We start from the raw sequence: 56068 nt of genomic DNA, 5'->3' as shown, positions 1-56068 counted from the left end.
CGGGGCGCTGCCGAACAGCGCCGCCACCAGCGGGTCGCGCATCACCGGACCGCGGTTGACGCGGATGGCGTAATGGGTGTCGTCGGCCAGAATGTGGAAGTGGCGGCCGCTGCCTGCCATCGCTTGCTCGCGCAGGCCTGGGCGCTCTTTGCGTACCGGTACGCCTTCGCGTTTTGGCTGGGCAATCGCGGCCAGGAAGGCGGCGATACGCTCTGGATCAGGGGTCAGCTGGTAGACAGCCTTGCCCAGATAGGTGGCGGTGCCTTCAACATAGCGCGCCAGCTCGATCACGCCGGCTTCGCGCAGGTCGCGGATGTATTTGCGGGCGCCGGACGGCGAGAATTTCAGGAACCAGGCGATTTCGTCCGCCAGCATCTCGTGCATCGACAGTTCGCCTATCAGTTTTTGCATGTTTTCAATGCGGCGCAAGGTGGCCGAGGTCGATCGCACACGCTCGATCGACGCCATCGACAGCGCTGGCTTGCGGTCCAGCGGCGCCGGGGTCGAGCGGTCCATCAACGCCAGCCGTGCCGTGGTGGATTGCATCTCCGGCGAGGCTTTCATCTCGTTTTGGACCATGGATTGTTGTTTGCTGACTGCGTGCATGGGGATCACTCCTTTAATTTATGCCTGAATTGCCTGAATTGGTGCGGCTTTGACTAAGAATGCCCGCTTGCGCCCCTACAGTCTGTGCGTCAACGAACATTAGCGAAGCATCTATAGCTTTATGTTCGGACAGAGGGGTTTCAGATAAGTTTCGGGAAATGTGACGAATTTGATACAGCACAAAGTTTGGTGCGGTATCGAACGGAAGAACTGCGGTCCGTCACCTAATCTTCGGTTCCAACAGCGATGCAACAACATTGCTGGCAGCAAAACTTTTTAAACAATCGGGAGCAACCCTGTGAATAAATCCAAAAAAATCGCCCTCGCCGTCGCAGCACTGTGCGCGTCGTTTTCCGCCATGGCGCAGCAAGATCCGGTCATCAACCCATCGTGGTACATCCAGCCTAGCGTCAACGGCGTCAAGCCTGACAGCGACTTCCAGGCGGTCGACAAGCGTGGCCCAGGCGCCGGCTTGAAATTCGGCAAAGCCGTTAGCGAAAACTGGGACATCCAGACCGGCTACACCTATGCCCGCTCCCGTGAAAACGGCCAGCGCTATCAGCAAGAGACGCTGGGCGTCGACGGTCTGTACCTGTTCTCGCGCAAATCCTTCCGTCCATTCATCCTGGTGGGTGTGGGCGCAGAGCGCGACAAGGCCAACCTGTTCGGCAACATCGAACGCAAGCGCACCTCGCCTTTCGTCAGCGCCGGTCTGGGCTTCCAGGCTGACCTGAACGAACGCGTCGCGCTGCAAGCCGATATCCGTAACGTGCACGGTTTCATCCGTGGCGAAGACTTCCCTAACAGCAAGAGCAATAACTACTATGCAACCGTTGGCCTGAATATCGCCTTCAACGCGCCACCGCGTCCAGCGCCAGCCGCTCCGCCACCAGCGCCGCCAGTGGCAGAACCGCCACCACCGCCACCAGCACCGCCAGCACCACCGCCTCCGCCACCAGCGCGTTTCGAGAAGGTGACCATGTCGGCAACCGAGCTGTTCTCGTTCGACAGCGCCAAGCTGAACTCCAACCAGCCTAAGCTGGACGAGATCGCCAACCTGCTGAACGCCAACAGCAGCATCAACGACGTCACCATTTCCGGTTACGCCGACCGCCTGGGCAGCGACAAGTACAACCAGAAACTGTCCGAGCGCCGCGCCAATTCGGTCAAGGAATACCTGGTCGGCAAAGGCGTTGCAGCCAACCGTCTGACCGCCGTGGGTAAAGGCGAATCGAATCCTGTCGTTGAGTGCAGCGACAAGAAACGCGCCGACCTGATCAAGTGCCTGGAGCCTAACCGCCGCGTTGAAGTGGAACAAATCACCATCGAACGCCGCGTCCAGTAAAACCCCGTAACAACAGCCCCGCAACTCCGGTTGCGGGGCTTTTTTTATTATGCAAAAGAAAACGATATTCTCGGTGCTGAAATGCACCGTGCTTGAATGGTTCGAACACCGCGGCAGCAGCATGGGCGCGGCGCTGGCGTTTTACACGCTGTTCTCGCTGGCGCCTATCATCGTGCTGGTGCTGGCGATTGCCGGCTGGTTCTACGGACCGCAGGCAGCGCAAGGCGAGCTGTTCGCGCAGCTGCGCGGGCTGGTCGGCGCGCAAGGCGCGGAAGCCATTCAGGCAGTGCTGGCTGGCGCGCAAAGCAAGGAGGAAGGACGGCTGGCCACGCTGGCCGCCGGCGCCCTGCTGCTGTTTGGCGCCACCACCGTATTTGCCGAGCTCAAGGCCAGCCTGGACGCCATCTGGCAAGTGCCGCCGCTGAATTCGGGGACGCTATGGGACACCATCCGCACCCGCCTGCTATCCTTCGGCATGGTGCTGGTGCTGGCGTTCCTGCTGATGGTGTCGCTAGTGGTCAGCGCGGCGCTGACCTTGCTGGAGAAATTCTGGGGCAGTTTGTGGGGCGACGCCGGCATCGTGCTGACCGCGCTCAATATAGGCATCAGCTTTTTGGTGATCGCCGCCCTGTTCGGCGTGATCTTCAAGATGCTGCCCAGGGTAAAGCTGTCGTGGCACGACGTGACCATCGGCGCCATCGGCACCGCCGCCCTGTTCACGCTGGGGAAATATGCGATCGGCGCGTATATCGGCAATAGCGGCGTGGCCAGCAGCTATGGCGCCGCCGGCTCGCTGATTGCGGTGCTGATGTGGGTGTATTACTCGGCGCAGATTTTTTTCCTCGGCGCCGAATTTGCCAGACAATATGCTTTGCAGCTGGGCAGTTTGCGCGGGACTTCACTCGCCGAGTAGCTCGGCCACCACTTCCATCCCCTCCACCCGCTCGGCGACCACCTTGACGATGACGATCACAGGGACGCCGAGCAGCAAGCCCCACACGCCCCACAGCCAGCCCCAGAACAGCAGGCTGACAAACACCGCCGCCGCGTTCATGCGAGCAAAGCGGCCGGTCATCCAGGTAGTCACCACGGTGCCGATCAGCGTGGCGACGGCCAGCGAGACACCCATTACCAGCAAACTCATTTGCAGCGACTCAAACTGCAGGAAGGCGACCACACCGGTGGCCAGCATGATCAGCAAAGGACCGAAGTAAGGCATCAGGTGCAGCAGGCCGGCCACGATGGCCCAGGCGCCGGCGTTTTCCAGGCCGATCCAGCGCAGCGCCACCCACATCAGCAGCGCCAGTGCGGCATTGGTCACCAGCAGCATCAGCATGTATTTCTGGATCGAGATATTGATGTCATCCAGGATGTGCACAGTGATTTTCTTCTTGCTCAGCGACGGCCCGGTCAGCTTGACCAGCTTGCGCTTGAAGATATCCCCTGACAGCAGCAGGAAAAACACCAGGAAGATCACCATCGTCGCCTGGCTGAGGAAGCCCATGACACCCATCGAGCCGGCCCAGATCCAGTCCATCACCGGGAACTGCGACGGTGCGGCATTGGCGGCAGCGCGGCGCGCGGCGCGGCGCTCCTGCGCACTGGCGGTGGTGGCTTGCTGTAACTCGGTGGCGACATCCTGAATACGCTGCAAGGCGCTCGGTCCACCGCTATGCAAATGCTCGGACAGCAGCCGTGACAGCTTGTGTCCGGCGTTGGGCAATTCTTCAACAATCGATTGGAACTGGCCCTGCACCTTGTCGATCACCAGCACCGAACCGCCGAGAATGGCGACGGTCACCAGCGTCACACCGATCACGCGCGGCACACGCCAGCGCTCAAGCCAGCACACCAGCGGACTGAGCGTATAGGTAATCAGTATGCCCAGCAACAGCGGCACCAGGAAATCGCGCGACCATTGCAGCGCCCAGATAAAGGCGACGGTGGCGATCACGCCCAGCGCCAGGCCGCGCGCGTTGACATGCAGGGGAATGCGGGAAGGAAGAGGAAGCGGATGCTCAGCATCAGCGCTGACCGCCTGTGCTTGAGTCCGTGGAAGATCGACAGGCTGGTTCATGATAGCTCAAAGGCTCACATAAGAGCGCTGGCGCGCAGCATGCTGCGCGCCAGCCAGAGGGGGATTACTTGACGTGCAGGTCGTTTTTCACTGCGGTCACGCCTTTAACGCCACGGGCCACCTGGCCAGCTTTGGCGATATCTTCAGGCTGGGCGACGAAGCCGCTCAGCTGCACGGTGCCTTTGAAGGTTTCGACGTTGATTTCGGTGGTTTTCAGGGTAGGCTCATTGAAGATGCTGGCCTTGACTTTGGTGGTGATGACGGAATCATCGACATACTCGCCGGTGCCTTCTTTGGTCGAGGTCGAAGCGCAGCCGGTCATGGCGCCCAGCAGCGATACGGTGAACAGGGCAGTAGCGATTTTATGTGCGATTTTCATGGCGATTCTCCTTGGAGTAATTAGAAACAATGAGTTTGTCAGCCAGCGGGACGTTTGCTTTGGTATGCCGTCTCTGCTACCGATGTCGCCATTAAACGCGTTTTCACACCACACCTCTGTACGCTAGCGTACAAAAATCATCACGGCGAAACATCGTGCGTAAGCGCACAGACCCGGCTTTGGCGGCTGTCTATGCTGGACACACACTTTTCCAAGGAGAACAATATGAAACGCTCAACGACATTTGCCGCCGCCATCCTGGCCGGCGCTGCCGTACTGAGCGGCTGCGCCAGCAACCAGCAGCCGCAACAGATCGGCTACATCAGCAATGACTCCTCGACGTACGGCACCATCGATTCGATCCAGATCATGCAGGCGCGTAACAGCTCCGGCGTGGGCGCCGTCACGGGCGGCCTGATCGGTGGTCTGCTGGGTAATCAGGTAGGCTCGGGCAGCGGCCGCGCTGCCGCCACGGTAGCGGGCGCAGTGGGTGGTGCGGTGGTCGGCAACAACGTCGAGAGCAACCGCAACGCCGGCAAAGAGGAATACCAGATCAGCGTGCGCATGGATAACGGCGACACCCGCATCATCCAGCAAGACAGCGTCTACGATCTGCGCGTTGGCAACCGCGTACGCCTGATCGACGGCCGCCTGTACCGCTACTAATTTCGCAGTCTTACAACAAGGAGAATTTCATGGGCACTATCATTCTGATTATTCTGGTCCTGGCGCTGGTCGGCGCATTGCCGACCTGGCCGCACAGCCGCAACTGGGGCTACGCGCCCAGCGGCATCACTGGCTTGATCGTGGTCATACTGTTGATTATGCTGCTCACTGGCAGACTATAAACTCAGGAGAACATCATGAATCATCGCATCCTCCCCGGCGTGATGATGGCGTGCGCGGTAGCTGCCGCGCACGCGCAGCAAGATACCACGCCGCCACAGAACGTCCAGCTGCAACAGCAGGAAATCGCCAAGGGCGAGCCAGCCCGCTGGTCGCAACCGGACCGCACCAGCGCCGAACAGGCGCGCACGCTGCGCAAGGAAATCGGCGCCGCGCTGGCCGAAGCCAGGCAAGCATGCAAACAGCTGCCCGCCGCAGAACGCAGCGGCTGCCTGCAGGAAGCGCAAGCCACCTACCAGGCCGACATGGCCAAAGTGCCGCAGCTGGTCGCCGGCAAATAAAAAAGGGGCCTCGGCCCCTTTTCATTTACTCCGCTGTGCGCTTATGCCTTAACAGCCAGCCGACACCCGCTCCCGCCACCGCCACCACAATCAGCACCGGCTTGATCAAGCGCTTGCGCGCAATGAAGGAGCCGACTGTCAGCGCGTACGGCATCAGCGACCTGACCGACTTGAAATTCAAGCCGCCCAGACCAGCACTCAGGCCGCCCGGTTGCAGCAGGCCGCCCAAACGCGCTTGCGCCAAGCCGACCGCATGATCGATGGCGCCATGCATCAGCGCGTCCGGATGCAGCGCCTGGCCCAGCAGCGCCTTCGAATGCACTACCTTGATGCGCAGCAGTTCGCCTTCGCGTATCAGCCGCAGTTTTTCGGCCGCCAGCGCGGCCTCTTCTTCGTGCTTGCTCATGGCATCTCCTTAGACCAGCATGTCGCGGTCAGACTTGAGTTCGGCCATGGTGGCCGGCAGCGACAGTTTGCCACTCCGCAGCAGCGAGCGCGCATACAGGATCAGGCCGATCGCCACTGCCAGGAACACCACCGTGATAATCGGCAGAATCACCCAGCCGATCACTGCCCACGCAAGGTAGACAATGGTGATCGACGCATAGATCAGCGCGAAGCCGCCCAGCAGCACCGCCAACGCAAATACCACCACCAGTTGCAGCACATGGTTGCGTACCTGCGCCAGCTCCAGCGCGGCCAGTTCCAGCCGGTTGAGCAGCAGGCCGATCGCGTTGCGGGCCACCAGGCCCAGCGAGGCGATCAGTCCTGGGGGACGCGTTCCGTCGTCCTGTGCCATTACTTACGGCCGATAATGACACCGATCAGCAGGCCGATACCCGCAGCCGCCGCGATCGAACGCCATGGATTTTCCTTGACGTATTCGTCGGCGTGCTGGGCCGCGACCTTGCTGGCAGCCACAGCGCTGACCTGGGCTTCGTGGGCCTTGGCCAGCGCGGTGTCCAGCGCGCGCATGCCGCGGCCGCGCAGCTCTTCAGCCTTTTCGCCGGTCAGCGCGGTCGCGGCGGTGAACAATGCCTGGGCATCTTTAACCAGAGTTTTCACGTCGTTATTCACGGTACTGATGTTTTGTTCCAGCATGATAAAGCTCCTGTTTTGGTTGTTGATGTGAAAACTGTACAGCAAATTGCGAGCGGCCGATATCAACCGTGTTCGGTCAACATATCCCGCATATCGTCCGCGTGCTCCTCTTCGACCGCCATGATTTTAGTCAAAAGATGGCGAGTCGTCGGGTCGGTATCGCCAATTTGCAGAATCATTTGACGATAAGCCTCGATGGCCACGCGCTCCGCGATCAGGTTGGCGCGCACCATCGATTGTACGTCCTCTGACGCATCATACTCGGCATGGCTACGCTCAAGCAACGTCGCCGGATTGAAATCCGGGTCGCCGTTCAGCTGGACGATGCGCTCGGCCAGCCAGTCGGCATGCTCCTGTTCCTCGTTGGCGTGCTCCAGGAACTCCGCCTTGATGGCAGCGTTCTCGCGCCCGCTGACCGTGTAGTAATGCCGCTTGTAGCGATTGATGCAGACCAGCTCGGTAGCCAGCGCATCGTTGAGCATCTTGATCACGGCCTCGCGGTTTCCCTGATAGCCCGCAGTCACCGGACCGTCTTCCAGGTTGCGCGCAGCAGCGCGGATGGCTTCGGTATCGATACCTGCCGGATGGGTGGGGTTGGATTCAGCCATGGGTCTTTCCTTCCAAAGTAAGAGTCAAATTAACGTCGGTTGGCGATCGGCGCGCCGTTTTGCGACAGCACGATCTCCACGCGGCGGTTCAGCTGGCGGCTGCCGGCGTCGGTATTGCTGGCCACTGGATAAGCCTCGCCGTAGCCACGGGTGCCGATCTTGGCGCTCGGAACACCCAGGCCGATCAGTGCATTACGCACCGATTCAGCGCGGCGTTGCGACAGCTCCAGATTGTGCGACGAGGTGCCGGTACTGTCGGTAAAGCCTTCGACCTGCACAATGCTTTGCGGTTCCTGCGCCAGCACGTCAGCGACTTTCTGCGCGGTGCGCATGCCTTCGGCGCTCAGCTCGGCGCGGTCAACCTGGAACAGCACATCGCTCAGCGTGATGATGATGCCGCGCTCGGTCTGTTTGGCTTGCAGGTCGGCCAGCTGCTGTTGCAGGGCGGCGTTCTTGGCGGCTTCATCACGGGCAGAACCGGCAGCGGCGTCGGCCTGGGCGCGGGCGGCGTCAGCATCAGCCTTGGCTTGCTCTGCCTGGGTGCGGGCGCGGTCGGCAGCAGCCTTGGCGTTATTGGCTTCGGCGGTACGCGCCTCCAGGCGGATCTCGTCGCGCTGGCGGGCCGCGTTGGCGACATCCGCCTCAGCCTGTTTGGCCTTGGCCGCTTCCTGCGCGGTAGCGATCTTCTGCTTGGCGATGTAGGCCAGCTTGTCGATTTCGTCCAGGCTCTCTTTCTTCGCGGCGGCGGTATTGGCGCGGTCCAGCGCGTCCGAAGCGGCCTTGAATTCCAGCGGCGCGTTGGCGGCCACCGACGGATTGCTTTGCGCCGCGATGAAATCGCCGCGTGCCTGATCCAGCTGGCTGGTGGTGGTTGGGGTGGTGCTGCAAGCAGCAAACATCACCGACATGGCGAAAGCGGTTGGCAGCAGAACGAGTTTTTTCATGATGGTTACTCCTTTATTGTTTATTGTTGGCTGGTCGCGTTGGCGCGCTGGACTTCTTCGCGCAGCAGGCGGATATTGTTTTGCAGCTCGTCGGCGGCGGTGGTGGCCTTGGCCGAATTGGCTTTGCTCTGCGCCAGTTGCGCATCAGCCGAGGCTTGCGTCGCCAGGTCTTGCGCGGTTTTATAATCCTTGGCGGCCAGCGCCTGATTGGCGCGCATCAGTTTTTCACGGGCGGCCTGCATTTCGACTGGTGCCAGGTCGGCCGCGCCGGCGCTGGTGGCAGCCGCCACTTGAGCGCGCGACACCGCGACGTCGGCAGTTGCAGGAGTCTTATCGCTGGCGCAAGCAGTCAGGCCCATCAATACGGCCATGCCGCACAACACTCGCCATTGGCTGTTCATCATCATCATTATTTTTCTCCTCAAAAATTGGATGGTACGGTTGATGTTATAGGCTGATGTCGCGATAGCATCAGTACGGTGACGCACAAAAAGCTGGAGTGTGTAAAATGATGCAACTATAAAAACCCAGGTCCACAATGCCCCTTCCCCGCCGTACCCGTATTGCGATTGCCGTCAGCGCCGTTGTGCTGGCCGTGCCGCTTGTCGCCGCCGTCGCGCTCAGCAGCGTCGACTGGAACCGCGCGCGCCCCTGGCTGAACGACAAGATCAGCGACGCTATCCAGCGCCCGTTTGAGATACGCGGCGGCGTGGCGCTGGCCTGGCGCCAGCAAGGCAGCTGGCTGCCGATGCCGCACCTGGTGGCGCGCGACGTCCACATCGGCAATCCGCGCGGCATGCGGGCGCCTACCGAGATGGCCAGCGTGGGACAGTTCGCGTTTGCCATCGAACCGCTGCCGCTGCTGCGCCAGCGCATCGAGATTCCGCAGCTGCGCTTCGACCAGCCGCAGCTGCTGCTGCAGCGCGACGCCGACGGCCGCAACAACTGGACCTTCCACAGCGACGACCATCCATCGGCCTGGAAGCTCAATGTGCACAGCGTGATTTTCACCAAGGGCACAGTGCGCTATATCGACGCAATGACGCATGTCGACGCCCGCGCCGACATTGATACCATCGACGATCAGCGCTACGGCGTCAGCTGGCAGCTGCGCGGCAAGTGGAACGAGCAGGATGTCAGCGGCAGCGGCAAGGCTGGCGCGGTGCTGGCCTTGCAGCAGGTCTCGCCCTACCCGCTGGCGGCCAGCCTCAACGTCGGCGGCACCAGCATCAGCTTCGAGGGCACGCTGACCAAGCCGGCCTCGCTGGCGGCGATCGACATGCAGCTCAAGCTGTCCGGCCCCAGCATGGCGCGGCTGTACGGCCTGACCGGCGTGCTGCTGCCGGAAACGCCGCCCTTCGCCACCGCCGGCCATCTGACCGGCAACCTGGGCGCCAACGCCAGCCGCTGGGTCTATGATCGGTTCACCGGCAAGGTCGGCCAGAGCGATATCGCCGGCAAGCTGGAATTCAAGACCGGCCAGCCGCGCCCACTGCTGAGCGGCACCGTGCAATCGAATCTGCTGCAAGTGTCCGACCTCGGCCCGCTGATCGGCGCCGACTCCAACGCCAGCAAGGAGGCGCGCGGCGCCGAGCAGCGCCAGCCGGGCAACAAGGTACTGCCGGTAGAAAAATTCCGCACCGAGCGCTGGACCGCCATCGACGCCGATGTCAATTTCAAGGCGGCGCGCATTACCCGCAATCAGGACTTGCCGATTCAGAATCTGGAAACGCAAATCCATATGAAGGACGGAGTGCTGGCGCTGACGCCGCTGAACTTCGACATCGCCGGCGGCCGCTTCACCTCGCAGGTGATGCTGGACGGCAGCGGCAAGATCAACCCGGACGCGATCCGCGCCGAACTCAAGGCCGACGCCAAGCACCTGCAACTGAAACAGCTATTCCCGTCGATTGAAGGCATGCAGGCCACCGTGGGCGAGGTGAACGCCGACGTCGCGCTATCCGCCACCGGCAATTCGGTGGCCGGTCTGCTGGGTTCGTCGAATGGTGAATTCAAAGGCGTGATCAACCAGGGCAGCGTCAGCAAGCTGATGCTGGAAACCATGGGGCTGAATATCGGCAGCGTGGTGTTGACTCGCCTGGTGGGCGACCAGCAGGTCAAGCTGAACTGCATGGTGACCGACTTCGCCGTCAGCAATGGGGTGATGAAGTCGCGGCTGTTTGCGGTGGATACCTCGGAAGCCCGCATCGACATCAACGGCACCGTCAATCTGGGCAACGAAAAACTCGACCTGACACTGAAGCCGGACGCCAAATCGGTACGCGTGATTTCCTTGCGCGCGCCGATCTATGTGCGCGGCACCTTCAAGCAGCCGGATGTCAGCGTTGACAAGGGCACGCTGGCCTTGCGCGCCGGCGGCGCATTGGCGCTGGCGGTGGTGGCGCCGGTGGTGGCCATCGTGCCGCTGGTCAGCACCGGCCCCGGCGAAACGCCAGGCTGCCAGACGCTGATGGCAAAAGTTGGCGGAAAAACAGTAGCACCGCCGCCCGGCAAGACTGGCCGTTGATTTTTCTTCTATGTGGTGTGGCGAACGGAAGCGGCGCGACAGTTTGCCTAATCTTTAGCCATCGGAGCAGGCGCAATACCGCGTCTACCCTGCCAGAGGAGAAAATCATGAACAACATCAAGCGTATCGCAGCAAGCGCCGCCGTACTGGCGGCCACCCTGGGTCTGAGCGCCTGTGCCAATATGTCGGGCCAGGATAAAAACACCGCCATCGGCGCCGGCGTTGGTGCGGTAGCCGGTTCGGTCCTGACCGGCGGCAGCGCAGTCGGCACCGTCGGCGGCGCGGCAGTTGGCGGCGTGATCGGCAATCAGGTGCAAAAGCCACCGCGTTAATCAGCGCTTAAACAGAACATCATTCCCGCGCAAGCGGGAATCCATAGGCCGCTTGCTTGCAGGCACCGCATGGATTCCCGCTTGCGCGGGAATGACGTTTGCATGTCCTCGTCCTGCCTTATTTGTCCTTGAACATTTCGTAGCAGTGGCAGGAGGCGGATTCCAGGCCGGCGGAATCGAGGATCTCGATATTGCCGCGGCTATAGCTGATCAGCTTTTGCTGTTGCAGCGCGCTGGCTGCCTTGGTCACGCCGACGCGGCGCACCCCCAGCGAATGCGCCAGAAACTCATGCGTCAGGTGAAATTTTTCCGATTGCAGACGATCGCGCGTAATCAGCAGCGAACGCGCCAGGCGCGCCTCCAGCACATGGAAACGGCTGCACACGGCAATCTGTATGGCCTGCGCCAGCGCCGTATCCGTATAACGGTGCAACAGGCGCTGCAAGGACTCCATCCGATAAAACTCGGTCACAAAGTCCGCCGCGTCCATCCTGTAGGCGCGGCCGGACCGCTGCACCACGCCGCGCACCTGGGCAACCTCATTGCCCAGCACCACCGAAGCGCCCAGCATGCCCTCGCGGCCAACCGAACCCACTTCCAGCGTCATGCGTCCTTCTGCCACGCCCAGCTGCGAAATCAGGCAATCGATAGGGAAGTACACATAGCGCATCGCCTGTCCGGGCTCCGACAGCACCTGGCCGTTGTCGACCCGCACCGTCTCGCACTTCTCGGCGAGCTGGGCCTGGTCGTCGTCGGGCAGGCTGGCCAGCAGGCGGTTATTCGCCAGCCGGGGCTGCGCGCGGTCTTCGTCGGGGGAATGTAGGATAGAAGTATGCATGTCATCAGAGTAATGACACTATTTATCCTTGTATGTACGGTGACGCACGGAAGCAAGGGGTGTCCTCCAGGAAAATATCGACATTCGATAATAAAGGAACCCTCCATGGACACTCAAACCAACAAACCTGCCACCCATCCTGTCATGGTCATCGCCGCTGTCGCGGTGGTACTGTTCTGTGGCGTCGGCAGTGCCGCGATTCTCGGCTGGCTGCCGACCTCCAATGCGTCGGTGCCGGCGAAAGTCAGCGGCATGCAGGAGCAGCCGCAACAGCAACAGCAAATGGCTTATGCAGAAACCGCACCAGCGCCATCCGCGCCGGCGCCAGCCCTGTCCCAGGGCCAAGGTCAACTGCCGGAACAGGAAGCCCGCAATGCCGCATGCAGCAACTGCGGCGTGGTGGAATCGGTGCGCAAGATTGAGCATCGTCCGCAAGGCAGCGGCGTCGGAGCGGTCGGCGGCGCGGTACTGGGCGGCCTGCTGGGCAACCAGGTCGGTGGTGGTCACGGCCGCCAGCTGGCAACGGTAGCCGGCGCGGTCGGCGGCGCAGTGGCGGGCAACCAGATCGAAGGCAATATGAAAACCAGCTATAGCTGGGACGTCGTGGTACGCCTGGACAACGGCAAAAAGCGCACCATCCACTCATCGTCGGCGCCGCAGTGGCGCAATGGCGACTCGGTACGTATCGTCAACGGCCAGCTGCGCTCGCTGGACTAAGGCGCAAGGTACGGCAGCGTACAGAAAGAACAATAGTGCACGTTGATAATAGATCCAACACAACCCGAGGAGATCATCATGCTTTATACCATCGCTGTCGTTCTGCTGATTCTGTGGCTGCTGGGCCTGGTTACTTCGTACACCATTGGCGGCTTCATCCACATTCTGCTGGTCGTCGCCATCATCATGGTACTGCTGCGCCTGATTAGCGGTCGCGGCGTATAGTCACCTCAGCATCATCGTAAAACGGCGCCATGGGCGCCGTTTTCGTTTAAGCTACGCCTTTTTCAGGAGGACCAAGATGAAACGATTGCTGATGGCGCTGACCGTGCTGGCCGCCACCCAGGCCTCCGCCCAGACTGTCAAGCCTGGCCTGTGGGAATTGCATAACAAGATCAAAACCGGCAACGCGCAAACTGATCAGGCGATGAGCGCCGCAGTGGCGCAGCTGGCCATGCTGCCGCCGGAACAGCGCGCAAAGATGGAGGCGATGATGGCGCAGAATGGTGTCTCGATGCCCAAGGCCAGCAGCGATGGCAGCCTGGTGCTGACCGCCTGCGTCACGCCGGAAATGGCGGCGCGCAAGGAGCTGCCGCTGAATCAGAAGGGCAAGTGCGAATCCAGGCAAACGCCGGTGGCCGGCGGCCTGGACGTGTCGTTCAGCTGCACCGATCCGGCCTCCAGCGGCACCGGACAGATCCGCTTCCAGGGCGACAACGCCTACACGATGACGATGAACGTCGCCAATAACACCGGCACCGGGCCGCAGAACGCCACGGTGGAGTCGACCGGGCGCTGGCTCAGCGCCAGCTGCCCGGCCAAGCCGAAGTAATTACTGGCTGTCCGAGAACGCCATGTAGCGGTCGCGCGCCAGCGTGGCGATCGGGCCGACCGGCAAGGTGCGCGCTTCATAGCGCACGCATGGCGTGACCTTGCCGTAGTTACCGGTATTGAAGATTTCAATAGCGCTATCCAGCTCTTCCGGACGCACGCTGCGCTCTTCCACCTTGACGCCCTCTTGCGCCAGCAATGCAATCACACGGGCACGGGTGATGCCGGACAGGAAAGTACCATTCGGCACCGGCGTCACCACCTGCCCTTCCGGCGTGACGAAGAACAGATTGGCCGACGCGAACTCGGCCACATGGCCGGCGCTGTCGCATACCACCGCGTTGTCATAGCCGCGTTCCTTCGCTTCGCGCAGCGCCTTGCTGGTGTTGGCGTACAGCGAGGACGCCTTGGCGTCGGTCGGCGCCATCAGCGCGTCCGGACGGCGCAGCGTCGACAGGCAGGCCGAGAAGCCGGTGAACGGCGGCATCGGCGCATCGAACAAGGTCAGCGCGAAGGCGCTCTTTTCCGGCACAGGAATCAGCAGGCCGTCGGTGCCGAACACCAGCGGACGGATATACAGCTCGGCGTCGGCCGGGAACTTGGCCACGCCCTCACGCACCAGCTGCTCCATTTCATCCACGCTCAGCGGGCACACCAGGCCCAGCCGTTCGGCCGAGGTGATCACCCGTTGCAGGTGCGGGCGCAGGTCCGGCATATGGCCGCGCAGCGAGCGGGCGCCGTCGAACACCGACGAGCCCAGCCAGACGCTGTGATCCATGGCGCCGAACAGCGGCGCGTTGCCTTCGGCCCAATTGCCGTTGAAATAAGTGAGGTACATGCTACGTTCCTGGTCAACAAAAACCAGCAATGTAGCATGTTTGGCGGATGGCTTAAAAGGCGTGGCGGAAGCCGACGTTGATGGCGCGGTCGCCGCTGCCGCGGCTGGTGGCGTTGCCGGCGGTGTAGCCGGCGCCGTTGCGGTTCTGGATTTTGGAGAACGCTGCGTACACATCGGTGCGCCTGGAAAACGCATAGCTGGCGCCGATGGCAAGCTGGTTGGCGTCGCGGTCGGCCACGCCCCGGTCATCCTTGCGGATGTAGGAGGCCAGCAAGGTGGTCGCGCCGCCCATCGGCACCGCCACGCCGACCAGCACGTCGCGGCTGTTGGTGTACAGGTCGCGCTGCCCTACCGCGCCATACGGATTGGCCTCATTCCATTGCGAGCTGATGTCGCCCTTGCTGTGGCCATAGGCGGCGTAGCCGACAAAGCGCCCGAAGTCGTAATTGGCCGCCACCAGCGTGTTGCGCGCGGTGCGATCCAGTTCGGGCGAAGCACCGGTCGCATCCAGCGTATTTTCCTTGCGCTGGTGGCTGATGCGCAGATTGGCCTTGCTGCCTTCGTAGCCGATAGTGGCGCCGTAAGCGCGGTTGGCCTTACTATTAAACTGCGATTCGCCCAGGCTGTAGGTAGCGGAACCGATCAAGCCGCTGCGCGAGCGCGGCGATTTGTATTTGACCGTGTTGTCGTAGCGCTTGGCGCTGTAGCCGACCAGGTTGGCGGCGCTGCCGGCCATGCCGCCATGGAAGGGGTCGGCCACATCGGTCAGCGTTTCATAGACCAGGTTGTACTGGCGTCCCAGTGTGACCACGCCCAGCGGGCCGTCGATGCCGACATAGGCCTGGCGGTTGAACAGCTTGCCATTCTGCTCCTGCGCGCCGGTATCGCTGAGGAAGCCGGCTTCCAGCGCATACACCGCCGCCGAGCCGCCGCCCAGATCCTCGCGGCCGCGCACACCGAGGCGCGAGCCGCTGGCGACGCCGCTATCGAGCCGCGTCCTGGCGCACTCGCCTTCGCAGCCGCGCTCGGCAACCACGCCGGCGTCGATCACACCATACACTTCCGTCTGAGCCATCGAGGTCAGCGGCACCAGCATTGCTAACGTAATGAGAACGGGTTTCATGATCGTCTGAAAAAATGGGTGGTTGGTGAGGACTTGTCGCCAGTGTAGTCGCGGTTCGCCCGGCCTTCTGTGCGCGTGCCCACGCACTTATTACTTTCACCGAGGAAACGTATGTACGCCAACGTACATACTTGGAGGATGCCAGCGGTTATACTGCGTTTTTGTTTTACGAGGCTTATTCCATGCTCGACATCCTGGAACGCATCAACGCAGACAGCAGCGACATCAGTCTGATGGTCGACCTGTTCGACACCTTGCGTCCCAAACGCGCGACCGACGGCGCGCGCGCCACCGCCAATGTGCGGACCTTGTGCCAGCTATTGAAGGGCAACCCGGTCCAGGCCAACGCGCTGCGCAACTACGCGCGCAACATCATCGCTTCGCGCCGCCACTCCAGCCTTTACACCGAGATCGGTGTGCTGTCGAGCGACGGCTTTTTCAGCGAGCTGCGCACCCGCATCGCCTACCGCATCCTGCCGCCCGCGCTGGGCAATGACTACCTGAGCGAAGCGCTGGACCAGATCGTCTACAAACGCACCGACTATCTCTGGATGGCGGCCGTGCCGATCGACGACTGGCTATGCCTGTTCGATGTGGTGCTGCAATCGGAACAGCGCGCCACGGTTCAGCGCGCCGGGCGGCCCTACCTCGGCAATCTGATGCTGCCCGGCTTGCTGGAAGCGATCCGCACGCTGTCCTACCGCGTCTGCGCGATCGGCCTGGAGCCGCGCCTGACCAACTTCCACACCGAGATGGAGACCTATGAGTCGCCGTTCATGGTGCAGAACTTTGAAGTCAACGCCTACCTCGACGCCTACCAGCGCCAGCTGGCCGGCGAAGCAGTCGATATCGACGACGCCCGCCACCTGCTGGTAATGCTCGACCAGTGCGACGGCGTGATCGCCAAGATACGCAAGAAGGCGCTGAGCCAGGGCACCAGCATCGCCCTGACCTACCTGCTGGTGTCGCTGACGCAAAGCCTGGACCGCATGCGCAAGCTGCTATTCCTGGTCGACGTGCACCATCCCGGCGAAGAAAAAGACCAGGGCCGCCGCGCCGCCGCGATCGCGCTGGCGCTGGAGCTGATCACCGCGCACAACAACAAATACATGGTCAGCGACCTGCTGCGCGACAATATCAACCTGCTGGCGCGCAATGTCACCGAAAACGCCAGCCACACCGGCGAGCATTACGTGGCCAACACGCGCCGCGAGCTGGGCGCGATGTTCCTGTCGGCCTCCGGCGCCGGGCTGATCATCGGCTTCATGGCGCTGTTCAAGATCCTGATGTCCTACCTGCACGCCGCACCGCTGGTGGAAGCCTTCCTGTTCAGCATGAATTATTCGCTGGGCTTCGTCTTCATCCACCTGCTGCACTTCACCGTGGCGACCAAGCAGCCGGCCATGACCGCCTCGCGCATCGCCTCCGGCCTGCATTCCAGGGATGGCCGGAATATCGACATCGACAGCATGGCCGAGCTGTGCAACAAGGTGCTGCGCACGCAGGTGATGGCGGTGCTGGGCAACCTGGCCGTGTGTATTCCAACCGCCTGGCTGATCGCCATGTCCTGGCCTTACCTGACCGGCCACCACCTGGTATCGCCGGACAAGGCCATGCACCTGCTGACGGACATCGACCCTATCCACGGGCCGGCGCTGATCTATGCGGCGATTGCCGGCGTCTGCCTGTTCGTCGCCGGCCTGATTTCCGGCTACTACGACAACAAGGCGCTGTACACCCGCTGGGCGCAGCGTATCGCGCAGCTGCGTGGCCTGCGCTGGCTGCTGGGCCAGGAGCGCCTGAGCCGCCTGGGCGTCTACCTGGAAAACAATCTGGGCGGTCTGATGGGTAATTTCTTCTTCGGCATCCTGCTGGGCGCGATGCCGTTCATCGGCTTTGTGCTGGGCATCCCACTGGATATCCGCCATGTGACGTTCTCGTCCGCCAACTTTGCGACAGCAATTGTCGGACTTGATCACAATGTCAGCTGGGAACTGGTTGTGACCTCGGTAGCAGGTTTCCTTTCCATAGGGATAGTCAACCTGTGGGTCAGCTTCGGCCTGGCTTTGTGGGTGGCGCTGCGTTCGCGGCAGGTACGCTTCAAGCAGGGCTGGCAGTTGCTGAAAGCGCTGGGCCGCCGCTTCCGCACAGCGCCGATCGCCTTCCTGTTCGGTTCAACAATAGACAACAACCTCATTGAAAAGGTCGACAGATGAAACTCTTGCGTATGCGTTACTGGCTTTCCGCCGGCCTGATGTGCCTGGCTTCGCTGAGCGCATGCGCATCGCTGCCGAATGTCACGGCGCTGGGCGACAAGCTGGAACCGGCCACCGCCACCGCGCCCACCGTCAAAGGCAAGAATGGCGAGCTGAGCGACGCGCGCGCCAAGGCGCTGCTGTCCAAGCGCTGGACCAAGGGCACGCTGGACTTGCAAACCCAGGCGTCGCTGGAAGAAGCGGCCACCGGCGTGCCGCTGATCGCCGGCAATAAAACCACGCTGCTGTTCGACGGCCCGCAGACCCTGACGGAAATGCTGAAGGCCATCCAGGGCGCGCGCAACAACATCAACTTTGAAACCTATATCTTCGACCAGGACGAGCTGGGCATGAAGTTCGCCGACGCGCTGATTGAAAAGCAGCGGCAAGGCGTGACGGTGAATATCATCTACGACAGCGTCGGCACCATCGGCGTGAAAGCGGAATTCTTCCAGCGCATGCGCGACGCCGGCATCCGCCTGATCGAATTCAATCCGGTGAATCCGGCCAAGCTCAGCGGTGATAGCTGGAAGCTCAACAACCGCGACCACCGCAAAGTGCTGATTGTCGATGGCAAGACCGCCTTCACCGGCGGCATCAACATCAGCTCGACCTACGCCAAGAGTTCGCTATTCCGCTCCGCCTCCAAGCCGACCAGCAAAGACGATGTCGGCTGGCGCGACACCCATATCAAGATCGAAGGCCCGGCGGTGCAAGCCTTCCAGTGGCTCTTCATCCGCCAGTGGACCAAGGCCGACAAGGACGACCTGCGCGAAGCCGACTACTTCCCGACGCCGGTCATCGCTGGCGACAAAGTGGTGCGCGTGCTGGGCAGCGAGCCGGACGGCCACTTTGAAATCTACAAAGCCTACGCCCTGGCCTTGCAGGAAGCCAAAAAATCGATCCACCTGACCTCTGCCTACTTCGTACCGGACCGTCAGACCGTGGATGCGCTGAAAGCTGCCGCCAGGCGCGGCGTCGACGTCAAAATCGTCGTGCCGGGCGTGTCCGATGTCGGCCTGGTGGTCTACGCCGGCCACGCCTTCTATGACGAGCTGCTGGAAGCCGGCGTCAAGATCTACCAGCTCAAGCTGGCCGTACTGCACGCCAAAACCGCCGTGATTGACGGCCGCTGGTCAACAGTCGGCTCGACCAATATCGACATGCGCAGCTTCCTGCACAACAGCGAAATCAACGTCATCGTCATGGGCGACGCTTTCGGCAACGAAATGGAAAAAGCCTTCCAGGAAGACCTGCGCGACTCCAACCAAGTCACGCTGGAAACCTGGCGCAAGCGCCCGCTGGCCAACCGCATGAAAGAATGGGCCGCCCGCTTCATGAACTACTGGTTGTAAATCCGGGGATTAGGCTTCGGCGGCGAGGGCCCAGACGTCGCCGCTGCGGCGGAAGTATTCGGTGTGGGAGAGTTCGAAGCTGCCGGTGCCTTCTACCCAGCTGTAGCGGTCGACCTGGATGTCGTCGGGATCGATGCGCAACACGTTGAAGGAATTGGATTCGCCACGCCCGCGCGTCGAGGTGGCCGTGCCGGCCTGCACCACCAGCGCCGCGTAGCCGGCGATTTTGTAGCGGCCGGCACTGTTGCCGGCATGGCTGGAATGCAGGTGTCCTGCCAGCAGCAGGTCGACGCCGCATTCGGAAAACGCCTGCATCGCCATCGGCGCACGGTCGACCAGGTCGTCCTTGTCGAAATTCTCCGGCAGGTCGAACGGATGGTGGGTGACGATGATGCGCGTATGCGCCGGCCCCACCGCCTGCATGCGCTGTTTCATCTGCGCCAGCTGCTCCTTGTTGACCCGGCCATCCTTGAAGGTCAGCGAACGCGCGGTGTTGATGCCGAGCACGGCAATCTCTTCGTCCACATATTCGGGCGCCAGATCCAGCGTCACATAGCGCGTGTATTTGCGCAGCGGCGTCAGGAAGCGGCTGGCGACGTTGTACAGCGGGATGTCGTGATTGCCCGGCACCACAATCTGCGGCCCCGGCAAGCTGTCCAGCCAGGCGCGCGCGGCCTTGAATTCCTCGCTCTTGGCGCGCTGGGTCAGGTCGCCGGACACCACCACCACATCCGGCGCTAGCTTGGTCACCAGCTGTTGCAAGGGTTGCAGCAAGTCCTGGTCGACGCGGCCAAAATGCAGATCAGATAAATGGACGATGGTGCGCATGCTTCCCTCCTATGCCGCCGGCGCGATCACGTTCAGCGCCGCCGCCCTGGAGCGATAGCATAGCGGTGGCTTCATCAGCGTCACCTCGCCATCGGTGGCGACGCGGATGTGATGATGGCGCGTGTCGATCTCCAGCGCCGAGGCAGACAACACGTCGAAGTCGCGCGCCTCGCGCAGCTTGCCGAACAAGGCATGCAGCGCGTAGCGCAGCAGTCCCAGCCGGGTCGGTTTCTGCGCCACGTACAGGCACAGCTTGCCGCTGTCGAGCCGTTCGCGTCCGCCCAGTGTCAGGCCTTGCAGGTATTCGTTATTGCCGATGAAGACAAACGGCGTGCGCCGCAGATGTTCTTCGCCATTGATCTTGAGCCGCACGCTGAGAAATGGAAAGCGCCGCAGCGCCGCAAACAGCGCGCGCCCGAATGCCGGCCACTTGCTGCGTCCCAGATGGCGTTGCTGCTGCTCGCGGTCGCGCACGATGTCCGGGTAAATGCCGAGGCTGGAGTTATTCAGGAAGATGCGGCCATTCACCTCGCCCACATCCACCTGGCGCGCCACGCCGCGCACCACATTGGCCACGGCATCGTCCAGCTCCAGCGGAATCTTTAGATCCTTGGCGAAGTGGTTCAGCGTGCCCAGCGGAAGCACACCCAGCCGCGATGCGGTGCCGGCCAGCACCGAGGCCACCGCGTTGATAGTGCCGTCGCCACCGCCCGCCACCACCACCGGCGCCCCCTCGGCCACAGCGCGTTCGGCGCGGGCGATCATCTCGTCGCCGCTTTTCGCCAGCGTGATATCGGCCTCGGCGCCGTGGGCGCGAAATTTTTCCTGCAGCGCGGCAGTCCACCCGCCACAGTAGCCCAGTCCCGCACTCGCATTGACGATGACGACGATTTTATCCATAGGTTTCAAATGGTTTTACCCTCGCGCCGGCGGCGCAAGGTGGAAACAGCGGTAATGCAGACCGCCAGCCAGGCCACACTCTCCGCCATCGCGGCCAGCACATCGCTGACATAATGCGCGCCCAGGTAGACCCGGCTGAATGCCACCAACAATACCATCGACAGGCATAAGGCCACCGTTGCCACACGCACACTCCACGCAGGCCGGGCAATCACCAGATAGCTTAGCAGCAGCCCATAGAAGCAGGTGGCGGCGGTGGTATGCCCGCTCGGGAAGCTATAGGTCGCCAAGCTCACCAGCGGTTCCTCAAACACCGGCCGCGCGCGCTGGAAGTAGAACTTGAGCGCCACATTCAGCACCATACCGCCGGGTACGGCGAACGCCAGCGCCAGCAGCCAGTAGCGCGCGCCCTGCTTCCACAGATACCAGGCCAGCAGGCCGAACAGCACCACCATGCCGGCCACCGAATGCACATGCGAGACCAGATACATCAGGCTGGTCAGTGGCTCGAAGGCGTGCGCGTTGAACCAATGCGCCACCTGCACGTCCAGCACGGTGATCGCCTCCTGCCCCATGACTGCCTCGGCCAGTTCATGAAACACCATGCCGGACACCAGCAACAGCGCCATCCCCATGGTCAAATGCAAACCGAATTCACCGCCTGGAGACAGTCTTGCCTCAACGAAACTGAGCAATTTACTAAAAATTTGGTCCTCCTCGCTTGACCACCGATTAAGTTGGCCTAAAAAACACAAAACAACGAATTTACTGTTTATTTACACAGTACCTGTTTATTCATACAGTAGTTATGCTATTCTGAACTCCTCGTTAAACACATCCAAACAAAGGAATTGTCATGAGCACTCTGAACAGCAGCTATGGTTCCCGCTTCGGTCTCGAATACCTGCCGACCTCTTTCATGGTCCGCATGGGCAAACGCGAAATGATGGTGTGCCGTGACTTCCGCAAGCGCTTCTATGCGGTCAACCCGATCATGGAATGCGACACCGGCGTGCAAGCTGGCCACCTGGAGGTGCTGCTGTTCCGCCGCTGGCTGCTGATCCTGTCGAAATCGAAAGCGCATTAATGGTTGCCGGTGCCAGTTGCCCTACCCATGCACATGACAGGCCGGCCAACGCCGCGACCTCGCTTGCGCTCCTCACCTGGGTTTGGCAACTGGCGAGCCGACATCCTCACGATGCGTCTGCGCTTCATGCCACAGGGTTACAAACAGAACCATCACCACCGGACCGATAAACAGTCCCACCAGGCCCAGGGTCTCTACCCCGCCTAGTATGCCGAACAATACGGCCAGGAAGGGCAAGCGCGTAGCGTTGCCGATGATGCCAGGCCGTACAAAGTGATCCGCGATAAACAGCACCAGCGTGCCCCAGGCGATGACGCCTATCGCTGCCGGTACGGCGCCGCCAACAGCCAATACACCGGCCGCGCTGACAAACGCCAGCGGCGCGCCAAAAGGAATGATGGCCAGGATGCCGGTGGCGGCTGCCCATAGCACGGCAGATTTCAAGCCGGCAAGCCAGTACGCTACGCCGATCAGCACGCCTTCCGCCAGGCCCACCAGCACCAGGCCATTGACGGTGGCGCGGATCGCGGTTGGTATTTTTTCCGAATAGCGCGCCCAGCGCAGCGCACTGAACCAGCGGCTGCCGATATTGGTGATCTGGCGATTCAGCGCCTCGCCATCTTTGTAGAAGAAAAACAGGCACAGGAAGGCCAGGCCAAAATCCACCAGCCGGTGCATCAGGCCGACGCCTACCAGCTTGACGATATCGCTGGCGGAGTGAAAGCCGTTGATCTGGCGGTCAGACAGCAAATGCGCCAGCCCATGCGGCTGGCTCAACGTCGCCTGCCACCATTCCGCCAGCGCATAGCCGATCACCGGCAGGTGCGCAACAAAGTCCGGCACGGCGATGCCGTCGGTATTGGCGCTGACGATGTAATTGGCCAGTTCGGGCGCTTGCCGCATGGCTTGGGTCACGCCCAGCAGCGCCGGCACGATGAACACCGCCGCCACCAGCAAGGTCAGCAGGGCGGCCGCGATGATGTCGCTACCGATGCGCGCGCGCAGCCGCAGATACAGCGGCCAGCTGGCCACGCACAAAATGCCCGCCCAAATCAGCGGCAGGAAGAAACGCTGCATGACGAAAGCGGCAAGCGCAATCAGCGTCAGCGAAAAGCCGGCGCTGAGCAGGTCGCGCTGGGTTTCGGTCATTGCTCTCTCCCGAGTATTCTTATGAGCGCTATGTTAAGCGGATTTTGTTGCGGCGCAACTGTGCGCACCAGCGATTTCAGCCGCCCTTAAGCCTTTTCGCACTGCGCGCGCAGGAAGTCGCGCAGTTGCAGCACCGTCGGCGTGATCTGCGCACGGTGCATGCACAGCATATTCAGCGGCGTCGGCTCGCCCAGCACGTCGGGCAGCAGCACTTGCAGACGGCCGGCGCGGATGTCGGCACTCAGGTCCAGCCGCGATTTGTAGGCGATGCCGGCACCCGCCACCGCCCAGCGCCGCACCACGTCGGCATCGTCCACGCTGCGGTTGCCGTTGACATGCACCGTCTCCGGCTCGGTCTGCGCGTCGCGGTAAAAGCTCCAGCGGTCGTGGATGACATCGTCCAGCATGAAGCGCAGGCAGTTGTGGCGCGCCAGTTCATCCAGCGAGTTCAGCTTGCCGTGCTGTTTGATGTAGTCCGGCGACGCCACCAGCACGCGGCGGTTTTCCGGCGCCAGCGGCAAGGCGATCAGGCTGGAATCCTCCTGTGCGCCGTAGCGGATGGCGATATCCACCGGCTGCCGGTACATATCCGACACCCGGTCGCTGATGCTCAGTTGCAGCGATACCTTGGGATACAGCGCCTGAAACGCATCCAGCCAGCCGACCACCATATTCCGCCCAAGGTCGGAAGGCATGGAAATTTTCAGCGTGCCGCCGAGGATTTCCTGCCCCTGGATCAAGGCGTCATGCCCCTCCTTCAGCAGCCGCAAGGCTTCGCGCGCATGCCGCAGATAATGCTCGCCCTCCTCGGTCAGCCGTAGCGAACGGGTGGTGCGTGCGAACAGGCGCAGCTTCAGCTCGCCCTCAAGACGCTTGACGGCGGCGCTGGCCAGCGCCGGCGAAATCTCCAGCTCGCGCGCGGCAGCCGACAAGCTGCCCCGGTCGGCAGTGCGGACAAACACGGTCAAATCATCTAGCCTGAGCAATTTTCGTCATTTCCTTGAAAGTGTTTCAGCGCAGCGCCTCTTTTTCATCGCCACGAAATAAATGATGATACTCCCATCACAACACTTCGGAGAACTTTCAATGAAAGCCATAGCCTACCGCCATTCCTTGCCCATCGAAAACGCGGACTCCCTGATTGATATCGAACTGCCAGCGCCACACGCCAGCGGCCGCGACCTGCTGGTCGAAGTACGCGCGATTTCGGTCAACCCGGTCGATACCAAGATCCGCCGCAATGTGGCGCCGGCCGAAGGCCAGGCCAAGGTGATCGGCTGGGACGCCGCCGGTGTAGTCAAAGCGGTTGGCCCGGAGGTCAGCCTGTTCAAAGTCGGTGATGAAGTCTGGTACGCCGGCGACCTGACCCGCGCCGGTACTAACAGCGAGCTGCATCTGGTGGACGAGCGCATCGTCGGCCACAAGCCGAAGAATATCGATTTCGCCCAGGCCGCCGCGCTGCCGCTGACCACCATCACCGCCTGGGAGCTACTGTTCGACCGTCTGCAGGTGAGCCGCGACGCCGGCGCCACGCAAGGCAAGTCGCTGCTGGTGATCGGCGCGGCGGGCGGCGTCGGCTCCATTCTGGTACAGCTGGCGCGCCAGCTGACCGGCCTGACCATCATCGGCACCGCCTCGCGCCCGGAAACGGGCGAGTGGATCAAGCAGCTGGGCGCCCATCATGTGATCGACCACAGCAAGCCGCTGCACGAGGAAATCGCCCGCCTGGGCTTGCCGCCAGTGACCTATGTGGCCGCGCTGAACCAGACCGATCACCACTGGGCCGCGATCAGCGAACTGGTCGCGCCGCAAGGCAAGGTGGCGCTGATCGACGATCCGGACGCCCTCGACGTGCGTACACTGAAGCGCAAGAGCGTGTCGCTGCACTGGGAGTTCATGTACACCCGCTCGATGTTCCAGACCGCCGATATGCAGCAACAGCACCAGCTGCTCAACGATGTGGCCACGCTGGTGGAAACCGGCGCGGTGAAAACCACACTGGCCGAACGCTTTGGCAAGATCAACGCGGAAAACCTCAAGCGCGCGCACGCACTGATCGAGAGCAACCGCGCCAAAGGCAAGATTGTGCTGGAAGGCTTTTAAGCCCGTGCCGCCTGCGCCGAGGCTGCGTCCGCTTCGGCCTGCAAGCGCGCCAGCACCGCATTGTCATGGCGGGTCAACGCCTCCTGCATGCGGCTGGCCGACGCGCAGGACGCGTCCAGTATCGCCAGAAACGCCGCCTGGCGCCGCTTCAGCCCGGCCGAATGGTAGCCCAGCTGCTCGAACATGCGGCCGATGTCTTCGCCGTAGGAGCGCAAGTCCATCATGGTGGTCTTGGTGAATTCGATATCGGTACGCATGCTGTGGTCCAGGTCCAGCATTTCCAGTTTTTCCTGCGCCACCGGCGAGACTGCGCGGACCGCCGGCCCCCAGCGGTCGAATTTACCGGCGATGCGGGTAATGCGTGCGATCTTTTCATCCAGCATGCGGCAGTAATACCAGCCCAGGCAACACACCGGCAGGCGCGCCATCCAGCGCGGCAGCCCGGCCGAAGACAGCGTACGTTCGAGTTTTTGGACAGCATCGACCAGGCGGCGCGCGCTGACTCTGGTGGAAAGATGGGACATGATGGCAGCTCCTCTAATGGTCCAGAGAGCTACAGTAGACGCCACATCAAACCAGAGTTTGATGTGGCTTAAACTCAACGCAAATTTACAGCGAAGTTTTGCGCAGCATGGCTTTTATGCCACGTAGCCCTTGGCGGATACGGGCTTCGTTCTCAATCAGCGCGAAGCGCACGTACTCGTCGCCGTATTCTCCGAAGCCGATGCCGGGGGAGACGCAAACCTTGGCCTCGGCCAGCAGCAGCTTGGCGAATTCCAGCGACCCCAGATGGCGATACGCTTCCGGGATGCGCGCCCAGATGTACATCGAGGCTTTCGGCTTGTCCACCGGCCAGCCAGCTTCCACCAGGCCTTTGTGCAGCACATCGCGGCGGCTCTGGTACTGTGCGCAGATCTCGCTGACGCATTCCTGATCGCCTTCCAGCGCGGCAATCGCCGCCACCTGCACCGGCGTGAAGCTGCCGTAATCGTGGTAGCTCTTGATGCGCGCCAGCGCCGCCACCAGTTCCTTGTTGCCGACCATGAAGCCGACCCGCCAGCCAGCCATGTTGTAGCTCTTGGAGAGCGTAAAGAACTCCACCGCCACCTCGCGCGCGCCCGGCACCTGCATGATGGACGGCGCTTTCCAGCCGTCGAACACGATGTCGGCGTAGGCCAGATCATGCACCACCAGAATGTTGTGCTGTTTGGCCAGCGCCACCACCCGTTCAAAGAATTCCAGCTCCACGCACTGCGCGGTCGGATTCGACGGGAAGCCGAGTATCATCATCTTCGGCTTCGGATAGCTTTCGCGCACCGCGCGTTCCAGTTCGTCGAAGAAATCGACACCGGGCGTCATGCGCACCGAGCGGATATTCGCGCCGGCGATCACCGCGCCCCAGATGTGGATCGGGTAGCTGGGATTCGGCACCAGCACCGTGTCGCCCTGGTCCAGCGTGGCCAGCATCAGGTGCGCCAGACCTTCCTTGGAGCCGATGGTGACGATGGCTTCCGAATCCGGATCGAACTCCACGTCATAGCGCGTCTTGTACCAGCGCGAGATGGCGCGGCGCAGGCGCGGAATGCCTTTCGAGGCCGAATAACCATGGGTGTCAGGGCGTTGTACCGTGTCAACCAGCTTGCTCACGATATGCGGCGGCGTGGCGCCGTCCGGATTGCCCATCGACATATCGATGATGTCTTCGCCGCGACGGCGTGCCGCCAGCTTGAGCTCGGCGGTGACATTGAAAACGTAGGGAGGCAGGCGATCGATACGCGCAAAGCTGCGCGGATTTTGGGTGTCAGTCATGGGTTGTCTCACGTAAGCGCCCGGAACCGTCCGAGCGACGTCGATGCAGATGCATCGGGATCGATACTAGACGATCCCATCCATGTCTGGCAAGTGCTTCAGGCGGTGGCTTGTTTTTCCTGCTCGCTGAACCACTCGAAGATGATCAGGCAGATGATCGATGCGATCGGCATGAAGCACGCCGATACCACCACCCATAGCACGGGCGAACGGTCCAGCCGCTGCGCGGCAATGCCGACAAATACCAGGTGCAGCACGTAGCACACGGTGATGCCGATACCGGCGGCAATCATCAACAGCACCGATTTCGTGGTGTGATGCACCAGTGGCGGCAGGAACGAGGCGACACACGCTATCCACAACACCAGCGTAACAGCAGCGGCGGCAATCGGTTGTTGAGCACGGGCGACTTGCATGGCATCTCCTCAAAAGAAGAAGCTATGCTGCCACGAACTGCTTACAAAATCAACAAGCAGCCTCCCGCGGCGGCTACTAGCGCAGCGAAGTCAGCGCCGACGCCATGACAATGGCGGCAATGGCCAGCCACTGGGTCAGCGTCAGGTGCTCGCCCAGCACCACCATGCCGGCCAGCGCGCTCAGCGCCGGCGCCGCGCTGCTGAACATGCTGAAAGTGCGCGACGACAGCGTGCGCATCGAGATCATCTCCAGCGTGTATGGCAGCGCGCTGGACATCACCGCGATGGTCGCACCGGCCAGCAGGAAGGCCGGTGTCAGCAAAGCCTCACCCGAGTGCGCCACGCCGATCGGCACGATGAACAGCGACGCCGCCAGCATGCCCCAGGCAACCGACTGGCCACCCGACATGGAAGAAATCCGCTTGCCATAAACAATGTACAAGGCCCAGCACACCGCAGCGCCCGCCGCATAGGCCACGCCGACTGGATCAAGCTGGTCCACATGGCCGTGGATCGGCAACAGGAAATACAGCCCCGCCACCGCCAGACAGACCGCCACGAAGTCGCGCGGACGATGCGAGGACAGCACCGCCACCGTCAGCGGCCCAGCCACCTCAATCGCCACCGCCACTCCCATCGGAATGCGCGCAAACGCGCGGTAGATCAGCAGATTCATCAGCCCGATCACCGAACCATAAATGGCTACGTTGACGGCCTGCTTCCAGGTCAGCGGCGTGCGCCACGGGCGAAACATCGCCAGCATGATCAGCGCCGAAATACCGACCCGGTAGGCGGTCACGCCTTCCACACCAATCTTCGGGAACAGGTGCTTGGCAAACGCTGCGCCGGCGTTCAGCGACAGCTGGCTGCACAGCAACGCCAGGCCGGCGAGCAGCGGACTCCCGGCCAGGCGTTTTGCCTCGTCGCCCATGCTATTTCGCCGACAGTTCGAGCTTGACCGCGACCGGCTTGCCGCCCGCGCTGTCGGTGGCAGCTGGCGCACCTGCCGTCGCCACGCCACCAGCTTCCTTCAGCGCACCGACCACTGCGGCGGCACGCCGCGCCCCCAGCTGTGGCAAGGCGTCTTTCGGCAGCGCCTGATTTTGCTCCAGGCGCGCCTGCAGCTTGCCGTAGAACGCGCTTGCATCGGCCACTTGCGGCTCGCCCTGCACCATATTGCCCAGGCGTTGCAGTACCGGCACTTTCTTCGCGCTATCGTTGGCGACTGCGGCGGCGACAAGCGCTTCTGCGGCTTTCTTTTCCTTGTCCAGCTCGGGCGCGCCAAAGCGCTCGGCGTACAGATCGCGGATCGCGCCACGCACCTTGCGCTGGCCGATATCCAATGGCCCCGGCTGTTCATTGGCAGCCAGCTTGACGCCTGCCCGCTCCAGCACAGCGCGGCGCAAGGCTTGCGTGCGTAGCGCGGCGCCGTCGCTAATTTCGCTGTACAGGCCAGGCACCGCCAGCTTCAATTCAGGCTTCTTGGCCAGGATGTGCGCCACCTGCTTCAGCTTCTCGCGTTCCGGCGGCAGCACCACCTCGCTGCCCGCTTCAAACTCGACCGCCTCCAGCTTCTCCCCGCTGAAGCCGAAGATGCTGCCCAGCGCGCGGAATGGCGAGGTCACAATCTTGGTCACGATATTGCCCAGCGCTTTCCACACCACCGCGCCATAGCTGAAACTCGGATCGTTCATATTGCCCGATACCGGTATGCCCAGATCGATGCGGCCGTTGCTGTCCTTGAGGATGGCCAGCGCCAGTTCCAGCGGCAGCTTGAGCGCTTCCGGACTGTCGATGCGCTCGCCCAGCGTCAGTTTGTCCAGAATGACCTGGTTGTTGCCCTCCAGCTGGCCGTGGCGCACCTTGTATTGCAAGTCCAGCGAGATCTTGCCCTGCGCGATTTTGTAGCCGGCGAACTTCATGCTGTACGGCGAGGCAGCCACCATGTCGACGTTCTTGAACACCACGTTCATATCGGTGTTGTCGGCCGGCACAAAGGGATTCAGCTGGCCGCGCACACGCGCCAGTCCGTAGTCGTCCACCCGGCCGTCCAGCTCGATCTGGCTGCGCGCATCGCGGCGCGACGACAGGCCGTTGATGACGCCATTCAGCTCGTAAATCTTGGCGCCGAATTGCGGGCGCAAGCTGAGGTCCGTGAAGTCCAGCTTGGCATCCTGCAAGCGCACACGGCGCACACGGACCGGGAACGGCTCCGCCGCCGCATCCGCCGGTGCCGAGGCTGCAGGACCTGGCGGGGCCACTACGGCTGCCGTGGCTGGTGCGGCCGGCGGCGTCACCAGCAGGCGCTGCGCGTTGAAGCTGCGGTCGTCTTCGATGATCAGGATCGCGCTCGGCTCGATGACGCGCAGTTCGGCCACGTCCAGCAGATTCGGCTTCAGGCTCAGTGTCAGCTTGTCCGCGCGCACGCTGGTCCAGTGGGCGAAACGGTCGTTATCCAGCTCGTTCAGCGACAGCTCGGCCACCTCAAACGAGCCGTTGTAATGCAGCGCCGGATCGTTTTTGCCGATGCCCGCGCCGGTGCGCAGCCAGCCTTGCGCATTGATCACGCCATCGGCGATCTTCAGCTTCACATATTGGCTCAGCAGCGGCTGTACCGGCGCCAGCGCCAGCTTGGTCAGCTTCAGTTCGGTATTGACCGCGCCGCTGGCGGGCACCACCTTGCCCTTGGCCAGCAACTGCCCGCCCTCTTTCAAGCTGACGCCCCCCTCAAACGCCAGCGGCTTGCTCAGGTCAGTGCTAGCGTCGCGCAATTTCAGATTGAAGTCTTGCAGATTGACTTTGACGCCGCTGCCAGCATCATCGACACGCGCAGCAAATTTATTCAACTCAACAGCTTTGACCTCGGCAGTCCAAGCCGGCCCGGCTGATTCGCTGGGCTTGGCAGGCGCGCTGGCAGGCTTCGGCAACACGTTCATGAACAGGAACTGCCCCTTGGCGTCACGCGACAGATCCAGCTGGCCGCCGTTGGCGTACAGCCGTCCGGCGCTGAGCTTGTGCGCATCCAGATCCAGCGCGGCGTCTTCGAAACCAATGCGCGAGAGTTTGAACGGTGCTTGCGTGCCGCTATTCAGCAGCAGGTTATCCATAGAGAAGTCCGCGCCGGCAATATCCAGCCTCGCGCCCTCCATGTGCAAGCCGAGTTTCAGGTGAGCGTTAGTCGCGCTGACCTTCAGCGCCGGGCTGACGGTCTGATCGAAATAATTGACGGCCACGCCATCCAGGCCGATCTGCTTGAATTGCAGCTTCCAGCTGCCGCCCTTTGCCGGCGCGGCCGAGGTGGCTGGCGTCGGCCGCGCCGGCAGCAGCAGGTTCGCCACATCCAGCTCGCCGCGCGCGTCGCGCCGTACAGTCAGCGCACCGCCGTTCAGACGCAGCGCGCCAACCTGCACCGACTGCTTCAGCAAGTCCACGCCGATATCATTCACCGACAGCTGCTTCATCTTCACAAACGGCGCATCGGCGCCGCGCTGCAGCGACAAATCGATCAGGCTCAGGCCTGCGCCATTCAGGCTCGCATCCAGCTTGCCGTCGTGATAGCCGAATTTGTACGGCAGCTGCGCTGACAACTTGCCATCCGCCACCACCACCCGCGAAAATGACTTCAGATAAGCCGCCACGCCCGGCAGCGCGACATTTTCCAGCGTCAGCAAACCGCTGCCGCTGATCGGATTGACCGCCGCCACGCCTTTCCAGCGCAGCTTGCCGCCCTGCCCCGCATCAGCGCTCAGCGTGTAATCGCCGTTCTCATCCGGCAGCGTGCTCAGCTTGTTCAGCGAAAAGGTGATCGGGGCAAAAGTATCGTCATAGCCGGCATGCTTGTCGTGCATGGCGATCTGCCCGCCCTCCAGTGCGAAATGCTCAATCACCAGCCGTGGCAGGCCGGAATCCGGCTCATCCTTCTTTTTATGCTTGTCGATGGTGCTCAGCAGCTCGGCGATATTGAACTTGCCATCCTTGGCAATCGCCAGTTGCAGCGCCGGCTCGTTGACGCGGATCTCGGCAAAACTCCAGGCACGGCGGAACAGCGATCGCCATTGCATCTGCACCGCCAGTCCGCCAACGGCGAACAGCGGCGCGCCATCGGCTTCCGTCAGGCGCACATCCTGCGCTTCCAGGCGAAGGGTAAAGGGATTAAAACTCAGCTGGCCAATGCTGGCCTTGCGCTCCAGTTCCGTCTCCGCGTACTTGGGGAGCTGGCTTTTGATGATGCCGGGCACTAGCCAGAAACCGGCCGCCGCATACACACCAAGCGCGCTGGCCGCGCCGATTGCCCATCGCTTCCATCGTATCGTCATACTTAACAACCTTTGCTTTTTTTATGCTACAGGCAACAGTATAATCGAAGCATGACTGCGCAACTTGAACCCTTTCACGCCATTGCCATCAGCAAGCAGGCCCACGCCCTGAAAGCCGAGGGCCGCTCGATCACTCATATGGAATTTGGCCAGCCATCCACTGGCGCGCCAGCAGCTGCCATCGCCAAGGCGCATGCAGTGCTGGACGAAGAAGCCATGGGCTACTGGGAGAGCGCGCCGCTGAAACAGCGGCTCGCGCAGTTTTACCAGCAGCGCTATGGCGTCGACGTGGACGCAAGCCAGTTCATCCTGACCTGCGGCGCCTCGCCGGCCTTGGTGCTGGCGCTGAGTTCGATGTTCTCGCCGGGCGACCGGATTGCCATGGCGCGTCCGGGCTATGTGGCTTATCGCAACACGCTGAAAGCGCTGCACATGGAACCGGTGGAGATCGCCTGCGGCGCCGAGGTCGGCTTCCAGCTGACCGCAGCCGCGCTGGCCGCCATTGCGCCCGCGCCTAAAGCCGTCATCATCGCCAGCCCGGCCAATCCGACCGGCACGCTGATTAAAGCCGACGAACTGCGCGCCATTGCCGAGGTCTGCCGCGCGCGCGGCATCCGCATCATCTCCGACGAGATCTACCACGGGCTCAGCTACGTCGAACCGGCGCAAACCATCCTCGCCTACGAACCGCAGGCACTGGTGGTCAGCAGCTTCTCCAAATATTTCAGCATGGCAGGATGGCGGCTCGGCTGGCTGCTGGCGCCGCCGGAGCACGTCGAGCGCGCGCAAGCCTATTGCGGCAACCTGTTTCTGACCGCGCCATCGCTGAGCCAGCACGCCGGCCTGGCCGCGTTCGATGCGCTGGATGAGCTGGACGGCCATCTCCAGGTCTACCGCGAGAACCGCCGCCTGCTGCTGGCCGCCCTGCCCGGCCTGGGCCTGACCACGGTCGCGCCGCCGGACGGCGCCTTCTACATCTACGCCAGCATCGCCCACCTGACCGACGACAGCCTGGCCTTCTGCCAGCGCCTGCTGCAAGACACCGGCATCGCCACCGCGCCCGGCATCGACTTCGACCCGGTCGATGGCAAGCACTTCATCCGTTTCAGCTTTGCCGTGTCCACGGCGGAGATCGAACAAGCCATCCGCCGCATGCTGCCCTGGTTTGCGGCCCAACCCAGAAAGGACTGAACCATGCGCCTCTCCTCCCTGCCCCGCTGCGCTGCACTGATTGCCGCTGTGATGCTTGGAGGATGCGCCAGTCCGCCGCCGTCGCATCAGGCGCTGGATGTTGAAATCCAGCGCCTGATGAGCGCCGCAAAAGTCCCCGGCCTGTCGCTGGCCCTGATCGAAAACGGCCAGGTCAGCTACTCCCGCGCCTACGGCTACGCCAATGTCGAAAAACAGCAGCCACTGCGCACCGACAACATCATGTACAGTGCCTCGCTCACCAAGGCGGTGTTCGCCTACACGGTGATGCAGCTGGTGGACGAAGGCCTGCTGGATCTCGACGCACCACTGCCCACACTGCTAAAAAAACCGCTCCCCGACTACCCCGCCTATGCTGACCTGAAAGACGACGCCCGCTGGCGCCAGCTGACGCCGCGCATGCTGCTGTCGCACACCAGCGGCCTGCTCAACTGGCGCTACATCAACGACAACAACAAGCTGGATTTCAAATATCCGCCCGGCGTGCGCTATGTGTACTCCGGCGAAGGCCTGAACCTGTTGCAGATGGTGCTGGAAGAGCGCACCGGCATTCCGCTTCAGACGATGATGCAGCAGCGCGTGTTCGACCGCTTCAACATGAAAGACACCAGCATGGCCTGGCGCAAGGAATGGGAAGGCCGCGAAGTCACGCACTACGCCAAGGACGGCACCGCCATCGTCCACAAGCGCCGTGGCAGCGCACGCGCGGCCGGCTCGATGGACACCACCATCGGCGATTACGCCAACTTCCTGGCCGGCGTGCTGCGCGGCGAAGGCTTGTCGGCCAAGGCATACAAGGAGATGCTATCGCCGCAGTTGCCGATTGTTTCGGTGCAGCAGTTCCCCTCGCACTGGCCTGGCGATACGGACTTATGGCGCGGCATCGGCCTGTCGATCGGCCTCGGCTGGCCACTGTACAACTCGCCGCTGGGACCGGCCTTCTTCAAGGAAGGCAACGACGACGGCACGCAGAACTTCGCGCTCGGCTTCCTGACGTCGCGCAACGGCATCGTCCTGCTGAGCAATACGTCCACGGCGCAGGGCATGTATCTCCCCGCCGTGGAATATGTCTACGGCAAAACCTGCCTGCCGTGGTTCTGGATGAATTACATCCCATACGACAGGCCGGAACTGATGGGTTTGCAAGCGCGCGAGCGGCCAGTGGTGAGCGCCGGTTGCGGCGGCTGAGCTACTGTTCGGTCATGCCCCGCAAGTTTTCAATATCGGCCACCGCGTGCCGCCAGGCGATTTCCGGATCGTAGACCGGGGCCGATTGCAGCCCCAGCTGTATATCCTTGAGCACTTTGTTGCCCAAGGATATTTTGTAGCGCAGCGCCGTGTATTCCACGTCGTAAGTCTGTTTCAAACCCTGCTTGCGGGTGTAGGTATCATGAGAGGCAGGCATGTCATCCTCCTTTATTCAGAACGTTCCACCAGCATAGCACCAACTCAAACCTCCGGCATTTTTGCCAGCAGTTTATCGAGCGTGATCGGATAGTCGCGCACCCGCACGCCGGTAGCGTTGTAGATGGCGTTCGCCACGGCCGCGCCGACGCCGCAGATCCCCAGCTCGCCCACACCCTTGGCTTTCATCGGCGAAGACACCGGGTCAGTTTCATCCAGGAAAATTACTTCCTGATGCGGAATGTCGGCGTGCACCGGCACCTCGTAGCTGGCCAGATCGTGGTTGACGAAGTAGCCGAGGCGCTGGTCAACCACCAGGTCTTCCATCAGCGCCGCCCCCACGCCCATCGTCATCGCGCCGATGACCTGGCTGCGTGCCGCCTTGGGATTGAGGATGCGGCCGGCCGCGCACACCGCCAGCATGCGCCGCACGCGCGTCTCGCCGGTATAGGCGTCCACACCCACTTCGACAAAATGCGCGCCAAAGGTGGATTGCTGGAATTTCTTGTCCAGGTCGCCGTATTCCATCGTGTCCTCGCACACCAGTTCGCCTTGTTCGGCGGCGTGCGTCAGCGGCAGCGAGCGGCCATCGGCACGCACCGCGCCGGCGACAAATTCGGCCTTGGCCGGATCGAGGCCCAGCTTTTGCGCGGCCAGTTCGCGCAGCTTGACGCAAGCAGCGTACACGCCGGCGGTCGAGCTGTTGCCGCCCCACTGGCCGCCCGAACCGGCGGATACCGGAAAGTCCGAATCGCCCAGCTTGACCACCACCTGCTTCAGCGGCACGCCCATCATCTCGGCGGCGGTCTGCGCGATGATGGTGTAGCTGCCGGTGCCGATATCGGTCATATCGGTTTCCACGGTGACGATGCCCTGCGCATTGAGCCGCACCCGCGCGCCGGATTTCTGCACCAGGTTGTTGCGGAAGGCCGACGCCACGCCGATGCCGATCAGCCAGCGGCCGTCACGCGTCTTGCCCGGCTGCGGATTGCGCTTGTCCCAGCCGAAGCGCTGCGCGCCGGTGCGCAGGCAATCGACAAAGCGGCGCGTCGAAAACTTGCGCTCGCGCTTGGCCGGATCGACCGTGGTGTCGTTGATGATGCGGAAGGTGATCGGGTCCATCTTCAGCTTTTCCGCCATCTCGTCGATGGCGATTTCCAGCGCCATCAGGCCTGGCGCTTCGCCCGGCGCGCGCATCGCATTGCCTTCCGGTAGATCCAGTACCGCCAGCCGCAGCTTGGTCATCCGGTTCGGGCCGGCATACAGCAACTGCGTCTGCTGCACCGCTGTTTCCGGCTTGCCGTCCGGCAGATCACCAGACCAGCTTTCATGCCCGATCGCACTGATCTTGCCTTCGCGGGTGGCGCCGATGCGGATGCGCTGCATGGTCGCCGGACGGTGGGTGGTGTTGTTGATCATCAGCGGGCGTTGCAGCGCAACCTTGACCGGCCGTCCCACCGCCTTGGCGCCCAGCGCGGCCAGCACCGATTCGGCGCGCAGAAACAGCTTGCCGCCGAAGCCGCCGCCGATATACGGCGATACCAGCCGCACGTTTTCCTTGGGGATGCCCAGCGTTTTCGCCAGGTCGCCGCGGCCCCAGGCGATCATCTGGTTGGAGGTCCACAGCGTCAGCTTGTCGCCCTGCCAGTTGGCGATAGACGCGTGCGGCTCCATCATCGCATGCGACTGGTCCGGGGTGCTATAGGCCGCGTCCAGCTTGACCGGCGCCGCATTGAACGCGCCGTTGAAGTCGCCGAGCTTGTGGTCCTTGGCATCCTTGTCGCCCGGCTCTTTCGCCTTGTCCTTGACCTTGGCCAGGTCGTAAGCGCCGGCCTGCTTGCTGTACTGCGCATGGAGCAGCTGCGCGGCGGCGCGCGCCTGCTCAAAAGTTTCCGCCACCACCAGCGCAATCGCCTGGTGGTAGTGCTGGATTTCCGGCCCACCCAACAGCTTGGCGGTGTTGAAGTTACCCTTGCTCAGCTTGCCAGCGTTGTCCGCCGTGATCACCGCCAGCACGCCCGGCGCGCGCTGTGCGTCAGCCACATCGAGCGAAGTGACGCGGCCTTTGGCGATACCGGCGCCCACCACATAGCCATAAGCTACCCGCTCGGGCTGGTGCTCGTAGGCGTACGGCGCGGTGCCGGTGGTTTTGAAGGGGCCGTCAATGCGGTCAGTGGCGCGGCCGATGACTTTCAGCTGATCGATCGGATTGGTGGTGGCGGGAGTCGTAAATTTCATGGGATCAGCCTTTCTTCACGTCAGCCAGCACGGATGCCAGCGTGCGCTGCACCAGGGGAATCTTGAAGGCGCTTTCCGCACTGGGTTTGGCGCCGGCCAGCAACTGCTCGGCGACCGCCCTGGCGCCTTGCGGGAGGCTGGCGTCCGCCGCCGGCACGCGCCACGGCTTGTGCGCCACGCCGCCCAGTGCAACGCGGCCGCTGCCGTCCGGCAGCACCACCGCCGCCACAGAGATCAGCGCGAACGCATAGGATGCGCGGTCGCGCACCTTGCGGTAGACGTGCACACCGCCCAGTGGCTTGGGCAAGGTCACGGCGGTAATCAGCTCGCCCAGCACCAGCGCGTTTTCCACATGCGGCGTGTTGCCGGGCAGGCGATGAAATTCGGCGATGGGTATGCTGCGGGTAACGCCGTCAGGACGCACGGTTTCCACCGTCGCATCCAGCAACTGCATGGCCACCGCCATATCGCTGGGATGGGTGGCGATGCAGGCGTCGCTGGCGCCGAGAATGGCGTGGTTGCGGCTGTAGCCGCCGATGGCCGAACAGCCGCTGCCCGGTTGGCGCTTGTTGCACGGCTGGTTGGTGTCGTAGAAATACGGGCAGCGCGTACGCTGCAGCAGGTTGCCAGCGGTGGTCGCCTTGTTGCGCAGCTGCGCCGACGCGCCAGCCAGCAAGGCACGCGACAGCACCGCGTAGTCGCGCCTGACGCGCTGGTCGGCAGCCAGATCGGTATTGCGCACCAGCGCGCCGATGCGCAGCCCGCCGCCGGGGACGGCTTCGATCTTGTCCAGCGCCAGGGCGTTCACGTCGATCAGGTGCTGCGGCGTCTCAATTTCCAGCTTCATCAAGTCCAGCAGATTGGTGCCGCCGGCGATAAAGCGCGCGCCCGGTGAGCGCGCTGCTATGGCGGCTGCTTCCACCGGCGTTGACGCGCGCTGATAGGTAAAGGCTCTCATGCCGGCCTCCCCGCCACTTCCGTGATCGCGTCGATGATATTGGAGTAAGCGCCACAGCGGCAGATATTGCCGCTCATGCGCTCGCGCAGTTCGGCTTCGCTGAGCAGCGGCTTGCTGTTCAGGTCGGCGCTGACGTGGCTGGGGATGCCCTGCCGGATCTCGTCCAGCACCGCCACGGCGGAACATATCTGTCCCGGCGTGCAGTAGCCGCATTGATAGCCGTCGTGCTTGACGAAGGCAGCCTGCATCGGATGCAGATTGTCCGGCGTGCCCAGTCCTTCGATAGTGGTGATCTTGTCGCCCTCGTGCATGACCGCCAGCGATAAACAGGAATTGATGCGCCGTCCGTTGACCATCACCGTGCAAGCGCCGCACTGGCCGTGGTCGCAGCCTTTCTTGGTGCCGCTCAGGTGCAGGTGTTCGCGCAACGCATCCAGCAGCGTGGTGCGGGTGTCGGCTTCCAGGGTGTGCTGCTTGCCGTTGACGGTGAAGGAAAATGCCGCCTGGCTAGGCGGCGGCGTGCTTGCCTGCTGTTGTTGCTGTTGTTGCGCGTTCGCGCTCAGCGGCACCGCGCTGGCGGTGGCGGACAAGGCGCCTGCGATCAGCACACTGCGCCGGGAAAGATTCACATCGCTAAGATCATTCATATCGTCGCATCTCCTGCCTGTCGTGTCGGGTCGGGTCGGGTCGGGTCTTATACTAAATGCGATACGAATTCAGGTTAAACACGATTGAGCACGCCGCTCGGCATTACCCCTACTCGGCATCCGGGAACTTGCGAATAAACAAAACTTTTCCTTGCGGACCGCCTTAAACATGTATACCATTTGCATCATTAAACGGATGGACACGGGCTCTGCGAGCCCTTTTTAAGACCATTAAAGAAGTATTTTAAATGCCTGTTTAAGCAAAAACCTCAAGGAGTTCTCATGAAGCAGCACCTTTCCTTCCTGCGCCGGCTGGCGACGCTGGCCGCCGTGTGCTCCGCCGGCGCGCTACTCTCGTCCGCAGCATCTGCCGCCGTGCGCAAGTACGATATGAATATCGAAGACACCAGGATCACGCTGGTGGAAAAGCAGCAGTACCACACCTTCGCCTTCTCCGGCCAGGTGCCCGGACCGCTGTTCTATGTCGATGAAGGCGACCAGGTCGAGGTCAACGTCAACAACGTCACCGCGCTGCCGCATTCGATCCACTGGCACGGCATGCTGCAAAAAGGCAGCTGGAAAATGGACGGCATCGCCGGCACCACACAGGCGCCGATCCAGCCAGGCGAAAGCTTCACCTACAAATTCGTCGCCGATCCGTCCGGCACCATGTGGTATCACTGCCACGTCAATGTCAACGAGCACGTGGTACTGCGCGGCATGTGGGGGCCGTTCATCGTGCGTCCGAAAAAGCCGACCGCACTGGAAAAAACCGTGACCAAGGACTTCATCATGATGCTCTCCGACTGGGATTCCAAATGGGCCGACAAGCCCGGCTTCGGCGGCCTGCCCGGCGACAAGTTCGACTACTTCACCATCAACGGCAAATCCTTCCCCGACAACCAGCCGCTGCGCGTCAGCAAGGGCGATGTGGTGCGCATGCGCTTCATCGGCGCGGGCGACCTGACCCACAGCATCCACCTGCACGGCCACGTCATGACGGTGGCCTTCAAGGACGGCTTCCCGCTGCCGCAGCCCTACAAGGCCGATACGCTGGCAGTGGCGCCCGGCGAACGCTATGACGTGATCTTCACCGCCGACAATCCGGGCCTGTGGATGATCCACGACCACGTCGACACTCATGTGATGAACGGCGACCGGCCGATGGGCGGCATCATGACCGTGCTCGAATACACCGAGATCAAGCCGGACAGCTTCTACGACTGGAAGAACAAGAAATTCGAGCCGAACTTCTACTACGAGGAGTCGCTCAAGAAAGGCCCGGGCATTTACACCAACGACGGCTTCAAGGGCCAGGCTGTCCAATAACACGGAGTTTCATCATGCGATTGAGAATACTGATTGCCGCACTGGCGGCTTTCAGCGGCGCCGCTCACTCAGCGGATCTGCTGAGCCAGCAGTGCGTCGCCTGCCACGCCATCACCAAGCCGGCCAATGCCTCGCTGGAGCGGCTGTGGGAACGCAAGGGACCGGACCTGTACTACGTCGGCAATAAGTTCAACAAGCCTTGGCTGGTCAGCTGGCTGCAAAACCCCAGCACCATCCGCGGCGCCGGTGTGATGTACGCCAAGGCCGTCAAGCCGGGGGCGGACAAAAGCATCGACGTGGTCGACGCCGCGCAGTTGCAGCCGCATCCCAAGCTGTCGGCCGCCGATGCCGCCACCGCCGCCGAGCTGCTGATGGCACTCAAGGTCGATGGCCTGGTGACGCCAGGCGCGTTCAAGGGCGAAGCCGGCGGGTCGATGGCTCCGATGCTGTTCTCCAAGCTGCGCGGCTGCACTTCCTGCCACAGCGCCAAGCCCGGTGACAAGCCAAGCTCCGCGCCGGAGATGTACAGCGCCGGCGACCGGCTGCAACCGGACTTCGTGCACGCCTATGTCAGCAATCCGCAGAAGTTCGACGCCCACACCTGGATGCCGGCATTGGGGCTGACCGAAGCCGACCTGCAGAAGCTGACCTCCTACGTCAGCACCCTGAAGGAGAAAAAATAATGAAGTTCTCGCTGAATCATCTGTATGCGCTGATCGCCCTGGCGATCGCGGCCTGCTCGATGGATGCGGCCAAGGCCGACGAGGCCCACGCCGTCAAGCTGTACAACACCTACTGCGTGCAGTGCCACGGCGTCAACCGCGACGGCAACGGCATCAACAGCGCCAGCATGGCCGTCAAGCCGCGCGACCACACCGACACCAAGGCCATGGGCGACACGCCCGACGAAACGCTGTTCAAGGCGATCAAGGGCGGCGGGCTGGCGGTGAGCAAATCCGTATTAATGCCGAAATGGGAAGGAGTACTCAACGACGACGAAATCAAGGAACTGGTCGCCTATTTGCGCGTGGTCAGCAAGACCAGCGCGAAATGAAGACCCATACATTTGAATAACAAGGAAAGCATATGAAAAAACTGAGCATGAGCATTGCAGTCGCTCTGGCGCTGCTGGGGTCCGCCGCCGTGCAGGCGAAAACCGTCAAGATCAACCTGACCGCCAAGGAAGTCGAAACCGCCATCGACAACAAGGGCACCATGTACCGTTCCTGGACCTACGAGGGCATGGTCCCAGGTCCAGTGATCCATGTGGAAGAAGGCGATATCGTCGAGTTCACGCTGTTCAACGACAAGTCCAGCAAGAACTCGCACTCGGTCGACTTCCACGCTGCGCGCGTGGACGTGGTCAAGGACTTCGAGCAGGTCAAGCCGGGCGAGCAAGGCAGCTACACCTTCCGCGCCGATTATCCGGGCATCTTCTTCTACCACTGCGGCGCCGATCCGATGATCCAGCACATCGCACGCGGCATGTACGGCGCCATCATCGTCGATCCGAAAGACAAATCGGCCATGCCGAAAGCGGACCGCGAGTACGTTCTGATCCAGTCGGAGCTGTACGCGAATCCGGACAACCAGGCCGACATGATGGCCAACAAATGGACCAACGTGATGTTCAACGGCGGCATCTTCAAGTATGACCCGGTGCATGATCCGGCCGCTACCCGCATGTTGCAGGCCAAGCCGGGCGAGCGTGTGCGCGTCTACTTCGTCAACGCCGGTGTCAATGAGTTCTCGTCCTTCCACGCCATCGCAGGCATCTGGGACAAGGTCTACCCGAGCGGTAATCCGAAGAACCAGCTGACTGGCTTGCAGAGCTATGTGGTCGGTCCTGGCGACGCCGCCAGCTTCGACATCATCTCGCCGGTAGAAGGCGCGAACGCACTGGTGTCGCACTCGCTGCGCCAGGCGCTGAGCGGCGCCATCGCCATCCTGCAATTCACCAAGGACGCCGATCCAAAAATGGGCCGCGGCGAAAACATCCTGGTGCGCTAAGCATACATGGCGGGCTGCGGCCCGCCATCCGCAAGCACCAACAACAACGAGAGGTCATCATGGGCTTGAAACGAAGGGGATTCCTGGCCAGCGCCGGCCTGGCATTGGCGGCCATCGCGCTGCAAGGCTGCGACCGCGCACAGTCCACACCATCCGGCACCGGCGCACACACGCGCTATACCTGCTCCATGCATCCGCAAGTGATGCAGGACAAATCAGGTGTCTGCCCTATCTGCAATATGAACCTGGTGCCGGCGCAGAATGGCGCCGCACCGGCCGCACCAGCCGGCCATGGCCACCAGCACGGCGGCATGGTGCACGTCGATCCCGCCACCCAGCAGCGCATGGGCGTGCAGCTGGCCGCCGCCAGCATGGCCGAGATGAACCGCACCGTACGCGCCTACGCCACGCTGTCGGCCGATGAAAGCAGCACCGTGGCAGTCAACCCGAAAGTCGAAGGCTGGCTGCGCAAAGTGTACGTGCAAGGCGTCGGCCAACCGGTGCGTCGCGGCCAGATACTGTACGAGATCTACTCCCCCGAACTGCAACAACGCCAGCGCGAATACATCGATCTGCTACAGCGCAAGGATGGCCTGCTCGGCGGTGACAGCATGACCGTGGTCAGCTCCAACATGGCCATGGTCGGCAGCCTGTCCAAGGAAAAATTCCGCGCCCGTTCGCGCCTGCTGGCCGCCGACCTCAGTGAAGACCTGGTCGCGCAGCTCGAAAAAAGCCGCCGCGTGATCGACGTGGTGCCGGTGCGCGCCACGCGCGACGGCGTGGTAACCCAGCTCGCCTCGCACGAAGGCAATTACGTCAACCCGATGCAGCAGATTCTTTCTTACGCCGGCAACGACAGCGTGTGGGCCGAGATCACTCTATTCCCCGACCAACTGGAATGGCTGCGCAACGGCGATACCGTGCAGTTCCGCTCCGGCCTGGACCGCGCGACCGTACAGCGCGCCAAGGTTGACCTCTCCACCGTGCAGATCGACGCGCAGACCCGCACCGCGCGCCTGCGCATGGCGCTGCATAATCCGCGCGGCGCCTTCCGCCCAGGCGCCTTTGCCGAAGTCGAGATCCTGTCCGGCCGCCAGCGCAGCCTCGCCGTGCCGCGCGAGGCAGTGATACGCACCGGCCGCGGCGACTTCGTGGTGGTAGCCGGCACGGACAACCACTTCACCCGCGTACCGGTGCAAACCGGCATCCGCACCGATGAACTGGTCGCCATCACCCACGGCCTGAAGGAAGGCGAACGGGTGGCGGTCAACGGCCAGTTCCTGCTGGATGGCGCAGCCGCCATGCAGGCGCCGCAGCTGATGCAGGCCAGCCTGGGCGGCACGGAGCATACGCGATGATCGCCCGGGTCATCGACTGGTCGCTGCGCAACCGCCTGCTGGTGCTGGCCGCTTGCCTGCTGTTGCTGATCGGCGGCCTGGAGTCGCTGACGCGGCTCAAGCTGGATGCTCTGCCCGACCTGTCCGATGTCCAGGTGATTGTCCGCACCGACCTGCCCGGCCAGGCGCCGCAACTGGTCGAGGACCAGTTGACCTATCCGCTGGCGGCCTCACTGCTGGCGGTGCCGGGTGCACGCGCCGTGCGCGGCTTCTCCATGTTCGGCGAATCGTATGTGTATGTCATCTTCAAGGATGGCACCGACTTGTACTGGGCCCGCTCGCGCATCCTGGAAACGCTGAGCCAGGCCAGTGGCCGCCTGCCGGCAGGCGCCGTGCCCACGCTGGGCCCGGACGCTTCGGGCGTCGGCTGGGTGTATGAATATGCGCTAGTAGACCGCAGCGGCAAAACCGATCCCGCCCGCCTGCGCGCCTTGCAGGACTTTCACCTCAAGCTGGAACTGCAATCCGTGCCGGGTGTGGCCGAAGTGGCGACGCTGGGCGGCATGGCGCGCCAGTTCCAGATCGAAGCCGATCCGGCGCGGCTGGCGGCGCATGGCGTCAGCATGGAACAAGTGGCGCAGGCGGTGAACGACGCCAACCGCGCCGGCGGCGGCGCGCCACTCGATATGTCGCGCGCCGAATACCTGCTGCGCGCCGACGGCTACCTGAAGCAGCCTTCCGACTTCGACGATATTCCGCTGGCCACCGAAAATGGCGTGCTACGCCTGAAGCAGCTGGCCAACGTCAGCACCGGACCGCAGCTGCGGCGCGGGCTGGCCGATCTGGATGGCAAGGGCGAAGTCACCGGCGGCATTGTCGTCATGCGCCACGGCGAGAACGCCATGAGCACCATCGCGGGCGTCAAGCAGCGCCTGGCCGCGTTGCGGAAATCGCTGCCGCCGGGCGTGGAGATCGTCACCACCTACGACCGTTCCTCGCTGATCGAACGCGCGGTGCATACGCTGCGCAATAAGCTGCTGGAGGAATCGCTGGCGGTGGCGCTGATCTGCGGTATCTTCCTGTTCCGTCTGCGCTCGGCGCTGGTGGCCATCGTTACGCTGCCACTGGGCATACTGGCGGCGCTGTGGATCATGCGCGTGCAAGGCGTATCAGCCAACATCATGTCGCTGGGCGGCATCGCCATCGCCGTCGGCGCGATGGTGGACGCGGCCATCGTCATGATCGAGAATATGCACCGCCATCTGGAACAGCATGGAGATACCGACGATATCTGGCCTCTGGTGCGCAAGGCCGCCGGTGAAGTCGGCCCGGCGCTGTTCTTCTCGCTGCTGATTATTACTGTCTCCTTCCTGCCGGTGCTGACGCTCGACGGCCAGGAGGCGCGCCTGTTCGCGCCGCTGGCCTACACCAAGACCTATGCGATGGCCGCCGCCGCGATGCTGGCGATCACGCTGACGCCGGTGCTGATGGGTTACGCGATTCGCGGCAAGCTGGCGCCGGAAAGTGCCAACCCGGTCAACCGCGCATTGCGGCGTATTTATCAGCCGGTGCTGCATGCGGCGCTGGCACGGCCACGCGCCACCATCGCGCTGGCGGCGCTGCTGCTGGCCAGCACGCTGCTGCCGCTGCAACGCATCGGCAGCGAATTCATGCCGCCGCTGGACGAGGGCGACTTGCTGTACATGCCAACCACCATGCCGGCGCTGTCGGTCGGCGAGGCGGCGCAGCTATTGCAACGCACTGATGCGCTGATCGCCGCCATGCCGGAAGTGGCGCGCGTGTTCGGCAAGGCGGGCCGCGCCGACACCGCCACCGATCCAGCGCCGCTGTCGATGTTTGAAACCACCATCATGCTCAAGCCGCGCGCCGAATGGCCGCAAGGCTCGGCGCGCAATAACGCGGAGCTGATCGCCAAGCTGGATCAGACCGTGCGTCTGGCCGGCATGACCAACTCCTGGGGCTATCCAATCAAAACCCGCATCGACATGCTATCCACCGGCGTGCGCAGCGCGCTGGGCGTCAAGCTCACTGGTCCCGACCTGGCGCGGCTGGAACAGCAGGCGGCACGGGTCGAGGCGCTGCTACGCGACGTACCCGGCACCCGCTCGGTACTGGCGGATCGTGCCCAGTCCGGCCGCTACATCGATGTCAGCGTGATCCGCGAGCAGGCGGCGCGCTATGGCTTGTCGGTGGCCGAAATCCAGCGCGCGGTACAGATGGCGGTAGGCGGCGAAAGCATCTCCACCATCGTCTCCGGGCGTGAACGCTATCCGGTGACGCTGCGCTTCCCGCGCGCCGAACGCAACGACCTTGAGGCGCTGGAGCAAATCCGCCTCAAGGGTGCGGACGGCGCCATGCTGCCGCTGCGCGAAGTGGCTCGGCTGAGCATTGCCGACGGGCCGACCGAAATCAAGAGCGACAATGCGCGCCCGGTGGCCTATGTGTATGTCGATATCGACGGGGCTGACGCGGGCGGCTATCTTGAGCGGGCACAGCTCGCGCTGGATCAGGGACTGCAACTGGAGCCTGGCTATACCATGGCCTGGCAAGGCCAGTACATCAACTTCAAGGACGGCAAGGCGCGGCTGTGGAGCGCGGTCGGCATGACGGCGTTGCTGGTATCCGCCCTGCTCTATCTGCACTTCCGCGATCTGCGCAAGGTGGCGCTGGTGCTGGCCTGCCTGCCATTCTCGGTGATCGGCGGCTTTTGGCTGACCTGGCTGCTGGGCTACCAGATATCGGTCGCGGTGGTGATCGGCCTGATCGCGCTGGCTGGCGTTGCCACCGAATTCGGCATCGTCATGTTGCTGTATCTGGACCAGGCGCTGGCCGAGCGTCCGCATGATCCTTACGCCGCGATCCTGTCCGGCGCGCTGCTGCGGCTACGGCCGAAGGCGATGACGGTGGCGGTGATACTCGGCGGGCTGCTGCCGGTGATGCTGTCCGATGAAGCGGGCGCCGATGTCATGCAGCGCATTGCCGCACCGCTGATCGGCGGCATGGTGACTGCGCCGCTGTTCTCGCTGATCGTCATCCCGGCCGTCTACTGGCTGGCGCTGCGTCCGCGCGCTACTGTTGTGGCACAGGGAGCGCCAGCATGAAAGCCCTGCTCGACCTACTGCGTTCAATGCGCTTCGCCATCGCCATCCTCACTGTGGTGGCCGTCGCCGCCAGCATCGGCTCAGTGCTGCAACAAAGCCAGCCAGCTGTGGTCTACGTCAGCCGCTATGGCGAGTTCTGGGCGGCCTTTTTCAGCTTGTGCGGACTGACCGATATTTATCACGCCTGGTGGTTCTATACGCTGCTGGTTTTCATGGCCAGTTCCACCGCGCTGTGCCTGTGGCAGAACACACCGTCGATGCTGCGCGATATGCGCAACTATCGCGAAAATAAAAGCCTGGCGAGCCTGCGCAACCTGGAATGCCATGCCGAACTTGCGCTGTCCGCACCACCCGCCGCCTTGCGCGACTACTTGCGCCAGCATGGTTTCCGCCACAAGCAGGTGAACACGGCCGGCGGCACGCTACTGGCTGCGCGGGCCGGCAGCGCGCGCCGTCTAGGCTACCTGCTGGTGCACGGCGCCATGGTGCTGATCTGCGTCGGCGGCCTGATCGATGGGACCATATCCTACCGCGCCAGCATGACAATCGCGGAGGGCGCCAGCAGCGATACTGGCCTGCTCCAGAATGGCGATGCGATCGCCGAGCAGAAACTGCCATTCAGCGTGCGCCTGAAGTCATTCCGCATTGACCACTATCCCAACGGGCAGCCGATGGATTTCAGCAGCGAGATCGACATCGTCGACAACGGCGTCGTGACGCCAGCCACCTTGCAGGTCAATCATCCCTACACCTATCGCGGCGTGACGCTGTTCCAGTCCGGCTTTGCCGATGGCGGCAGCCAGGTCACGCTGCGGCTGCATGGCACCACGCCGCACGATATCCAAGGCATCATCGGCGACAGCGCTCCGCTACTGTTAAACGGCCAGCCGGCCACACTGGAATTTACCGAGCTGCGCGCCATCAATGTCTTCGACAAGGAGCGCGGCGACGCGGGCGGCTGGCACTCGCGCGGCATGCCAGGCGAGCGCACCCGCGACATCGGTCCATCGCTCGCCTTGCGCCTGCGTGACCAGCAGGGCCAGGCGGATACCTGGCTGCTCTACCAGCAGGCGATCGATATCGACGGCGCGCACTATCGTGTACTCGGCCACCAGGCGGGCAGCCAGGAAGCCATGGATTACCTGCGCATTCCATTGGGCGCCGATGGCGGCATCGATGGCTATCTGCGTCTGGCGGCGGCATTAGCCAATCCCGAACAACGCGCCATGGCAGCGCAGCAGGTCGCCGCCAAGGTTGCCGATCCGCGCTTGGCGGCGACGCTCAGCACCACCTCCTCCGCACTGCTGGAAGCCTTTCAGCACGCCGGCTACCGCGCCTTGAGCGAACTGTCAGCACAGCGCGACGATCATGAGCAGGCGCGCAAAACCGGCCAGCTCTACCAGGAACTGCTGGAACGTTCAGCGTCACTGCTGGCACCCGATCTCAGTCCGCGCCAGCTGCATGACGCACTGACCGCCTACGACGACACACTGTCAATGAAGCTGCCCGCGCTATTCACTTTCGAGCGTTTTAAACAAGTCAACGCCACCGGCCTACAGGTAACACATGCGCCCGGAGCGAAGCTGGTCTACCTGGGCTGCGCACTGCTCGCGCTGGGCGTGTGCGCCATGTACTTCATCCGCGAACGCCGCTTGTGGCTGCATACCGCCGACGGCAAGCTGCTGCTGGCCTTGAGCGCCAACCGCAACACCCCGGCCCTCAAAGCCGAATTCGAGCGCCACACCGCCGCCATCGCGCAGCTGGTGGGCGCCGTCACACCATGAGGTAAACAAGATGCTTGCGTATTCCCATCGCTATACCACCGTCATCGGCCCGGACCGCCGCAAGCTGCTGCGCAGCGGCCTGTACGTTGTGCTGCTAGTTGGCGCCACCTGCTACGCGCTGCTGCGTCACGATGCCCATATGGATATCTTCGACACCGCCATCCTGATCGCCAGCGCCATCGGCCTGGCGTGCATGGCGCTGGCCTGGAACGCGTTACAGCTGCTTAGCGTGAGCGCGGCGGCCATGGCGCTGCTCGCGATAGCGCTGTACCGCCAACAGCTGGTGGCGGCCGATCATGTGTTCCTGCTCAAGTATTTCCTGTCCAGCCAGTCTGCCATCATGTGGATGGGCTTCAGTTACTGGTCTTCCACCGTGCTGTACGCGCTTGGCTGGTTGCGGCGCTCGGCCAACTGGATGCGCCTCGGCACGCGTGCGGCGTGGATCGGCAGCCTGTTCGGCCTGGCCGGCCTGCTGGTGCGCTGGTATGAGTCCTATCTGATGGGCGCGGACATCGGCCATATCCCGGTGTCCAATCTGTACGAAGTTTTTGTGCTGTTCAGCTTCCTGACCACCATGCTGTACCTGCACCTGGAACATCATTTCGGCAGCCGCCAGCTAGGCTTGTTCGCGATGCTGCTGGTCAGCGCCGCTGTCACCTTCATGTTCAAGTACGGCGCCGGCGCGCACGAAATCCAACCGCTGATCCCGGCGCTGAAATCGTACTGGATGAAAGTGCATGTGCCAGCCAACTTCATCGGCTACGGCGCATTCTCGATGGCGGCCATGTTCGGCGCTGCCTGGCTGCTGGCGGGCCGGCCGTTCTTCGCCAGCCGCCTGCCTGGCCGCGCGTGGCTGGATGAACTGTCGTACAAGGCGATCGCGCTGGGCTTCGTGTTCTTCACCATCGCCACCATTCTTGGCGCGCTGTGGGCCGCCGAGGCGTGGGGTGGCTACTGGTCGTGGGACCCGAAGGAAACCTGGGCGCTGATCGTCTGGCTTAACTACGCCGCCTGGCTGCACGCCCGCCTGGTGCGCAATATGCGTGGCGCGGTGCTGGCCTGGTGGTCGCTGGTCGGCTTCGCCATCACGCTGTTTGCCTTCCTCGGCGTGAATATGTTCCTGTCCGGCCTCCACTCCTACGGCAGCCTGTGATGCATACCTCGATTGCCTTCATCAACCTTGGCCTGGCGGCGCTGCTCGCCAACCTGCCCTTCCTGCGCCTGATTGGCATGCGCAGTTGGGGGCCGGTGCTGAACGACCTCGCCGGCTGGGCCACCGGCTATGTGCTGTGGATGACTGCAGCCAGCATGCTGGAAAACGCGGTCGGCAAGCCGTCCGGCCATAACTGGGAAGTGTGGGCGGTAACGCTCGCGCTGTTTGCGGTGCTGGCCTTTCCCGGCATCGTCTGCCGGCACCTGCTGCGCAAATAAACCCAACAACCGATCAAAGGAAAATTTTATGTCTATCTCAACCCGCTCCTTGAAAGGGGCACTATTCGCGCTCGCCACAGGCGCCCTGGCCATTCAACAAGCCTGGGCCACAGACGCTGAGCCACTGCCAACCGCCACCATGGCCATGGTCACCATCAGCGGCGGCCGTCCTACCTCGCTGCCCACACAAATCCCGACCACCATCGAAGGCATCACCGCCGCGCAGATCGAACAGAGCATTAACGCTGCCGACGCTGAAGACGCGCTCAAATACTTCCCCAGCCTGAACGTCCGCAAGCGCTACATCGGCGACTACGACCACGCAGTACTTGCAAGCCGCGCCTCCGGAACCGGCAACAGCGCGCGCTCGCTGGTGTATGCCGACGGCATCCTGCTGTCGAATTTACTTGGCAACGGCGCGACCTACACGCCACGCTGGGGCATGGTCGCGCCGGATGAAATCGAACGCGTCGACGTGCTGTACGGGCCATTCTCCGCCGCCTATCCCGGCAACTCCGCCGGCGCGGTGGTTGACTATCTGACCCGTATGCCGACTAGCCTGGAAGTGCACGCGCGCCTTTCCGGCTATAGCCAGGGCTTCAAACTGTATGGCGCCGACCATCGCTACGGCGGCCGCCAGGGCAGCCTATCGGTCGGCAACCGGCATGGCGACTGGTCGTGGTGGGTCAGCCTCAATCATCTGGACAACAACAGCCAGCCGATCACCTTCGCCAACAAGCTGCTCAGCGCTGGTGTGCCGGGCAAAGGCGGCACGCCGGTCAGCGGCGCCATCAGCGACAAGAATCCATCCAACGCCGACTGGCTGATCCTTGGTGACACCAATCAGATCCACACGCAGCAAGAGCATGCCAAGGTTAAACTGGCTTACGACCTGACGCCGTCCATACGCGCCAGCTACACGCTTGGCTGGTGGCAGAACGATGCCGACCGCCGCGTCAACTCCTACCTGCGCGACGCGGCCGGCAATACCGTCACCAGTGGCGCGATCAACATCGACGGCCGCCAGTACACGCTGACGCCGGCCGACTTCGCCCCCGCCAGCGGTGCGCTTGAACACTGGATGCAGGGCCTGTCGCTGAAGAGCCATACCAAGGGCGTGTGGGATTGGGAACTGGCGGTCAGCGACTACGATTACCGCAAGGACCTGGTGCGTACGCCAACCGCCTTCATCAACACGCCGGGAGCGAAGACTGGCACGTTGACCGACATGGGCGGCAGCGGCTGGAGTACGCTGGCGGCCAAAGGCATCTGGCGCCCAACGGGCGATCAGCGTCACATCATCGATTTCGGCATCCAGCGGGATAGCTTCCGTTTGCGCACGCTGGTGTCCAACACTATGGAATGGCGAGATGGCGCAGCCGGCGCCAGCGCCTCCAGCTTTAACGGCGACACGCGACTGGAAAGCCTGTACGCACAAGACACCTGGCGCTTTGCGTCAGACTGGAAGGCCACGCTGGGCGGACGTCTGGAGCGCTGGTCCGCCTTCAACGGCAGCCTTGGCAGCGGTTCGACGCTCAAGCGCTTCGGCGAACGCCACGAAACCAGCTTCTCGCCCAAGCTGGCTTTATCGCGCACGCTGGATCAGGACTGGACGCTTAAAGCCTCCGCAGGCCGCGCGGTGCGCTATCCGACAGTCGCCGAGTTGTACCAGGGCGCCATCGTTGGCGACACGCTGATGAACAATGATCCCAACCTCAAGCCCGAGCGCTCCGTCACCACTGAGCTGAGCGCCGAACGCAAGCTCGATCAGGGCTTGTTGCGCGCCACCTGGTTCCACGAAACCACGCGCGATGCGCTGTACTCGCAGCGTAACATCACCGTCACGCCCAACGTCACCAACATTCAGAACGTCGGCCGCATTCGCACCAACGGCATTGAACTGGCGGCACAGGCTGACAACGTGCTGTGGACCGGGCTGGAACTGAACGGCAGCATCACCTACGCCGATTCGACCATCATCGACAACCCCAACTTCCCGGCAAGCATCGGCAAGGACCAGCCGCGCGTGCCGCGCCAGCGCGCCACCCTGCTGGCCAGCTACCGTCCCAACGATGTATGGTCACTCAGCCTGGGCGCGCGTTATAGCGGCAAGCAATGGGGCACGCTGGATAACTCCGATCCCAACGGCTCCAGCTACACCGGCGTTTCCAGCTACCTCGTCACCGATGCGCGACTGCGCTATCGTTTCGACAAACAGTGGAGCGCTGCGGTCGGCGTCGACAACCTCGGCAACCGCAAATATTGGGCCTTCCATCCGTACACGCAGCGCACCTTCATCGCCGAACTGCAATACGATCTGCGTTAATGAAGCGCGGCGCTTACGGCTCGCGCAAGCGCCGCGTCCAGTCCTCGATCTGTAGCGACTCGGTGCGACGGGTAAATGTGGTGCACCAGTTTGCGGACAGCTGCTCGATCTGCGCGGCCTGCCGCCATTCGTCCGGCAGCGTATCGACGCCGAACAGCGCGCTGATTAAACGCGCCATCGGCCATTCTGGCTGCGGCCGCGCAACCAGTTCCAGCGTATCGCCGCTGCCGATCCAGCCTTCTTGCAGCACGCGGTAGTACCAGCCGGTTGCGCCTGAATGCTGCATCGCCAGCGCGGCGTCTTCGCGTTGCAGCAAGCGATTCAGCTTCCAGCATGGCTGCCGCCCTTGCGACACCTGCGCCAGCGCCGATCCGACGCGGTAGACATCGCCAATGAACACATTCTGTTCCGTCATGCCGGTGCTGGAAATATTCTCGCCAAACGCGCCGGGCCTCATCGGCACCGGGCTATCCGGATACTGCGCGCGCCAGTGTGCGTAATGCTCGGCCGCATAGTGATGCACGGCCTTCTCCGGACCACCGTGATACATGCGATCACCCTGTTCATCACCCTGAAGACCGTTGAACGACAGCCAGACCTTGCCCGCCTGCAGCGTCTTCACGATACCGCTCGCCACGTCGGCGTGACCATTCCTCGGCAGCGGCTTGGCCTTGCCGATGAACAGCGCGTCGATCACGCTACGCATGTCAGCCAATCCCGAATGACGGCTTGGCCTGCGCGTTCAAGCTGCGCGCCATAGCGTTGAGTATCGCTGCGCAAAGCCTGCAAGTTAACGCCAGCGTGATGCAGCTCCACGGCATGCCCGGTGAGCCACTGCTCCAGCGCTGCCGGCTCGAACTCCGCGTGGAACTGTATCCCCAGCGCGTGCTGGCCGACCATGAAGGCCTGGCAAGGCGTCCCCGGCGTCGTAGCAATCGACGCTACGCCATCCGGCAAGCAGATGTTATCGCCATGCCAGTGCAGCACCGGGACATCGCGCAAATGCGCCAATGGGCCAGCCTGTTCGCTGATATCCAACGTAGACCAGCCGATCTCCTTGCCCGCAGCCCTGCTCCCCACTTCGCCGCCTAAAGCAAAGGCCATCAACTGCGCGCCAAGACAAACACCCAGCATCGGCCGTTTCAATTGCAGCCGCAACTTGATGCCTTCAATCTCCGCAGCCAGCCAGGGATACTGAGCCGTATCGTTGACACCGATCGGACCACCCAGCACCACCACCAAATCAGCCTCCCCCCACTGCGCGGCCGACAATGGCAGAGATGCGTGCTGATACCTCACCCGATACCCAAGCGCCTCCAACGGCGCAGCAAACGTCCCGAGATTTTCAAATCCAACGTGATACAGCACGATGCAATTCATAACTCACCTCAAAATAGGAGTCCTAATTAAAATAATCATAGCACACCTCCACGGCAACTGCGCTAACGACCCGAAGCACTATTGAGGAATATCGTTGACGCATTCCCGATCGGCGCAAACCATGCAACGATGGATACGCCAACAGAAAAAGACTACATCGATGTCAAATTGCAGGCCGTAATCGAAAGATTCAACGGCGAAGCAAAAGCACATCAGATGGCGACTGTAGTGGTCAACCCATCCCGGACACTACGTTAAGTTTTTCTTCGGTGACGGCCGGCGCCAATCCTTCATTGAACTGATGTGGCCGTATCCAGTTATACCGGTGCATCAGGTAGTGGCTGATGTCCCGCTGTGCTTCCTGTGCCGTCATGTAACCGGTGGACGGCAGCCATTCCGTTTTGAAGCTGCGGAAACAGCCGTTCCATCGGGGAGTTATCCCAGCAATTTCCCCGACGGCTCATACTCTGTCGTATACGATAACGCCACAAGCGCTGACGGAATTTTCGACTGCCGTACTGGCTCCCCTGATCCGAATGAAACAGTAGCCCCTGCGGTCGGCCTCGCTGCTCGTAGGCCATTTCCAGTGCTTGCACAACAAGGTCAGCGTCGGGCCTTGGCGAGAATGCCCAGCCCACCGCGCGGCGCGCGAACAAGTCCAGTACCACGGCCAAGTAATACCATCGCCCTTGCGCCCAGAGTAGAGTAAGAGGCAGGGCGTAGTCGAACTATCTCCCTGCCTCTCCTCTCCGAACCGGACTTGCACCTCTCAATGCATCCGGCTCTCCATTCAAGTGCTGCTCATAGCAAAGGCAACATCGGCGTAGCGCGACTCAATGGTTCGCCGCGCATCGCCCCTCACGATGTACGGATTTTCTGACGGAGTCCGCCATTTGAATTGCCCCTTGCGGCTTGTGACTAGACGCCGAAGCGCTATCGCTCCATACCAGCCACGGCTGTTACGGCCTTCTACTACCCATGTCTTCGCTTGCCCCGGTTCTGGTTCATAGACATGGTCGCGCATCAGGGACGGGAAGCCCCGCCGATACTTACGCGCAAGCCAGTACCCAAATTTCCAGAAGACAGTGCGGTCCATCTTGCTAAACATAGTGGCCGTAAAGTCGGTGTACTGATAGAAGTTTGCCCATCCTGCAAGTTGCCGATTCAGGCTTTCCACGACATCCATCCGGTTTGCACCGTAATCGCCCGACAGCTGCCTGACCAGTTTCTCGGCAAAGCGTCGGTACTTCTCCCAAGGTATTGTACTGACAGGCCGCATGCGGCCTCGTGGACCTCGCTTACGGATGATGCGATGGCCGAGGAAAACAAAACCATCGTTGACGTGCGTAACACGGGTTTTCTCCATGTTCAGCGTCAGCTTGAGTTGGTCTTCCAGAAACCCGCGACATGCTTCGCGTACTGCCTCCGCGTCCGCCTTGGTCCCTTTGACGACCACCACAAAATCATCAGCGTAGCGACAGTATGATATTGCAGGTATCCACTGCCGGTTTTCTCTCACGGCGATGGGGCGCCGATTGAGGATGCCGAAGTTCCACGCCCACCGGTCTTTGCGCACCTTCTTGTTAAGGTAATTCATCTCCATCCAAGCATCGAACTCGTGCAACATGATGTTGGACAGCAATGGTGAAATTACCCCGCCTTGCGGGACGCCTTCGCTTGCTGCTCGAAACAGACCGTGATCAACGCATCCTGCCTTGATGAATTTCCAGAGCAGTTCCAGCAAGCGCTGATCGGCGATACGCTTACGAATTCCCTTCATGAGCAGGCGGTGATGTACGGTATCGAAGTAGCTGGCTAGATCACCTTCGATCACCCAGCGGCCTGCGGTACTTTCAGCACCACCATCTTGCAGTTGAAGTTTCACCGTACGTATCGCGTGGTGCACGCTACGGGCCGGTCTGAATCCATGTGACGCCGTATGGAAATCGCTTTCCCATATGGGCTCCATCACCATCAGAACAGCCCGTTGCACAATACGATCGCGAAGACAAGGAATGCCCAGCGGCCTCATTTTGCCGTTCGCTTTAGGAATCAATACACGCCGCGCTGGCAGCGGGCGATACGACCCCGCCAACAGTTCGGCACGGATCGCCGCAAGTTCATCGTGGAGATGCTCGTCCATTCGAACCTTGTCGATACCGTCGACGCCCGGCGTTTTGGCTCCGCTGGAGGCCAGCGTAATACGAGCCGCTTCACTGAGCCAGGCTTTGTCGGCGACGAGCCTCAGGAGACGGTCGAACTTGCGCTCTTTGTTTTCCGTGGACCATGTCGCCAGCTTGCTTTGTATTTCACTGATTATCAAAGGTCTTCACCTCATTGTGGTCAGTTAATCGACCAAGCAAACCACTTGAACTACCTCCCTTCGCCATGTGACCGGATTTCCCGATCTCGGACTACTACGGAGGTTCCGCCAGCCTGCACGTCATCGGGGGCACACTCCCTTCGCATCCGTGCAGACCTTCCCCAGTTCACATGCTGGACTTAAACGCATGGGCGAGGTTGCCTGTCGCAGCCTTTGTCCTTGCTTTCCGCAAGTCGTCGCGGATGTCATGGTCTAGCTACGCGCTCTCCATGCCCCCATGTCGATCAGCATACATGTCTGATCGACACTCGCGATTTCAGGTCTTACGTGTAACTGAAACCGATCCACGTCCTGCCTGTTAAACAGTGTAGGCAGGGGTGACATTTCAACCCTCAGGTGCGGATTAACAGGTTCGTTTTCCTCAACCGTCCCATACTCAGCCTAGAGGTTCATCTTGGCGTAACTGTTTCGCCGCAAACCCCGTTTCCCACGGACTTCGTCACCTTGCCAGTGTCGGCAAGTCACCGCCGCTTCGGCTCACTTCTTCTCGTAGCAGAAGAAGGGCATTCCCGAAAAAAAATGAGACCTTATCGGTCCTGCATTCCAAACATGCTCAAGCAGCTTCACCCCTTGTGGGCGGGCTACGCTGGCTGGGCGTACCATAGGTGATGTCCCCGCACCAGACCTGATTTGGCGCCTCCACTATAAATTCACGATTGAGGTGGTTCGGAATATCGACCCGCTCTACCGTGGCCTGCTTATAGGCATGGCTGCCAGGCTGCTTGCAGACCAGCCCCAACTCCTCCATCAAACGACTGACTTTGAAGCGGCCAATTGCCGTGCCTTCCTCGCGCATCATGCCCACGATGCTGCGACTTCCCGCCGAACTACGGCTCTCG

The 56068-nt window shown here is 62.2% G+C and carries 55 protein-coding genes and 2 pseudogenes (1 of these 57 cut by a window edge); 26 read left to right on the top strand and 31 right to left on the bottom strand.

Annotated features, from left to right (window positions below; all coding sequences use genetic code 11):
• Positions 1-606, bottom strand: the 5' portion of a protein-coding gene (locus tag KW842_RS12060) for a winged helix-turn-helix domain-containing protein (RefSeq protein WP_229223650.1). The gene continues 24 nt to the left of window position 1, outside the view; only the first 606 of its 630 coding nucleotides appear in the window; its start codon is at positions 604-606; its stop codon lies off the left edge, out of view.
• Between the two features lie 298 nt (positions 607-904).
• Between KW842_RS12060 and KW842_RS12055 the strand changes: the two genes are divergently transcribed.
• Both KW842_RS12055 and KW842_RS12050 read left to right on the top strand, forming a co-directional pair.
• Positions 905-1951: an OmpA family protein gene (locus KW842_RS12055; RefSeq protein ID WP_218304350.1), complete on the top strand. Its 1047-nt coding sequence runs from the start codon at positions 905-907 to the stop codon at positions 1949-1951.
• Between the two features lie 49 nt (positions 1952-2000).
• Complete coding sequence (locus KW842_RS12050) at positions 2001-2864, top strand: YihY/virulence factor BrkB family protein (protein WP_218304349.1); 864 nt, start codon at positions 2001-2003, stop codon at positions 2862-2864.
• On the opposite strand, the gene KW842_RS12045 is transcribed toward KW842_RS12050, so the two are convergent.
• Positions 2850-4028, bottom strand: a complete 1179-nt coding sequence (locus tag KW842_RS12045) for an AI-2E family transporter (RefSeq protein ID WP_218304348.1) — start codon at positions 4026-4028, stop codon at positions 2850-2852. The genes KW842_RS12050 and KW842_RS12045 overlap by 15 nt on opposite strands.
• A 64-nt stretch (positions 4029-4092) precedes the next feature.
• Positions 4093-4407, bottom strand: a complete 315-nt coding sequence (locus KW842_RS12040) for a BON domain-containing protein (RefSeq protein WP_218304347.1) — start codon at positions 4405-4407, stop codon at positions 4093-4095.
• Positions 4408-4632: 225 nt separating this feature from the next.
• Here KW842_RS12040 and KW842_RS12035 point away from each other — a divergent pair, with 225 nt between their 5' ends.
• The 3 genes from KW842_RS12035 to KW842_RS12025 are packed head-to-tail and all read left to right on the top strand — an operon-like array spanning position 4633 to position 5594.
• Entirely contained in the window at positions 4633-5073 is a 441-nt protein-coding gene (locus tag KW842_RS12035; protein ID WP_218304346.1) for a glycine zipper 2TM domain-containing protein, read from the top strand.
• Between the two features lie 29 nt (positions 5074-5102).
• Positions 5103-5255, top strand: a complete 153-nt coding sequence (locus tag KW842_RS12030) for a DUF3309 domain-containing protein (protein WP_218304345.1) — start codon at positions 5103-5105, stop codon at positions 5253-5255.
• Positions 5256-5270: 15 nt separating this feature from the next.
• A complete protein-coding gene (locus KW842_RS12025; protein ID WP_218304344.1) occupies positions 5271-5594 on the top strand; it encodes a hypothetical protein in 324 nt (107 codons plus the stop codon).
• Between the two features lie 25 nt (positions 5595-5619).
• Here KW842_RS12025 and KW842_RS12020 read toward each other — a convergent pair whose 3' ends face one another.
• From KW842_RS12020 to KW842_RS11995, 6 genes are all read right to left on the bottom strand, one after another.
• Positions 5620-6000, bottom strand: coding sequence for a hypothetical protein (locus KW842_RS12020; protein WP_218304343.1), 381 nt, complete (start codon positions 5998-6000; stop codon positions 5620-5622).
• A gap of 9 nt (positions 6001-6009) precedes the next feature.
• Positions 6010-6393, bottom strand: a complete 384-nt coding sequence (locus KW842_RS12015) for a phage holin family protein (protein ID WP_218304342.1) — start codon at positions 6391-6393, stop codon at positions 6010-6012.
• On the bottom strand, positions 6393-6695 hold the full coding sequence (locus KW842_RS12010; protein WP_218304341.1) for a YqjD family protein: 303 nt from the start codon (positions 6693-6695) through the stop codon (positions 6393-6395). The genes KW842_RS12015 and KW842_RS12010 overlap by 1 nt, the downstream gene beginning before the upstream one ends.
• A 62-nt stretch (positions 6696-6757) precedes the next feature.
• Positions 6758-7303 (bottom strand): bacterioferritin, encoded by a 546-nt coding sequence (locus KW842_RS12005; RefSeq protein WP_218304340.1) that lies wholly within the window; start codon positions 7301-7303, stop codon positions 6758-6760.
• A gap of 29 nt (positions 7304-7332) precedes the next feature.
• On the bottom strand, positions 7333-8247 hold the full coding sequence (locus KW842_RS12000) for an OmpA family protein (RefSeq protein ID WP_229223649.1): 915 nt from the start codon (positions 8245-8247) through the stop codon (positions 7333-7335).
• A gap of 20 nt (positions 8248-8267) precedes the next feature.
• A complete protein-coding gene (locus KW842_RS11995) occupies positions 8268-8657 on the bottom strand; it encodes a DUF4398 domain-containing protein (RefSeq protein ID WP_218304339.1) in 390 nt (129 codons plus the stop codon).
• Between the two features lie 128 nt (positions 8658-8785).
• On the opposite strand from KW842_RS11995, the gene KW842_RS11990 reads away from it, so the two are divergent.
• Positions 8786-10774 (top strand): AsmA family protein, encoded by a 1989-nt coding sequence (locus tag KW842_RS11990; protein ID WP_218304338.1) that lies wholly within the window; start codon positions 8786-8788, stop codon positions 10772-10774.
• 107 nt (positions 10775-10881) lie between these two features.
• Positions 10882-11106: a glycine zipper 2TM domain-containing protein gene (locus KW842_RS11985; protein ID WP_218304337.1), complete on the top strand. Its 225-nt coding sequence runs from the start codon at positions 10882-10884 to the stop codon at positions 11104-11106.
• A gap of 118 nt (positions 11107-11224) precedes the next feature.
• Here KW842_RS11985 and KW842_RS11980 read toward each other — a convergent pair whose 3' ends face one another.
• Positions 11225-11944 (bottom strand): Crp/Fnr family transcriptional regulator, encoded by a 720-nt coding sequence (locus KW842_RS11980; RefSeq protein WP_218304336.1) that lies wholly within the window; start codon positions 11942-11944, stop codon positions 11225-11227.
• Between the two features lie 105 nt (positions 11945-12049).
• On the opposite strand from KW842_RS11980, the gene KW842_RS11975 reads away from it, so the two are divergent.
• From KW842_RS11975 to KW842_RS11965, 3 genes are all read left to right on the top strand, one after another.
• Positions 12050-12661 (top strand): glycine zipper 2TM domain-containing protein, encoded by a 612-nt coding sequence (locus tag KW842_RS11975; RefSeq protein WP_218304335.1) that lies wholly within the window; start codon positions 12050-12052, stop codon positions 12659-12661.
• A 78-nt stretch (positions 12662-12739) separates the two neighbouring features.
• Entirely contained in the window at positions 12740-12886 is a 147-nt protein-coding gene (locus KW842_RS11970) for a lmo0937 family membrane protein (RefSeq protein WP_008446864.1), read from the top strand.
• 76 nt (positions 12887-12962) lie between these two features.
• A complete protein-coding gene (locus KW842_RS11965; protein ID WP_218304334.1) occupies positions 12963-13493 on the top strand; it encodes a DUF3617 domain-containing protein in 531 nt (176 codons plus the stop codon).
• Here KW842_RS11965 and KW842_RS11960 read toward each other — a convergent pair whose 3' ends face one another.
• Both KW842_RS11960 and KW842_RS11955 read right to left on the bottom strand, forming a co-directional pair.
• Positions 13494-14330, bottom strand: a complete 837-nt coding sequence (locus KW842_RS11960) for a branched-chain amino acid aminotransferase (protein ID WP_218304333.1) — start codon at positions 14328-14330, stop codon at positions 13494-13496.
• Between the two features lie 52 nt (positions 14331-14382).
• Entirely contained in the window at positions 14383-15453 is a 1071-nt protein-coding gene (locus KW842_RS11955; protein WP_218304332.1) for a porin, read from the bottom strand.
• 182 nt (positions 15454-15635) lie between these two features.
• Here KW842_RS11955 and KW842_RS11950 point away from each other — a divergent pair, with 182 nt between their 5' ends.
• Together KW842_RS11950 and cls are read left to right on the top strand one after the other, a co-directional pair.
• Entirely contained in the window at positions 15636-17669 is a 2034-nt protein-coding gene (locus KW842_RS11950; RefSeq protein ID WP_218304331.1) for a site-specific recombinase, read from the top strand.
• Positions 17666-19063: a cardiolipin synthase gene (cls, locus tag KW842_RS11945; RefSeq protein ID WP_218304330.1), complete on the top strand. Its 1398-nt coding sequence runs from the start codon at positions 17666-17668 to the stop codon at positions 19061-19063. Before KW842_RS11950 ends, cls begins: the two co-directional genes overlap by 4 nt.
• A 9-nt stretch (positions 19064-19072) precedes the next feature.
• On the opposite strand, the gene KW842_RS11940 is transcribed toward cls, so the two are convergent.
• Genes KW842_RS11940 through KW842_RS11930 form a run of 3 tightly spaced genes read right to left on the bottom strand, consistent with a single transcriptional unit; the run spans position 19073 to position 21426 of the window.
• Positions 19073-19891: a metallophosphoesterase gene (locus tag KW842_RS11940; protein WP_218304329.1), complete on the bottom strand. Its 819-nt coding sequence runs from the start codon at positions 19889-19891 to the stop codon at positions 19073-19075.
• 9 nt (positions 19892-19900) lie between these two features.
• A complete protein-coding gene (locus tag KW842_RS11935) occupies positions 19901-20791 on the bottom strand; it encodes a diacylglycerol kinase family protein (protein WP_218304328.1) in 891 nt (296 codons plus the stop codon).
• 5 nt (positions 20792-20796) lie between these two features.
• Positions 20797-21426 (bottom strand): phosphatase PAP2 family protein, encoded by a 630-nt coding sequence (locus KW842_RS11930; protein ID WP_218304327.1) that lies wholly within the window; start codon positions 21424-21426, stop codon positions 20797-20799.
• Positions 21427-21647: 221 nt separating this feature from the next.
• Here KW842_RS11930 and KW842_RS11925 point away from each other — a divergent pair, with 221 nt between their 5' ends.
• Positions 21648-21878, top strand: coding sequence for a hypothetical protein (locus tag KW842_RS11925; protein ID WP_090192292.1), 231 nt, complete (start codon positions 21648-21650; stop codon positions 21876-21878).
• Between the two features lie 72 nt (positions 21879-21950).
• Here the strand turns inward: KW842_RS11925 and KW842_RS11920 are convergent, their stop codons facing one another.
• Both KW842_RS11920 and KW842_RS11915 read right to left on the bottom strand, forming a co-directional pair.
• Complete coding sequence (locus KW842_RS11920) at positions 21951-23027, bottom strand: AI-2E family transporter (protein ID WP_218304326.1); 1077 nt, start codon at positions 23025-23027, stop codon at positions 21951-21953.
• Between the two features lie 86 nt (positions 23028-23113).
• The gene (locus tag KW842_RS11915; protein ID WP_218304325.1) at positions 23114-24013 is read right to left on the bottom strand and encodes a LysR family transcriptional regulator; all 900 of its coding nucleotides are present in this window, start codon (positions 24011-24013) and stop codon (positions 23114-23116) included.
• 100 nt (positions 24014-24113) lie between these two features.
• Between KW842_RS11915 and KW842_RS11910 the strand changes: the two genes are divergently transcribed.
• Positions 24114-25130, top strand: a complete 1017-nt coding sequence (locus KW842_RS11910; protein ID WP_218304324.1) for a zinc-binding alcohol dehydrogenase family protein — start codon at positions 24114-24116, stop codon at positions 25128-25130.
• Here the strand turns inward: KW842_RS11910 and KW842_RS11905 are convergent.
• The 5 genes from KW842_RS11905 to KW842_RS11885 all read right to left on the bottom strand — a co-directional run bounded on the left by KW842_RS11905 (position 25127) and on the right by KW842_RS11885 (position 31671).
• Entirely contained in the window at positions 25127-25654 is a 528-nt protein-coding gene (locus KW842_RS11905; RefSeq protein ID WP_218304323.1) for a hypothetical protein, read from the bottom strand. The genes KW842_RS11910 and KW842_RS11905 overlap by 4 nt on opposite strands.
• An 85-nt stretch (positions 25655-25739) precedes the next feature.
• Entirely contained in the window at positions 25740-26939 is a 1200-nt protein-coding gene (gene alaC, locus KW842_RS11900; RefSeq protein WP_218304322.1) for an alanine transaminase, read from the bottom strand.
• A 98-nt stretch (positions 26940-27037) separates the two neighbouring features.
• Positions 27038-27355, bottom strand: coding sequence for a hypothetical protein (locus KW842_RS11895; RefSeq protein WP_218304321.1), 318 nt, complete (start codon positions 27353-27355; stop codon positions 27038-27040).
• 76 nt (positions 27356-27431) lie between these two features.
• The gene (locus KW842_RS11890; RefSeq protein WP_218304320.1) at positions 27432-28286 is read right to left on the bottom strand and encodes a DMT family transporter; all 855 of its coding nucleotides are present in this window, start codon (positions 28284-28286) and stop codon (positions 27432-27434) included.
• 1 nt (position 28287) lies between these two features.
• A complete protein-coding gene (locus tag KW842_RS11885; protein WP_218304319.1) occupies positions 28288-31671 on the bottom strand; it encodes a DUF748 domain-containing protein in 3384 nt (1127 codons plus the stop codon).
• A gap of 51 nt (positions 31672-31722) precedes the next feature.
• On the opposite strand from KW842_RS11885, the gene KW842_RS11880 reads away from it, so the two are divergent.
• Both KW842_RS11880 and KW842_RS11875 read left to right on the top strand, forming a co-directional pair.
• Positions 31723-32862 carry an aminotransferase class I/II-fold pyridoxal phosphate-dependent enzyme gene (locus KW842_RS11880; protein WP_218304318.1) on the top strand — a complete coding sequence of 380 codons (1140 nt, stop codon included), beginning with the start codon at positions 31723-31725 and terminating at the stop codon, positions 32860-32862.
• A gap of 3 nt (positions 32863-32865) precedes the next feature.
• A complete protein-coding gene (locus KW842_RS11875) occupies positions 32866-34068 on the top strand; it encodes a serine hydrolase (protein WP_218304317.1) in 1203 nt (400 codons plus the stop codon).
• A 1-nt stretch (position 34069) separates the two neighbouring features.
• Here the strand turns inward: KW842_RS11875 and KW842_RS11870 are convergent, their stop codons facing one another.
• Genes KW842_RS11870 through paoA form a run of 4 tightly spaced genes read right to left on the bottom strand, consistent with a single transcriptional unit; the run spans position 34070 to position 38127 of the window.
• Positions 34070-34285 (bottom strand): hypothetical protein, encoded by a 216-nt coding sequence (locus tag KW842_RS11870; RefSeq protein ID WP_218304316.1) that lies wholly within the window; start codon positions 34283-34285, stop codon positions 34070-34072.
• 44 nt (positions 34286-34329) lie between these two features.
• Positions 34330-36522 carry an aldehyde oxidoreductase molybdenum-binding subunit PaoC gene (gene paoC / locus KW842_RS11865; protein ID WP_218304315.1) on the bottom strand — a complete coding sequence of 731 codons (2193 nt, stop codon included), beginning with the start codon at positions 36520-36522 and terminating at the stop codon, positions 34330-34332.
• Between the two features lie 4 nt (positions 36523-36526).
• Positions 36527-37480, bottom strand: a complete 954-nt coding sequence (locus KW842_RS11860; RefSeq protein WP_218304314.1) for a xanthine dehydrogenase family protein subunit M — start codon at positions 37478-37480, stop codon at positions 36527-36529.
• Positions 37477-38127, bottom strand: a complete 651-nt coding sequence (paoA, locus tag KW842_RS11855; RefSeq protein WP_218304313.1) for an aldehyde dehydrogenase iron-sulfur subunit PaoA — start codon at positions 38125-38127, stop codon at positions 37477-37479. Before paoA ends, KW842_RS11860 begins: the two co-directional genes overlap by 4 nt.
• Positions 38128-38409: 282 nt before the next feature.
• Here paoA and KW842_RS11850 point away from each other — a divergent pair, with 282 nt between their 5' ends.
• From KW842_RS11850 to KW842_RS11805, 10 genes are read left to right on the top strand one after another with little or no spacing between them, the layout of a single operon-like run.
• Complete coding sequence (locus KW842_RS11850) at positions 38410-39456, top strand: multicopper oxidase domain-containing protein (RefSeq protein ID WP_218304312.1); 1047 nt, start codon at positions 38410-38412, stop codon at positions 39454-39456.
• Positions 39457-39470: 14 nt separating this feature from the next.
• Positions 39471-40139 carry a cytochrome c gene (locus tag KW842_RS11845; protein ID WP_218304311.1) on the top strand — a complete coding sequence of 223 codons (669 nt, stop codon included), beginning with the start codon at positions 39471-39473 and terminating at the stop codon, positions 40137-40139.
• Positions 40139-40510 carry a cytochrome c gene (locus KW842_RS11840; protein WP_218304310.1) on the top strand — a complete coding sequence of 124 codons (372 nt, stop codon included), beginning with the start codon at positions 40139-40141 and terminating at the stop codon, positions 40508-40510. The genes KW842_RS11845 and KW842_RS11840 overlap by 1 nt, the downstream gene beginning before the upstream one ends.
• A 32-nt stretch (positions 40511-40542) precedes the next feature.
• On the top strand, positions 40543-41466 hold the full coding sequence (locus tag KW842_RS11835) for a multicopper oxidase domain-containing protein (RefSeq protein WP_218304309.1): 924 nt from the start codon (positions 40543-40545) through the stop codon (positions 41464-41466).
• 59 nt (positions 41467-41525) lie between these two features.
• Entirely contained in the window at positions 41526-42824 is a 1299-nt protein-coding gene (locus KW842_RS11830; RefSeq protein WP_218304308.1) for an efflux RND transporter periplasmic adaptor subunit, read from the top strand.
• Entirely contained in the window at positions 42821-45925 is a 3105-nt protein-coding gene (locus KW842_RS11825) for an efflux RND transporter permease subunit (protein ID WP_218304307.1), read from the top strand. The genes KW842_RS11830 and KW842_RS11825 overlap by 4 nt, the downstream gene beginning before the upstream one ends.
• Entirely contained in the window at positions 45922-47709 is a 1788-nt protein-coding gene (locus KW842_RS11820; RefSeq protein WP_218304306.1) for a cytochrome c biogenesis protein ResB, read from the top strand. Before KW842_RS11825 ends, KW842_RS11820 begins: the two co-directional genes overlap by 4 nt.
• A gap of 10 nt (positions 47710-47719) precedes the next feature.
• Positions 47720-48862, top strand: a complete 1143-nt coding sequence (gene ccsB, locus KW842_RS11815) for a c-type cytochrome biogenesis protein CcsB (RefSeq protein ID WP_218304305.1) — start codon at positions 47720-47722, stop codon at positions 48860-48862.
• Positions 48862-49140, top strand: coding sequence for a DUF2818 family protein (locus tag KW842_RS11810; RefSeq protein ID WP_218304304.1), 279 nt, complete (start codon positions 48862-48864; stop codon positions 49138-49140). Before ccsB ends, KW842_RS11810 begins: the two co-directional genes overlap by 1 nt.
• 28 nt (positions 49141-49168) lie before the next feature.
• Complete coding sequence (locus tag KW842_RS11805; protein WP_218304303.1) at positions 49169-51466, top strand: TonB-dependent receptor; 2298 nt, start codon at positions 49169-49171, stop codon at positions 51464-51466.
• A gap of 13 nt (positions 51467-51479) precedes the next feature.
• On the opposite strand, the gene KW842_RS11800 is transcribed toward KW842_RS11805, so the two are convergent.
• The 5 genes and pseudogenes from KW842_RS11800 to KW842_RS11780 all read right to left on the bottom strand — a co-directional run.
• Positions 51480-52172 (bottom strand): MOSC domain-containing protein, encoded by a 693-nt coding sequence (locus tag KW842_RS11800; protein ID WP_218304302.1) that lies wholly within the window; start codon positions 52170-52172, stop codon positions 51480-51482.
• A complete protein-coding gene (locus KW842_RS11795) occupies positions 52160-52846 on the bottom strand; it encodes a glutamine amidotransferase (protein ID WP_218304301.1) in 687 nt (228 codons plus the stop codon). The genes KW842_RS11800 and KW842_RS11795 overlap by 13 nt, the downstream gene beginning before the upstream one ends.
• Before the next feature lie 232 nt (positions 52847-53078).
• Positions 53079-53556, bottom strand: a pseudogene (locus KW842_RS11790) (IS3 family transposase); the annotation flags it as partial.
• A gap of 80 nt (positions 53557-53636) precedes the next feature.
• Positions 53637-55169 (bottom strand): group II intron reverse transcriptase/maturase, encoded by a 1533-nt coding sequence (gene ltrA, locus KW842_RS11785; RefSeq protein WP_229223648.1) that lies wholly within the window; start codon positions 55167-55169, stop codon positions 53637-53639.
• Between the two features lie 661 nt (positions 55170-55830).
• Positions 55831-56068: pseudogene (locus tag KW842_RS11780) on the bottom strand (IS3 family transposase); the annotation flags it as partial.

Origin of the sequence: Duganella sp. sic0402 (genome assembly GCF_019219065.1) — a bacterium.
Taxonomy (GTDB): domain Bacteria; phylum Pseudomonadota; class Gammaproteobacteria; order Burkholderiales; family Burkholderiaceae_D; genus Rugamonas.
This window is presented reverse-complemented; position numbering and strand designations above follow the sequence as displayed.

Coding starts and splice junctions, on each gene's coding strand:
- KW842_RS12050 (WP_218304349.1), top strand. CDS start 2,001: ATGCAAAAGAAAACGATATTCTCGGTGCTGAAATGCACCGTGCTTGAA.
- KW842_RS12045 (WP_218304348.1), bottom strand. CDS start 4,028: ATGAACCAGCCTGTCGATCTTCCACGGACTCAAGCACAGGCGGTCAGC.
- KW842_RS12040 (WP_218304347.1), bottom strand. CDS start 4,407: ATGAAAATCGCACATAAAATCGCTACTGCCCTGTTCACCGTATCGCTG.
- KW842_RS12035 (WP_218304346.1), top strand. CDS start 4,633: ATGAAACGCTCAACGACATTTGCCGCCGCCATCCTGGCCGGCGCTGCC.
- KW842_RS12030 (WP_218304345.1), top strand. CDS start 5,103: ATGGGCACTATCATTCTGATTATTCTGGTCCTGGCGCTGGTCGGCGCA.
- KW842_RS12025 (WP_218304344.1), top strand. CDS start 5,271: ATGAATCATCGCATCCTCCCCGGCGTGATGATGGCGTGCGCGGTAGCT.
- KW842_RS12020 (WP_218304343.1), bottom strand. CDS start 6,000: ATGAGCAAGCACGAAGAAGAGGCCGCGCTGGCGGCCGAAAAACTGCGG.
- KW842_RS12015 (WP_218304342.1), bottom strand. CDS start 6,393: ATGGCACAGGACGACGGAACGCGTCCCCCAGGACTGATCGCCTCGCTG.
- KW842_RS12010 (WP_218304341.1), bottom strand. CDS start 6,695: ATGCTGGAACAAAACATCAGTACCGTGAATAACGACGTGAAAACTCTG.
- KW842_RS12005 (WP_218304340.1), bottom strand. CDS start 7,303: ATGGCTGAATCCAACCCCACCCATCCGGCAGGTATCGATACCGAAGCC.
- KW842_RS12000 (WP_229223649.1), bottom strand. CDS start 8,247: ATGAAAAAACTCGTTCTGCTGCCAACCGCTTTCGCCATGTCGGTGATG.
- KW842_RS11995 (WP_218304339.1), bottom strand. CDS start 8,657: ATGATGATGATGAACAGCCAATGGCGAGTGTTGTGCGGCATGGCCGTA.
- KW842_RS11990 (WP_218304338.1), top strand. CDS start 8,786: ATGCCCCTTCCCCGCCGTACCCGTATTGCGATTGCCGTCAGCGCCGTT.
- KW842_RS11985 (WP_218304337.1), top strand. CDS start 10,882: ATGAACAACATCAAGCGTATCGCAGCAAGCGCCGCCGTACTGGCGGCC.
- KW842_RS11980 (WP_218304336.1), bottom strand. CDS start 11,944: ATGCATACTTCTATCCTACATTCCCCCGACGAAGACCGCGCGCAGCCC.
- KW842_RS11975 (WP_218304335.1), top strand. CDS start 12,050: ATGGACACTCAAACCAACAAACCTGCCACCCATCCTGTCATGGTCATC.
- KW842_RS11970 (WP_008446864.1), top strand. CDS start 12,740: ATGCTTTATACCATCGCTGTCGTTCTGCTGATTCTGTGGCTGCTGGGC.
- KW842_RS11965 (WP_218304334.1), top strand. CDS start 12,963: ATGAAACGATTGCTGATGGCGCTGACCGTGCTGGCCGCCACCCAGGCC.
- KW842_RS11960 (WP_218304333.1), bottom strand. CDS start 14,330: ATGTACCTCACTTATTTCAACGGCAATTGGGCCGAAGGCAACGCGCCG.
- KW842_RS11955 (WP_218304332.1), bottom strand. CDS start 15,453: ATGAAACCCGTTCTCATTACGTTAGCAATGCTGGTGCCGCTGACCTCG.
- KW842_RS11950 (WP_218304331.1), top strand. CDS start 15,636: ATGCTCGACATCCTGGAACGCATCAACGCAGACAGCAGCGACATCAGT.
- cls (WP_218304330.1), top strand. CDS start 17,666: ATGAAACTCTTGCGTATGCGTTACTGGCTTTCCGCCGGCCTGATGTGC.
- KW842_RS11940 (WP_218304329.1), bottom strand. CDS start 19,891: ATGCGCACCATCGTCCATTTATCTGATCTGCATTTTGGCCGCGTCGAC.
- KW842_RS11935 (WP_218304328.1), bottom strand. CDS start 20,791: ATGGATAAAATCGTCGTCATCGTCAATGCGAGTGCGGGACTGGGCTAC.
- KW842_RS11930 (WP_218304327.1), bottom strand. CDS start 21,426: ATGGGGATGGCGCTGTTGCTGGTGTCCGGCATGGTGTTTCATGAACTG.
- KW842_RS11925 (WP_090192292.1), top strand. CDS start 21,648: ATGAGCACTCTGAACAGCAGCTATGGTTCCCGCTTCGGTCTCGAATAC.
- KW842_RS11920 (WP_218304326.1), bottom strand. CDS start 23,027: ATGACCGAAACCCAGCGCGACCTGCTCAGCGCCGGCTTTTCGCTGACG.
- KW842_RS11910 (WP_218304324.1), top strand. CDS start 24,114: ATGAAAGCCATAGCCTACCGCCATTCCTTGCCCATCGAAAACGCGGAC.
- KW842_RS11905 (WP_218304323.1), bottom strand. CDS start 25,654: ATGTCCCATCTTTCCACCAGAGTCAGCGCGCGCCGCCTGGTCGATGCT.
- alaC (WP_218304322.1), bottom strand. CDS start 26,939: ATGACTGACACCCAAAATCCGCGCAGCTTTGCGCGTATCGATCGCCTG.
- KW842_RS11895 (WP_218304321.1), bottom strand. CDS start 27,355: ATGCAAGTCGCCCGTGCTCAACAACCGATTGCCGCCGCTGCTGTTACG.
- KW842_RS11890 (WP_218304320.1), bottom strand. CDS start 28,286: ATGGGCGACGAGGCAAAACGCCTGGCCGGGAGTCCGCTGCTCGCCGGC.
- KW842_RS11885 (WP_218304319.1), bottom strand. CDS start 31,671: ATGACGATACGATGGAAGCGATGGGCAATCGGCGCGGCCAGCGCGCTT.
- KW842_RS11880 (WP_218304318.1), top strand. CDS start 31,723: ATGACTGCGCAACTTGAACCCTTTCACGCCATTGCCATCAGCAAGCAG.
- KW842_RS11875 (WP_218304317.1), top strand. CDS start 32,866: ATGCGCCTCTCCTCCCTGCCCCGCTGCGCTGCACTGATTGCCGCTGTG.
- KW842_RS11870 (WP_218304316.1), bottom strand. CDS start 34,285: ATGCCTGCCTCTCATGATACCTACACCCGCAAGCAGGGTTTGAAACAG.
- paoC (WP_218304315.1), bottom strand. CDS start 36,522: ATGAAATTTACGACTCCCGCCACCACCAATCCGATCGATCAGCTGAAA.
- KW842_RS11860 (WP_218304314.1), bottom strand. CDS start 37,480: ATGAGAGCCTTTACCTATCAGCGCGCGTCAACGCCGGTGGAAGCAGCC.
- paoA (WP_218304313.1), bottom strand. CDS start 38,127: ATGAATGATCTTAGCGATGTGAATCTTTCCCGGCGCAGTGTGCTGATC.
- KW842_RS11850 (WP_218304312.1), top strand. CDS start 38,410: ATGAAGCAGCACCTTTCCTTCCTGCGCCGGCTGGCGACGCTGGCCGCC.
- KW842_RS11845 (WP_218304311.1), top strand. CDS start 39,471: ATGCGATTGAGAATACTGATTGCCGCACTGGCGGCTTTCAGCGGCGCC.
- KW842_RS11840 (WP_218304310.1), top strand. CDS start 40,139: ATGAAGTTCTCGCTGAATCATCTGTATGCGCTGATCGCCCTGGCGATC.
- KW842_RS11835 (WP_218304309.1), top strand. CDS start 40,543: ATGAAAAAACTGAGCATGAGCATTGCAGTCGCTCTGGCGCTGCTGGGG.
- KW842_RS11830 (WP_218304308.1), top strand. CDS start 41,526: ATGGGCTTGAAACGAAGGGGATTCCTGGCCAGCGCCGGCCTGGCATTG.
- KW842_RS11825 (WP_218304307.1), top strand. CDS start 42,821: ATGATCGCCCGGGTCATCGACTGGTCGCTGCGCAACCGCCTGCTGGTG.
- KW842_RS11820 (WP_218304306.1), top strand. CDS start 45,922: ATGAAAGCCCTGCTCGACCTACTGCGTTCAATGCGCTTCGCCATCGCC.
- ccsB (WP_218304305.1), top strand. CDS start 47,720: ATGCTTGCGTATTCCCATCGCTATACCACCGTCATCGGCCCGGACCGC.
- KW842_RS11810 (WP_218304304.1), top strand. CDS start 48,862: ATGCATACCTCGATTGCCTTCATCAACCTTGGCCTGGCGGCGCTGCTC.
- KW842_RS11805 (WP_218304303.1), top strand. CDS start 49,169: ATGTCTATCTCAACCCGCTCCTTGAAAGGGGCACTATTCGCGCTCGCC.
- KW842_RS11800 (WP_218304302.1), bottom strand. CDS start 52,172: ATGCGTAGCGTGATCGACGCGCTGTTCATCGGCAAGGCCAAGCCGCTG.
- KW842_RS11795 (WP_218304301.1), bottom strand. CDS start 52,846: ATGAATTGCATCGTGCTGTATCACGTTGGATTTGAAAATCTCGGGACG.